Raw genomic sequence first — 55,605 nt, forward strand, 5'->3', positions numbered from 1 at the left:
TGGTGTCGATTTGATCCCACGTTAATTTTGGTATTCCTGGATGCCTCGGATTATCCACCGTATTAAGAATAATGAACATCGTCGCTGGAATCTTGTTTTCCTTTAGAATCGGATAAGCGTATTGATAAAATGATTCATACCCGTCGTCGAAGGTCATCAAAACCGCATTATCCGGAACCGGAGTACCCTTTAAGATAAAATCATTATACTGCTTCATAGTAATCCACTTAAACCCGTTCGCCTTCATCAATTCAATTTGGCGCTTGAATTTGGACACCAGTACCGTGCCCGCATCAATCTGTTCAGGAGTTACTTCATGATACATCAGTACAATAACCTTATTACGATAATATACTTTATTGGGCGTTGCAGGGGATGGTACTTTCTGGCTGCTCTGTTTATTGACCGAACCGTTGCTGATTTTCCCCGCGCCAAGGCTTGCACCGAGCTGACCAATTGTGCTTAGAGGAGTTAAATTGTTAATTTTATAATTGCGGTTACCGTTTTCCCATAGAAATGCTGCGGCTACTATAATGATAAGACCAATAATTGCGGCAGACATCCATTTTTGTTTTCTCATCTTCCTTCAATTTCCTCTCTGTCCAGTTAAACTAATTTCTTAAACAGATTAACACACCCTACTTCAGGCTGCGTTTCTTTTTTGTAATATTTTTATCGGTTAAAGCATCTCATTCATAAAGTTAGATTTGGATATTATTTCAACGATACCAGATCTGCTCCTTTTGCCTCCTTTCGATAGTTCTACAAGTAAGACGTACTCATAGCTAGAAATGTTTCAAAATTCTGGATTTACTTCCAACAGAGTTTATGTAAGGCGCAACAAAAAAAAGCGCCGGCTCAGCCGACGCTTTGATGAATTAATAGGGTGATTCCATACTGAAACGGCCAAGCTTGCCAGCCCGAAGCTCTCTAAGCATGATTCCTGATGCTTTCTCCAGATCCACCCGGCCTCCACTAACAATACAGCCGCGTTTTCTTCCGATCGCCTCCATAACAGCGACAATCTCATCCGGATTCTCGAGATCTTCCGGGCGTTCCCCCAGATCAAACCTTTCCTGAAGCTGGTTCCAGTAATATTGACACAAATATTTAATCGCAAAAAAGGCGATGTCTTCCACGTTCAGAATTTCTTCCTTGATCGCTCCCGTTGCGGCCAAGCGGTAACCGACATTTTGATCTTCGAATTTGGGCCATAGGATACCTGGAGTATCCAGCAGCTCCATCTCTGTCCCTACCTTGATCCACTGCTGCCCTTTTGTAACACCTGGCCGGTCACCTGTTGCAGCTATGCTGCGACCTGCTAAACGGTTGATCAGAGTGGATTTGCCCACGTTCGGTATTCCGACTATCAATCCCCGGACTGCCCTCGGTCTAATCCCCTTCGATATCTGGCGATCAATTTTCTCCTTAAGCAGCTCCTTTGCTTTGAGCGGAATTTCTTTGACCCCCGCCCCAGTGGAAGCCTCTGCTGTAATCGCAGTATGTCCTTCTCTCTTGAAATAATCCACCCACTCCCGCGTAACCGCAGGGTCTGCCAGATCGGATTTGTTGAGCAGGATGAGCCTCGGCTTGTTCAGCAAAATTTCATCGATCATGGGGTTGCGGCTGGATAAGGGAAGGCGGGCGTCCAGCAGCTCAATGACCACATCAATCAGACCCAGCTTCTCCTGAATCTGTCTCCGTGCTCTCGTCATATGTCCCGGAAACCATTGTATTGTCATCGTCTTGTGCACCTCTGTTTTCCCTATACTTATGGATCGTTCCGTATATAGAGAACGAACTAAAGACTGTACCCAGCTTTAGTTCGTTCCTATGTAAAATGGATGAACAAGTAATCTTCGTCCATCCATTTTTAAGTATTAGTGTTTAATAAAATGAATATCCTTCATTGGCCAGAATACCAGATCGGCACGGCCAACAATTTCCTTCTGAGAGATAAAGCCTAATCGGCGGCTGTCTGTACTATTGGAACGATTGTCCCCCATGACAAACACATACCCTTCCGGCACTTTCCCATCCTTGAACTGCTCATTTGGGAAGTCAGCTTCATCATTGTACAGCTGATTGTTCTTATGCTTCTCATCTATTGCTTCTTGAATGTAGGTCTCATTTACTTTGACTCCATTCACCGTAACCGTGTCGCCTTCAACCTTCACAGTATCACCAGGAACACCGATTACACGCTTAATAAAGTCACGGCCTTCAGTCGGTACATGGAACACAACGACTTCTCCATGACGAGGCTGTCTAAAATCATAAAGAATTTTATTTACGATAATCCGTTCACCCGTATGAAAGTTAGGCTGCATTGACGGTCCATCTACAATAAACGGGGCAAAGAAAAGCCAACGAATCAGGAGAACCAGTACAACCGCAATTACAATGGCTTTAAGCCATTCAAACGCCTCATTTTTCTTTTTCTTGGACGGTTCTGTTGTAACCTCTGCTCTATCCGGCTGCTCCGATTGAAATTGCTGCTCCATAGGTCGCTGCCCTCTCTTTATCTACAGGATGTTATTCGTATACCTATTTTATTAAAAACGAAAGGGGCTTGAAGATCAAGCCCCCGGATCGTTATCCATAGATTAACGACGTACTTCTTTAATTCTAGCTGCTTTACCGCGAAGTTCGCGAAGATAGTACAGCTTAGCACGACGCACTTTACCACGGCGAGCCACTTCGATTTTATCGAGTTTTGGGGAATGAAGCGGGAAAGTTCTTTCCACACCTACACCATTGGAAATTTTACGAACTGTAAAAGTTTCACTGATTCCACCGCCACGACGCTTGATAACAACACCTTCAAACAACTGGACACGCTCACGAGATCCCTCGATAACCTTAACGTGCACTTTCAAAGTGTCACCAGGGCGGAAACTCGGAATATCCTGACGAAGTTGTTCTTGCGTAATCGCTTGTACGATATTCATATATGACTCCCTCCTTCCACTCAGGTGTTCTTACATCTTCCGAAGAAATCCTATGTTCTTCATCATTATCCGCAGAGGACCACCGAATTCACAACAAATGCAATTGTATCATACCGTCACATGTATAGCAAGAACTTTAATCCTCAGAAAAGAACTCAGCTATTTATTAGTCATCCATTGTTTCACTAAACCGATATACCTGTCTCTATCGGCCAGATTAGAATATATCCGCTCTGTTAGCGTGATAGGGCTCCCGAAAAAGAATCTTTCATATTGGGTCTGCCGTCCCCCAAATGCACTCAGGCTTAATTCCCAAGCCAGCCGGAATAACTGGACCTTGGAGTAGGCATCCATATCGGTACCTTGGAGATACTTATTTAAATAAGGTGAGATGGGGGAGTTAAAATCCTGCTCGGACGGAATCATAATCAGATCACTGGACCCAAGGAGCTGTATCGTCTCCATAATTCGTGGATAGACCTTAGGATACCAGGCATTTGCCGCATAGAGCGGCTTTGGATTCGGCAGCATGATTCCCCACTCGTCTAAGTAAGACTGCTCTTCAGAAGCGATAACTAATGATTTTAAGGTCTCTAGTACAATCAAGACGTCGGAGACTTTATCGATATAGAACATATCCTCGCTTCGATCCAGGCATTCCGCCATATACTCGAGTACACCGATCAAGAATTCTGTTTTTGCAATATATCTGCACAGTATCTGGTGCGACACGTGAGTATGGAAATGACTTTTCGCAAAAAAACTTGCTGACAATTCCTCGTCCCCATAAAAAAACATTCTGTCGTGAGGAACCAACACATGATCAAGAATGACCAGCGTATCCATCTCCTCATAACGTGAACTAAGCGGGTAATTATAATTTGATGTGCTGACCACCGTATTCTCACGGCAAATAAACTTGATCCCCTTCAGATTGCTTGGAACCGCAAAGAAGAATGCATATGGATTCACTTCATCCAGTCTCGTTGGAGGCTGGGGATAGATCAGCAGCTCCTCGGAGGTAGCCCCTTGAGTGTTAAGCAGAAAGGCTCCGCTCACAATATAACCGTCTTTGTTAACCTCGTGAACCCGCGCGGCTGAAGATTCATTCTCATCCATCACAGCTGACAGCATGCTTACCTTAGACTGGATAAAACCATGGGATAAGGTGATATCATTCTCACGGCAGTAGACATAATAATTTTTAAGATTTTCAGCAAATTGAGGGTTTGAGTCCGCCAGCAGTCCAGCCGCTCCAGAGAAGGCCATCAGCGCCGTGTTCATATAGTCAGGAGCACGGCCCAGGAAGCCGTGATGTCTGTCTGCCCAGATTGACATCATGTTCCTGCGCCTGTGCAGGTCTTCTTTACTTTTGGGATGCAAAAAAGATAAGCCTACCCGATCCCCTGTATCCGGTGAGATATAGGTCATCCTGTCCCTGTACTGTTCCTCTGACTGCATATCATAAAGTGAGGCTTGTGATTGAATTAGACCACGAAAAGCGATATGATGCGATAATTTCCCTTTAATCTGTGCTCCATTCAGCCAGACCTCCGGGCTTAGCCTGTTTAAATTCTTCACATATTGCTTGCCGGTTTTAATAGGCATGAGAACGCCTCCCAAGGATACAACATCTGACAACAAATGATTAAAGCTGTATAGTAATAGAGATAACTACAAGAATCTATTTAGAAAGAAGGAATTCTACGTGACAAAAAAGCAGCTATCTCCGCTAGTTGAAGCTTTGCAGCTGTCCCCTCACGAGGAGGGCGGATGGTATAAGGAATTGTGGAAGGCTTCCGTTGAAATCCCCCAAACACTTCTTGGAGATGAATACTCAGGGCCTCGCTATGCAGCCTCCTCCATTTATTTTCTCCTGCACGCAGATGAAGTCTCGGAATGGCATACCGTTCTCTCCGACGAAGTCTGGCTATGGCACTCGGGGAGCCCTCTTATGTTAACCTTGGGTGGGGATGGCGATCAGCCCGCAGATACTCAAGAGATCATTCTGGGGCCTGATGTCCTAAGCGGGCAGACGCCGCAGGCGCTGGTCCCTGCCAAGGTATGGCAGTCAGCCAAGCCGCTCGGTGATGAGCCGGTCTTGGTATCCTGTGTTGTAGCACCAGGATTTCATTATGATGACTTCCGGTTGATTGAGAAAAGCAATAAATAACAAGCCAATCAGGCCCTCGTAGACTCCATTATTAATATACGAGGCTAAGCTTCCCTTAATGTATGTCTACCTAATTAAAAAAGATCATTATCCTGGCGGATCTTAATCCGTCAAGAAAATGATCTTTTTTATGTGAAATAGGCCGCGGGGTACTCCGCCATTTACTCATTCGGCAATGTCTCAATAATACGGTCTGTCTCCGCCTGAATTGTGTCAGGAAGCTCGTACATACTGACTCCTCCTTCATTACTTGCGGTTTGAATAATAGGCAAGCACATCATCTACCGTTCTTAAAGGTTCTGTTAATTGATGCTCCGACTCTTCCTCTGGTTCCAGATACACTTCTATTGTTGGCAGCTCCTGCTGCGTTTCGGGTGTCATGGTCTAATCCCTCGCTTGTAATTTTGCTTACTTGCTACTATCTTATTACCCTGTTTCACCCCCTGTATAACAAAATACTTCTTTATTTTATGCAGAAAGGTCGTTGGGGGTCCTCATATCATTAAAAAAACCTCCAAAAAGGCAGATGTCTGTCTGCTTTCTTGGAGGTTGCTTCACTATAGGTTCTCAAGCTTTATTTCAGCCAGCCACTTCAAATCCTTGGCGCTAAGCTCGGCATGATCTAGAAGATCCGGACGGCGCTGCCAGGTACGTCTAAGCGCTTCTCGTCGTCTCCAGTCGGCAACATTCGCATGATGCCCGCTTAGGAGGATGTCAGGCACCTTATAATCTCTGAACTGAGCAGGTCTGGTGTAATGCGGATATTCCAGGAGTCCCGTGCTGAAAGAATCCGTTACAGCGCTTGTCTCATTTCCAAGCACACCAGGCAGCAATCTGGCTACACTGTCGATGACCACCATGGCAGGCAGTTCACCACCTGTCAGAACATAGTCGCCAATCGATAATTCATCCGTAACCAGATGCTCCCGAATCCGTTCATCATACCCTTCATAATGACCACAAATAAAGATAAGCCGATCTTCTCCTACCAGCTCTTCCGCTTTCTTTTGGGTAAAGGACTCCCCTTGGGGGCACATTAGAATAATTCTGGGTGGGCGCAGAGACTTAGCTTGCTCTGCGGCAGGGTCTGGCAGGAGCAGACTTTCTACCGCATTGAATATAGGCTCTGGCTTCAGCACCATCCCCCCGCCCCCGCCATAAGGCGTATCATCCACCGTTTGATGCTTATTTTCCGAGTATTCTCTGAAATTCACCGCATTTAGGCTAATAATCCCTTTATTCTGAGCCTTCCCCAAAATACTGGAACCAAAGACTCCCTCAAACATCTCTGGAAATAAAGTCAGTACATCTACACGCATTTACAACAATCCTTCCATCAAATGCACCTTAACCAGCTTGTCTTTGACGTTCACATCCAGGACAACATCATCAATTACGGGAAGAAGAATTTGCTTCCGGGCAGGTGTCTTCACGACCCACACGTCATTAGCTCCCGGTCGGAGAATTTCGTCAATGACCCCAAGCTCCTCCCCCTCTTCTGTAACAACCCGACAGCCGATAATTTCATGGAAGTAATACTCATTCTCCGGAAGTTCGATGGTTTGGTCTTTGGTTACTTTCAAATCCCATCCCTTATATTTCTCAACTTCATTAATATTTCCGTACTCTTTGAACTTAACGAGGTAAGTCTGTTTGGAAGGACGAGCATGTTCCACAGTAGCTTTAACCTGCTGCTTTGTCTCCGGGTGTACAAATAACAACGCATTCCCCTGGGCGAAGCGTACCTCCGGAAAATCAGTACTGAGCAGCACTTTGAGCTCCCCGCGAATCCCGTGTGTATTCACAATCTTACCAATTGTTAGCAATGAATCGGACATAATTCCCTCCTGAGCATAGAACTTTAAATGTTAAAGTGTATATAGAATCCGTTAACATGTATGATCTTCAGCATGTACGAAAAAGGGCTAGGAAATGCATCCTAACCCTCTTTCGTATATTTTTAAGACATAATGTCCACGGTGACCCGTTTGTCTAGCTTCACTGCTGCAGAGGTGACAACCGTGCGAAGCGCCTTGGCGATTCGCCCCTGCTTGCCAATGACTTTCCCTACATCGTCCGGATGTACGGAAAGTTCAAAGATGACAAGCTGCTCTTTCTCCACGACGTTCACACGCACATCTTCCGGATGATCAACTAAAGCCTTCGCAATTACGCAGACTAATTGTTCCATAAGAGGACCCTCCGAATCAGCAATTATTTCTGGTTCTTAAGTTCATGGAACTTTTTGAGGACACCAGCTTTGCTAAGCAAGTTACGGACAGTGTCAGATGCTTGTGCACCATCTTGAAGCCATTTCAATGCTTTTTCTTCATTGATGTTTACAACAGCTGGTTCAGCGACCGGGTTGTAGTAACCAATTTCCTCGATAAAGCGACCGTCACGCGGGGAACGGGAGTTCGAAACCACGATACGGTAGAAAGGAGCTTTATGAGCACCAATACGTTTCAAACGAATACGAGTTGCCAACGAAATTCACCTCCTTAAATAGGATAAAATATATATCTAAGGCTTAACGGAATGGAAACTTCATTCCTCCGCCTTTCAGACCTTTCATACCCTTCATGGCTTTAGCCATCTTACCAGCTTTAGGGCCGCCCATCATGTCTGAGAACTGCTTCATCATCCGGCGCATTTCATCAAATTGCTTAATCAAGCGATTGACATCAGCCAGCGTAGTCCCGCTGCCGAGAGCAATCCGCTTGCGGCGGTTATGATTAATCATATCCGGATTCTGCTTCTCCTGCTTGGTCATGGAATGCACAATGGCTTCGACGCGTCCCATCTGCTTCTCATCAACCTTGACGTCCTTGAGCTGTTTGACCTTGCCCATTCCCGGGATCATATCCATGATCTGATCGATAGGTCCCAGCTTCTTCACCTGATCCATCTGCTCAAGGAAATCGTCGAAGGTGAATTCGGCGTTGCGCATCTTGCGCTCCATTTCCTTGGCTTTCTCGGCATCAATATTCGACTGGGCTTTCTCAATGAGCGATAGCATATCGCCCATCCCGAGTATCCGTGAAGCCATCCGCTCAGGATGGAAAGGCTCCAGAGCATCAATCTTCTCTCCAAGCGCTGCGAACTTGATCGGACAGCCGGTAACAGCTTTAACCGATAACGCCGCACCACCACGGGTATCGCCATCGAGCTTCGTAAGTACGACCCCTGTCAGTTCAAGCTGGTTATGAAAGCTCTCGGCAACATTAACGGCATCCTGTCCCGTCATCGCGTCGACAACCAGCAATACTTCATCCGGCTTGGTGATCTCGTGAATCTGACGAAGTTCTTCCATCAGCTGCTCGTCCACGTGCAGACGGCCCGCTGTATCAATAATCAGATAATCGTTGCCGTTATCCTTGGCATGCTGAAGCGCCTGGCGTGATATTTCAACCGGACTGATCCCTTCACCAAGTGTAAATACCGGTGCTCCGATCTGCTCACCGAGCACCTGAAGCTGCTTGATTGCGGCCGGTCTGTAAATGTCCCCTGCCACAAGCAGCGGCCGGTGATTCTGCTTCAGAAGAAGCTTGGCCAGCTTGGCGGAGGTAGTCGTCTTACCGGCACCCTGAAGACCCGCCATCATAATTACGGTTGGAGGCTTATTACTCTTGGCCAGCTTCGCTTGGCTGCCGCCCATAAGCTCCGTTAATTCCTTATTAACGATGTCGATGATGACCATTCCTGGTGTGAAGCTATCCATCACTTCACTGCCGATGGCCTTCTCCTTCACCTTGGCGATAAATTCCTTGACCACTTTAAAGTTAACGTCCGCTTCAAGCAGTGCGAGGCGAACCTCGCGCATAGCCTCATTCACATCATCTTCCGATACCTTGCCTTTACCGCGCAGCTTGCTGAACACGCTTTGCAGTCGGCTGGTCAATCCTTCAAATGCCATAATTAGTCACCTCCGTTGTCAATTCTGATCCTGTTGATCACCACTCCTGCATATTACGAACCATACCAAGAGCAGTCTCTTTATGTACATCCGTAAGGTTGCTAGCTTCCAGCAGCTTACGCAGATTCTCAAGCTCTCCGAGACGCTGCTGCTGCTTCTGAAGCAGCCCAAGTTTGTCTTCATATACTTCCAGCATCTGTTCAGCCCGCTTAATATGCTCATACACGGCCTGACGGCTGATCTCAAATTCCGATGCAATCTCGCCCAGCGAGAAGTCATCATGGAAATAATATTTCAGGAAAGTCTGCTGCTTCTCAGTAAGCAGCGGTTCATAGAAGTCGAATAAGAGATTTACTCGATTCGTCTTCTCAAGCCTATTCTCTTGACTCACAGCGGGCACTCCCTCCGTCAAGGAAAAACACTTTACAGTGCATCAACGAAACTTATCATAACGAAAATGAAAGAAGATGTCAAGCTATTTCCCTTAACATCTTCCCAGATTCATTACAATCTTATTTCAAGTTAATTCCCGGGTAATAAATAGAGCAGAATCGCAAAGAAATGAAGCACGCTTCCCGCGAGGACAAACAAGTGCCATATCGCATGATGATAGGGAAACGCCCGCCAAACGTAAAATACGGTGCCGAGCGTGTACAATAAGCCGCCCATGACAAGCAAGTTTATTCCCATTCCAGGGACGGCCGCTGTTAAGGGGCCCCAGGCGATTACGATCAACCAGCCCATCAGAATATAGAATATCGTTGAGAGAAACAGAAATCTTTTCACAAAGTATGCCTTAAACAATACACCCAGCAGGGCAATGCCCCATACCACACTGAACAAGGTCCATCCGAGTGAGCCGCGAATCGCCACAAGCAGAAATGGCGTATAGGTACCCGCGATAAACACATAAATGGAAGAATGATCAAAAAACTCGAAAAGATCCTTCATTTTGCCTTCTTTAAAGCTGTGTACCAGAGTCGAGCTTGTATACAGCAGCAGCATACTCACCCCGTAGATTGTGAAGCTGACTACATGCCAAGCCGTTCCCTTCACGCTGGAAAAAACAATGAGAATCACTAGTGCCGCCACGCTTAACAAAGCCCCGATGCCATGAGTAATCGCATTGGCGATTTCCTCCCTGCGCGGGTAAGTATGGGTGTTGGCCATTGTTATCCCTCCTTTTTAGGACTGGACTTCGGATTCATCTGTCTCTTCCTTCAATATACCAGCAAATAATCCATGGACAAACTGTTCAGAATCGAATTTCTGAAGATCCTCCATCTTCTCGCCCAGACCAACCAGCTTCACCGGCAGACTGAGCTCTTGGCGGATTGCCACAACAATTCCACCTTTAGCCGTTCCGTCAAGCTTCGTGAGAACAAGACCGGTTACCCCGCTTTTCTCTCCAAACAGCTTAGCTTGGCTCAGCGCGTTCTGTCCTGTTGTTGCATCAAGCACCATCAGCACCTCATGCGGCGCGTCCGGGATTTCCCGCTGGATCACACGGTAAATTTTATTGAGCTCTTCCATCAGGTTGGATTTGTTCTGTAGACGGCCTGCCGTATCACACAGCAGAATATCTGCTCCGCGCTGTTTGGCCGCCTGAACCGCGTCGAACATAACAGCCGCCGGATCTGAACCCGCCTGCTGCTTGATCACCTCAACGCCCACGCGCTGACCCCATACCTCAAGCTGCTCTATAGCACCGGCACGGAACGTATCCCCGGCAGCCATAAGAACTTTTTTGCCTTCCTGCTTATAGTGATGGGCAAGCTTGCCAATTGTGGTTGTTTTCCCGACACCATTCACCCCTACGAACAAGATAACGGTAATCCCATCCGGATTCATACGGATACTGTTATCCTCATCGCCGCGCAGTAGTTCTTGAATCTTCTCGGACAAAATAGGCTGTAGCTCAGCTGCATCCTCAATTTTGCGTTTCTTCACTTCAACTCGCAGATCATCAATCAGCTGGAGGACCGTATTTACGCCTACATCGGCCCCGATTAGAATTTCTTCCAACTCCTCAAAGAACTCTTCATCAATCTTCTTGCGGCGAGTCACGAGTTCAGCGACCTTCTCAACAAAGCCCTTACGACTCTTCTCCAGTCCTTCCTTGAACTGTTTTGTAACCGATTCTGTTTTTGCTGCAATGCTCTCTTTTAATTTTTTGAAAAAACTCACAGATGGAATTCTCCTTTACCCTTGTTTGTTTACCCTCCCAAACCCTCCCTGATAGGGAGGGCCCCAGAGGACTCGCCCTCTGGACACCCGAAAGGTTTGGAGTGTGTGGTTATTTTATTGCACCCGTGTGACTGTACATGTGAATGTCGCTTGCCGCCCCTAACGGGGCCCGCTTTACTGTGGCGCTCCTGCCCGGACTTAGCTCACTATGTGCACCGAGCCGCTTGTCGTCCCTTCGGGACCCGCTTTACTGCCAGCTCTTTCGGGAGCATTCATGTGACTGTGGTGCGTATGCCCGCTCTCCCTATGGGATTCGCTCTACTACCTGCTCTTTCAGGAGCATTCATGTGACTGTGGTGCGTATGCCCGCTCACCCTGCGGGATTCGCTCTACTGCCTGCTCTTTCAGGAGCGTTCATGTGACTGTGGTGCGTATGCCCGCTCTCCCTGCGGGATTCGCTCTACTGCCTGCTCTTTCAGGAGCGTTCATGTGACTATGGTGCGTATGCCCGCTCTCCCTGCGGGATTCGCTCTACTGCCAGCTCTTTCGGGAGCATTCATGTGACTATGGTGCGTATGCCCGCTCTCCCTGTGGGATACGCTCTACTGCCTAGTCTTTCGGGAGCATTTGTTTGACTGAGTGTGTATGCTATTGCCTTGTAGATAAGAGCGGTTACCCGAAGGAACCGCTCTTTCCTTGTTACCCACCCTTGATTAAGGGATGGGATATTGTAAGCAGGTAGAGAAAGTTTGGAGCTGTAGAAGCGTCAGCGTTCGCCTTTATCTTCGGATTTCAACCCCGTGGTTGTATACAATCAGGAAATCCGAAGATAACAGCGATCGGAAGCCCAAAGTTTCTCGGACTGTGCTTTTTACTTACAAAAGCCCAAAATTTCTCGGACTATGCTTTTTATCGGCAGACTTTAATCGTCTTCCTCTATTATGGCATGCTCACCCATCACTAAGCAATTTCCGCCTCTTCATCCTCGAGTCTTACGGACACGAGCTTCGACACGCCGCCCTCTTCCATTGTGACCCCATATAGCACATCGGCTTCTTCCATCGTACCTTTGCGGTGGGTTACCACGATGAACTGGGTCTGCTCCGAGAATTCGCGCAGGTACTGGGCGAACCTGATAACGTTCGCTTCATCCAGTGCGGCTTCTACCTCGTCCAGAACACAGAAAGGAACCGGCTTAACTTGAAGAATAGCGAATAATAACGCCATTGCAGTTAGCGCACGCTCACCACCGGATAGCAACTGCAGGTTCTGCAGCTTCTTGCCTGGAGGCTGGGCCACGATATCAATCCCGGTCTCTAGCAGGTTCTCCGGTTCAAGCAGAACAAGATCCGCGCTGCCGCCTCCGAACAGCTTGGTAAAGACTGTGCCGAACTCACGGCGAATCGCGTCAAAGGTAAGCTTGAATCGCTTGGACATTTCATCGTCCATCTCGCGGATTACCTGATAGAGCGTGGTCTTCGCTTCAACCAAATCATTCTTCTGAATGCTAAGGAACTCATAGCGCTCTGATACCCGCTGGAATTCTTCAATGGCTCCCAGATTCACTTCCCCAAGAGCAGATATGCTTCGCTTAAGCTCTTTAACTTCGGCCTGGGTAACTGTAATATCCTCTGGGAGTTCGTAGCGCTGCTTAGCTCTTTCATAGGACAGCTCATAGTCCTCACTCAGCTTCTTCAGAATATTATCGAGCTCAACATCAAGACGGTTAGCCTGAATCTCGGTCTGCAGCAGCTGTTCGTCCACCGACTTCAACGCAGCCCGCTGATCCTTGGTCTCGCTCTCTCCTTCTTCAAGCTTCTTCATCAGCGCGCTTCGGGAAGCCCGCTGCAAGTCCAGCCGTTCACTTGTACGGCTCTTCTTTAATTTATAATCGTTCAGATCCTCAATCTGGCGAACACTTTGTGCTTCGTTCTCTTTGAGGTCATTCTCAATAGATTGAAGAATTCGCCGGCTTTGCTCCAGTTCTTTCTCTTGGGCATTGAATTCTTCCTGCTGTCTGCTAAGCTGCTCTTTCAGGGAAAGGCATTCCTGATCCAGCTTGCCTTCCTTAACCTTAAGCTCGGTAAGCTGAGTCTGCAGCTCTTCCTTAGCAGATTCATTCGCTTTGCGTGCGAATTCAGCTGCCTGGATAGAGTCATGCTTCGTCTGTTGATCGGCAGCTAATTCCTTGAGCTTCTGCTCAGCCTCCGCTTTGCTCTTATCCAGATCTTCCATCTCTTTAACATAGTGACTCTTCTCTTGACCATATAATTCGAACTGCTCGGAGACATGCCTGTATTCATGCTCCACCTGCTTCAGATCACCAGCGACCGTCTGTTCATCCGCACGCATGCGATCTCCAGACTCCCTTAACTTCTCCAGGTCTGTCTCCAGTTGGGCGATCTGGCTCCTTACCTCTTCGACACTGGTGCGCAGCTTCGTTATCATCGTCTCACTTTGGCGAATATCGCTATCCAGCTGCTCAAGCTGCCGGTTGCGGCCAAGCAGATTGCTGTTCTTCCGATGCTGGCTGCCCCCGGTCATGGAACCTCCCGCGTTAACCACATCCCCCTCCAGAGTAACTACTCTGAAACGATACTGGCTCTTGGCGGCCATCCGGTTCGCATGTTCGAGCGTATCGGCAAATACCACATTCCCCAGCAGACTGCCGACAATATCGGCATACCGCGGCTCAAAACCAACCAGCTCCGCTCCAATTCCTACGAATCCTTCCGCATCTTCCATGGACCGCTTATCTGAAGCCGATATTTGACGCGGCCGGATAACATCCAGCGGCAGGAAGGTCGCTCGTCCCAGCTGACGCTGCTTCAGGAAAGCAATCGCTTGGCGAGATACAGCTTCATTCTCCATGACCACATGCTGCATGGCTGCGCCCAGAGCGGTCTCCACTGCTATTTCCAGCTTCTCGGGAACCCGGATCAGCTCAGCTACTGCGCCGTGCACACCAGCCAGAGTCCCTTTGCGCGAGGCTTTGAGCACTTCCTTAACCCCAAGTGCGAAGCCGTCAAAATCATCCTGCATCTCCTTCATCGTATCCCGGCGGGATACCAGGGCTTCGCGCTTCTGTTCCCATTTCCGCAGACCATCCCGGCTCTCTTCCGTAAGCTTCTGCAGAGAATGAAGACGTTCGCTTTCAGAAATGTAGCTTTTGCGAACCTCTGCAATATCTTTGGCCATCTTCTCCAGCTTGCCGCTAAGCTCGGACTTTCTCTCAGCCAGCTTCTGCTGCTCGTCCCGCCACTTCGTGCCTTCGGTCTCTGCTCTTTCCATCCGGCGGATAACGCCTTCCTTCTGCTGGTCGGCATAACGGATCTCATTGCGCGCCTGCGCAATTTGGTTCATAATCTCCAGCAGGTCACCCTTAAGGGCTTCTTCCTGAGCCTGACTGATCCCGCCAGTTACACCAAGCAGCTTCGCTTCCTCCGCGGACAATAACGCACGAAGCTCAGTCAGCATCCGGTCCGATTCCGCATATTTATCCGACATGGCTTTAAGCTCTAACGCACGCTGATTATATCGTTCCTCGTTAGCTTCGATAGATTCAATCAGCTGTTGTCGATTCTGCAATAAATTTTTGGCGCGCTCTTTAAGCAGCCCCCCATAACCCTCGTTCTTCTCATAGCTTTGACTATATTCCAGCAGCTGGCCTTGCAAAGTTTCAATTTCTTCTTCAATTACACGCAGCTCGGAGCGTTCTTTCTCCAGTGTAGCGTCATGAGCGGAGACAATCGTAGACAAGGCAAGCTGCTCTTCACGCAGTCTGGCCAGCTTGTTGTTCGCCTCGCTCCAAGAAGTGTGGATCTGATCGATTTGATAGATATACATGGAAATCTCTTTATGCTTAAGCTGTTCTCGCAGTTCTTTATAATGAATCGCTTTCTCGGATTGTTCCTTGAGCGGCCCGATCTGATCCTCAAGCTCGCTGACCAAGTCATGAATACGGAGCAGATTGGTCTCCGTCTCATCCAGCTTCTTACGTGCATCCTTCTTCCGGGACTTATATTTCACAATACCTGAAGCTTCCTCAAATATCCCTCTCCGGTCTTCAGATCGAGTACTCAGTATTTCTTCAATACGACCTTGTCCAATAATGGAGTAGGCTTCTTTTCCGATTCCTGTGTCCATGAAAAGTTCAGTAATATCCTTCAGGCGGCAGGATTGCTTATTAATCAAATATTCACTATCTCCACTGCGGTGAACCCGCCGGGTCACCGTAACTTCATTGAAATCCAAAGGAAGCGCCTGGTCCGTATTATCCAGCGTAAGCGATACTTCTCCGTATCCAACCGCCTTTCTGGCATCACTACCGGCGAAAATAATATCTTCCATCTTGCCACCGCGCAGCGACTTGGCACTTTGTTCTCCGAGTACCCAGCGGATGCCATCGGAGATGTTGCTCTTACCGCTTCCGTTCGGGCCTACAACCGCAGTGATTCCACGCACAAATTCCATTTCTGTGCGATCCGCGAACGATTTAAAACCCGCTAGTTCAATTCTCTTCAAAAACATACGTACACTATCACCTCTACCGCCTATTGTAACATAATTAAGCTTCACCTGTGACCCATCAAATCTACAGCAAAGCCGCTTGTATCAACATCTGCCCCCGAGGTTTAACTCGCTAAAAACTAAAAATGGCAGACCTGGTATACGCTACCTTGGCCTGCCATTTCAGCTAAAGATTCAAAACCTAATCTTCTAAGTCAATAGAACTACCCTTGTACTCTTAAACGCTCCAGTGCAACAGCCGCTGCCTGCTGCTCAGCCTCTTTCTTGGAGCGTCCGCTCCCTTGACCGAGACTCTTGCCATCCATGAATACCTCGGAGACGAATTCCCGCTCATGCGCAGGTCCCCGCTCTTCGATAATGCGGTACTCAAGCGCTCCTAGATTATGGTGCTGAGTCAGCTCCTGAAGTTCAGTCTTATAATCAGTTACCTGTAGCTTTCCGTTTAAGACCACCTGAGTGAATACATGCTTGTCCAGGAAGGCAATAACTGCCTCAAGTCCCTGATCCAAATAAAGCGCCCCGACAAAAGACTCAAACACATCCGCAAGAAGTGCCGGACGCGTACGCCCACCGGTTAGTTCTTCCCCTTTGCCTAGGAGCACATAACTCCCGAACTCGAGAGCTTCAGCAAATTTAACCAGAGAAGGCTCACAGACAATAGCAGCACGCTGCTTTGTTAACTCGCCTTCAGGCCGGTTCGGAAATAGATTGTATAGATACTCCGAGACGGTCAGCTCAAGCACCGCGTCTCCCAAAAATTCAAGCCGCTCGTTGTCCTCGTGCTGGCTGAACCGGTGTTCGTTTACATAGGAAGCGTGAGTAAATGCCTGTTTCAACAATTGTCGGTTCTGGAATTGAATTTGAAGTTTTTGTTGTAACTGCTTCAGATCTCCACTCAACAGACTGACTCCTTATGCATCGAATTTCTTCAGGATAATCGTGGCGTTATGACCACCAAACCCAAAGGAGTTGGACATTGCAACTTTCAAATCTGCTTGTCTTGGTTCATTAGGTACATAATCCAAATCGCACTCCGGATCCTGATCTTCAAGATTGATCGTAGGCGCGATGACCCCGTTCTGTAATGAAAGACCACAAATCACGGCTTCAACGCCACCAGCGGCTCCAAGCAAATGCCCAGTCATGGACTTGGTCGAACTGATAGCTACTTTATAAGCGTGGTCGCCCAGCGCTTTCTTCACAGCTAGCGTCTCCGAACGGTCACCAACCGGTGTGGAAGTTCCGTGCGCATTAATATAATCAATATCTTCAGGATTCAGCCCCGCATCACGAATCGCCATACGCATACAGCGCGCAGCACCGTCCGGATCCGGCTCGGTCATATGATGGGCATCCGCGCTAAGTCCGTAGCCAATCACTTCGGCATAGATTTTAGCCCCGCGCTTCTGTGCATGCTCCAGAGATTCAAGAATAAGAATTCCGGCACCCTCACCCATAACAAAACCATCCCGGCCTGTATCGAATGGACGGCTTGCCTTCTCAGGCTCGTCATTGCGTGTAGACATGGCTCGCATCGCACAGAATCCAGCCATTCCCGTAGGACGAATGGTCGCTTCTGCTCCTCCGCAGATCATCACGTCGGCGTCGCCGCGCTGAATAATGCGGAATGAATCACCTATCGAATGAGTTCCTGTCGCACAAGCGGTTACCTGAGTGGTATTCGGTCCTTTAGCTCCGAACATGATCGACATTTGGCCTGAGCCCATATTGGCGATCATCATCGGAATAAAGAAAGGGCTTACGCGTTTAGGTCCTTTTTCCAGTAAAACATTATGTTGATCTTCCCAAGTTCCAAGACCGCCAATACCAGAACCGATGGAGACACCGATACGTTCTGCATCTGTGTTCGATCCAATCTCAATCCCGCTGTCCTTCAAAGCTTCAGAACCTGCCGCGATTGCAAATTGAACAAACCTGTCCATCTTTCTGGCTTCTTTACGGTCAAAATAATCCTCAGGGTTGAAATCCTTCACCGAGGCCGCAATTTGGGTTGTATAATCGCTGACATCAAAAGAGTCAATGCGCGATACGCCGGATTTCCCGCTAACCAGGCTATCCCAGAACGTGTCCAAATCTTTGCCAAGGGAAGTCATGACTCCCATTCCTGTTATAACTACTCTATGTTTCAAACACATTCACCTCGTATAGACTTCATGTGTAATATAAATGTCAATGAACACAATCATTGATTGTTTCTGCCAAGATGAGGAGAAGTCCCGCCTGATAAACAAGGTACGGGACTTTAAATGACTTAGGTATGAGATTGTATGTAATTTACAACTTCACCTACGGTCGTTATCTTCTCTGCATCTTCATCTGAAATTTCAAGATCGAATTCATCTTCCAATTCCATAACCAATTCAACGACATCGAGCGAATCAGCACCAAGGTCCTCTTTGAAAGAAGCCTCAAGTGTTACTTCGGCTTCATCAGCACCCAAGCGATCAACTACAATGCGTTTTACACGCTCCAATACATCGGACATCCGGTTCACCTCCTCTTTGGTATTATACGAGAATTAAAGTTAAAATGCCATAGAAGCTGTTTCAAAAACCCGCTTTGACGATATATCGTCTTCGCGAAGCAGCCTACATGTACATTCCGCCATCCACATGAAGTGTTTGTCCCGTCATGTAAGAAGCGCCTTCTGATGCCAAGAACAGAACCACATTAGCGATTTCCTCCGGCTTGCCAAGACGAGCAAGAGGGATTTCTCCAAGCATCTTGGAGCGGATTTCTTCCGGCAATTCCCCAGTCATATCCGTATCAATGAATCCAGGTGCTACACAATTCACTGTAATATTACGGGATGCAAGTTCGCGCGCGGAAGATTTCGTCAGCCCAATCACACCTGCTTTGGCAGCTACGTAATTGGCTTGACCTGCATTTCCAAGGACGCCGACGACAGAAGAGATGTTGATAATCCGACCTGAGCGCTGTTTCATCATCGGACGGGTTACGGATTTGATTCCATTGAACACGCCCTTCAGATTCGTCTCAATCACCTGATCGAACTCTTCTTCTTTCATTCGCATAATAAGATTATCTCTGGTAATTCCTGCGTTATTCACGAGAATATCAATTCGGCCCCAGGCATCAATAACTTCCTTAACCATGGTCTCAAACTGGCTGCTGTCGCCAACATGAGCTTTAATAGCAATAGCACTGACGCCCATGCCTTCGATCTCACGGACAACTTCTGCAGCTGCTTCTTCGTTACCGGCATAATTGACAGCTACATTTGCTCCTGCCTTCGCAAGCGAAAGTGCAATGCTTCTTCCAATCCCTCGTGAAGCGCCGGTGACCAGCGCCGTCTGGCCGGCAAGTGGTTGTGTCACCCTATGTGCCTCCTTTCTCAAGCTTATACTGCCCTACAGCCCTACTGCAGCTTCCTGCAAATGATAGGGCGCGGCGCTTTCAAGAGCTGCCCGGGAACCCCGGAGCAGCGCTAAAGCGCGGCTGCAGCGAAAGCTAATACACGGCCGGGTAACCGGGCATGCTTAGCTTAGGCTTACGCAGGCTTACAAGATACTGCTTAGAGGCTTAAAGCTCCTCTTTCAGCGCCGCGGCCACTTGTTCCAGACTTTCGAGACTGTTCACATTCAGTCCTCTTACGTTCTTATCGATTTTCTTAAGCAGTCCTGTGAGAACACTGCCCGGACCAATCTCGACAAAAGTGTCAACTCCCTGCTCAATCAACCAGCGTACACTGTCCTCCCAAAGAACCGGGGAATAGACCTGCTGAGTCAATAGCGCAGGAACCTCTGCCCCTTTATGCACAGGCTGAGCTGTAACGTTCACGACCACCGGAACAGAGGCATCCGCATACTGAATCCCCGCAAGCGTCTCTTCAAGGCGCTCTGCGGCTGAGCGCATGAGCGAGGAGTGGAACGGACCGCTGACTTCGAGTGGTATGGCACGTTTGCCGCCCGCTTCTTTGACCCTCTCAACCAGAGCGTCAACTCCCGCTCGGCTTCCGGATACCACAATTTGTCCTGGGCAGTTAATATTGGCAAGCTCAACCAAATGCCCTTCGGAGGTAATTGCTGCGCAGAGTTCCGCCAGCGCATTGCGCTCAGCTCCGAGCACTGCGGCCATGGCCCCCTGCCCGCCAGGCACTGCCTGTTCCATGAACAGACCGCGCGCGCGAACCGTAGCGACCGCATCTTCAAATGAGAGTACGCCTGCGGCGGTCAAGGCCGTATATTCACCAAGGCTGTGCCCCGCGAAATAATCAGGTGTGATCCCTTTCGAAGCAAATATACGATAAAGCGCGTAGCTCGTAGTAAGCAGTGCCGGCTGAGTATTCGCCGTCATCTTAAGCTCTGACTCAGGACCATTAAAGATGAGATCGCTTAAGCCAAAGCCCAGCTTCTCATCTGCTGTGCGGAACAGGTCCCCTGCCTCCGGCAGCTCATCATAAATATCTTTGCCCATTCCTACGGCTTGGGAACCTTGTCCTGGAAATACAAATGCTAACTTCCCCATAAATCAGACAGCTCTCCTTTGTTCCGGGCACTTCCGGACGAGCCTGCTCGCCCAGAAGGAGGAACGATTAATAATTAATTTTTACCATACAAGAACAGATGCGCCCCAAGTAAGGCCGCCGCCAAAGCCGACGAGAAGAATGGTATCTCCCTCTTGCATTCGTCCCTCTTCAGCTGCCTCTACCAGTGCAAGCGGGATAGATGCAGCCGATGTATTGGCATATTTATCGACATTGATTACACATTTCTCCTCTGGAAGGTTCAGACGTTCCATCGCGGAATGAATTATCCGGATATTCGCCTGATGCGGAACGAACAAATCCACTTCCTCTTTCGCCACTCCCGCCTTACGAAGAGCTTCCTCAGTCGCTGTGCCCATCACACGAACCGCAAATTTAAATACTTCACGGCCGTTCATGTAGATGAAGTGCTTGCCACCAGCAACGGTATCTGCCGAGGCTGGTAGTCTGGAACCGCCTGCCTCGAGCTTAAGCTGGCTTCCGCCAGCACCCTCGGCACCCAGGTCGAAGGAAAGGAACCCTCTGCCCTCAGGCACTTCACCCAGAACTACAGCACCGGCACCGTCACCGAACAGCACACAGGTATTGCGGTCTGTATAATCTGTAATTCGGGATAAGGTGTCTGCGCCAATAACAAGCGCGTTGTTGTACATCCCAGTCTTAATAAAGTTTGTTGCGGTTGCCAAGCTGTATACAAATCCCGAACATGCCGCAGACAGGTCAAAAGCCGCAGCCTGCTTCGCACCCAGCTTCTCCTGCAGCAGACAAGCTGTGGATGGGAATGTCATATCTGGCGTAACTGTAGCTACAATAATAAGGTCCAGCTCATGTGGAGCAATTCCTGCCGACTCAAGCGCCTTGATGGAAGCTTCATAAGCCAGATCCGAGGTTGCTTGTTCTGGCGCGGCGATATGGCGTTCACGAATTCCTGTACGCGAGACGATCCATTCGTCGTTCGTTTCCACGATTTTCTCCAAATCCGCATTGGTTAATACTTTCTCGGGCACATACTTACCTGTACCAATAATCCCTACCGATCGCAAATTCATCACTTAACTACTCTCTCCCCACTGCTGAATTCTTTGGATATGTTCTGAATCAACTGACTGCGAAGGGCAATTCTTGCCTGCCGAAAAGCATTCTTAATCGCATCCGCATCCGATGAGCCATGTCCCTTCACCACGAGACCGCTAAGTCCGAGAAGCGGCGCCCCGCCGTGTTCTTTGTAATCCATCATGCTTTTGAGTCCACGCAGCTCGGGCATCAGTACAGCGGCAGCCAGCTTGTTCTTAAGTGAGCTCGTGAACTTCTCTTTCAGAATAGAGAATAAAGCGCCCGCCGTTCCTTCCAAAGATTTGAGGAGAATGTTCCCCGCAAAACCATCACAGACCAGAACATCACACGCCCCTGCCAGCACGCCGTGCGCTTCCACATTACCGACAAAATGGATGGGCAGCTCCTGAAGCAGAGGGTAAGCCGCTTTCGTAAGCTCATTTCCTTTAATGGCTTCTGTGCCCACGTTAAGCAGTCCTACTCTCGGTTTCTCGATCCCGTGCACCTGCTGACGGTACACGCTGCCCATCAAGGCATACTGTGCCAGGTGTTCAGGCTTAGCATCCATATTGGCACCCATATCCAGAGCCAGAACACCTCGTCCGTCAACGGTAGGAATGATCGGAGCAAGTGCAGGCCGCTCAATCCCTTCCATTCTTCCCACTACAAGAAGGCCAGTCGTCATCAAGGCCCCCGTATTTCCAGCAGAAATCATCGCGTCAGCCTCGCCTTCGCGAACCATCCTTCCGGCAACCACCATGGAAGAATCCTTCTTGCGGCGAACCGCCTTAACGGGTTCATCTTCTCCACCGATCACCTCGGAGGTATGGCGAATAGTCAGATTAGACGGACGTTCCGGCAGCAGCGCTTCAACCTGAGCCTGATCTCCGACCAGAACGATTTCGATGTCTTTCCATTCCTTGGCGGCCGCAAGCGCTCCCTCCACGTTAGAGCGAGGCGCGTGATCGCCCCCCATGGCATCAATGGCTATCAACATGCATAGTTCCCCCTTCGCTATGTTCCTCTTTCCCGGAACGATAGATGACGAAGTTGCCTTGAAAGACCATCTCCTCACCTACATATGTGAACACCTCAACCTTAGCCTTCCCTTTATTGCCTGCCTCAGATCGGACATAGGCCTTGGCAATACATTTCTCTCCCAAATGGACCGACCTCACGAACCGGATATCCGCAGAAGAAGTAAGTGCAATTTCATCATTAATTACGGCGACCGCAAGGGAATTGGCTTGTGCAAATACATGATGCCCCCGCGCAATGCCCGTTCGGGAGAAGACATGCTCATCACGTATTTCAAATATGGATATCCCGCTCCTGTCGAGCTGAAGGTCAACGATATCCCCAATCACTTCATGCAACGGCAGAGACTTCACCTGATCATAAGAAAGTTCGGCCATCAGCTTCATCCGTTCACGGAGTTCAGGTATCCCGAGCTCCAGACGATCCAGCCGGATGGTCTGAATACTTACTTTCAGCTGACGGGTCAGCTCTTGGTCCGTTATGAACGGGTTCTCTTCAATCATTCTCACGAGCTGCTGCTGTCTCGCCCGTTTGGGCAAACGTTCGATAAGGATCGCCCCCTGCGTGATCTATAAATTATTTTAATATATAGGTATATTGTTTTAGAACCAGGTACTAAGCTTCAGTATAAATCATCCTGTTTTAAAAAGAAAGACAATCCCGGCAGAAGGAATTCTTACTCTTATGAAATCAAAAAAAAAAAAAATAGCACCCCATCCTAGATGTAGGTACTACTTTGATTTCATTCATTATTGCTTGATGATTTCTCTTGCTTTGTATGTGCCGCATACTTTGCATACGTGGTGAGCAAGCTTCAATTCTCCGCATTGTTCACATTTTACCATGCCCGGCACAGCCAATTTGAAATGAGTGCGACGTTTGTCACGACGCGTTTTGGACGTTCTCCGTTGAGGTACTGCCATGGTTCCCACCTCCTTATTCAAGTCAACCTGGTTCCATTGCTTAGTTTAGACGACCGTTAGGGTCAGACTTTATTATTGTTGTTTAAAAAAGTCCTTCAGCGCCGCGAGACGCGGGTCAATGACTTCTTTATCACAGCCGCAATCACGCTCGTTCAAATCGGTTCCGCAAGTAGGGCACAGACCTTTGCAATCATCCTTACAGACGGCTGCAAATGGGAGATTCAGAAGCAAAGCTTCTTCTATGAAAGGAACCAGATTCACGTCATCCTCTGCAACGTAGCGGATATCGTCTTCTTCGTCCTGTACATTCTCTGTATTCTCACTGTACTTAAACCGTTCCTCGAAATCGATACCGACTTGTTTCTTCAAAGGCTTCAGGCAGCGGGAGCACGTCATGTCCAGATCCACAGATAATCTACCCTTTACATCTGCTTCTCCTTCACCAAAGGAAAATACCTTAAGATCAGCTTGAAGCGGACTCACATGAGTAATATCCTTGCGGCCCTTGGTTACATGATGAACATCCAGCGCCTCGTGGAATTCCACAGGGCCTTCGGTTGACGCTAATTTGCGAAATTGAAAGTGCATGTTTATCACTCCAAACAAACAAAAATTATTATACCGATTTTTAGAGAGTTTTGTCAATAACTTATACGCGCCGCTCCCTTTATTATACGGCATCTCCCGATATCCTACCCACAATAAATTGCAATTTCACTTGCGCATCCACAGGGACAGGTCCGTAAATTATAGCATGTTTATTCGGTAAATGATGCAGTTCATGATATTATTTCTTATAAATCATCCACAGACGCAAGGAGGCCTCGCTGTGAGCATTGTCGGCATAATCGTTGAATATAATCCGCTTCACCATGGGCATGTCTATCATTTCACCCGGGCCAAGCAAGAGACTGGCGCCGAAGCCGCCATCGCCGTAATGAGCGGCAGCTTCCTTCAGCGGGGCGAGCCAGCCATCGTCTCGAAATGGGCTCGGGCGGAGATGGCGCTGTCCATGGGCGCCGATGTTGTGTTCGAGCTGCCCGTCGCCTATGCCGTGCAGCCGGCGGAATGGTTCGCGTACGGGGCCGTGTCGCTGCTGAACGCGACCGGTCTCGTGACGCATCTGGTCTTCGGCAGCGAGGAAGGAAGTACGGACAAGCTGCACGAGCTTGCCTCGCTGCTCGCCGAGGAGAGCAGCGACATGAGGTGCGCCGTGGCGGAGGAACTCGCCTCGGGCGCCAGCTACCCCGCCGCCTATGCAGCGGCGGCGGAGCGGACCCTTGCGCGCGGCGCTGCCGAAGGCGCGCGCGGGCTCTTGATGCAGCCCAACAATTCGCTTGGGCTGCACTATATGATCGCGCTGCGCCGGCTCGGCAGCAGCGTCATGCCTTTGACTATCCGGCGCGAAGCGGCCGGATATCACGATGCGCAGCCGGGCGAGGGCCCCATCGCCAGCGCCACGGCGATCCGGCGGCTGATACTGGCTGGGGGATCGCCGGAGGCGAGTCCCTATATGCCTGATTATGCCGCCGGTATCCTGGCCCGCGAGCTGCGCGAGGGCCGCGGGCCCGTGACCTGGGAATCGCTCCGCCCGCAGCTGCTGCATCAGCTGCTGACCAGCTCAACAGAGCAGCTCTCCCAGATCTATGAAATGACAGAAGGGCTGGAGTATCGGATCAAGAAGCTGCTGCCGAGTCTTGCGGAGCCTACAGTCACAAGCCTGCTTCAAGCCTTGAAGACCAAACGTTATACCCATACCAAGCTTCAGCGCCTGCTTGTGCATGTGCTTCTGGGGCATAACAAAGCCTCATTCACGCGGGAGATTCTTGCAGAAGGGCCGGGGTACTTACGAGTTCTAGGGTTTACAGATAAGGGCCGAGAACTGCTTAAACGCATGAAAAAGACGGCCTCGCTGCCAATCCTGACAAGGCCGTCTGATTTGTCACATCCCCAGCTTGAGCTTGATCTTAAAGCTTCAGCCGTCTATGCCAGTTCTTTCCCTAACCTGGATACGAACCAGCTCTTCCGCGATTATCGTCAGGCGCCTATCCGGCTTTAGGCGGAAGCGAGTCTAGATAATGGAGTGCATCGTCCACCGTCTTGACAGGCACAAGCTTCATCGGAGTACCGAGGTCCTCGGCTTTCTTCTTCGCATCCTTAAAGTTATCCTCAGGTACGAAGAAGACGTCCGCCTTCTCCCGGTCTGCCGCAACAATCTTGAATTGTACTCCGCCGATCGGCCCCACGGTTCCATCAGGTAACATGGTCCCTGTTCCAGCGATCCGGTACCCTTTACTGAGGTCCCCTGGTGTCAGCCGGTTATAAATTTCCAGTGTGAACATGAGGCCGGCGGAAGGCCCGCCGACCTCCGTCTTGGCGAATTCAACCTGCTTCTGGGGATCAGTAGATTTTACTTTTCTAAGCTCACCCATGTTCAGCCCAAGGTCGGCACGGGTCTCCCCTGTTGCAGAGTCCTTCAGGCCAACCAGTTCAACCTTCTCGGTAACCTCTCTACCGTTCCGATTCAGCTCTACCTGAATAACATCTCCCGGTGCTCTGGATTTAAGCACCTCAGTCAGTTCCTCGAACCGCTTAACCGGCTTACCACCAACCCTCTGGATAATATCTCCAGGGGCAAAGTCGCCTTTAGGCTCAGGTGACGTAGATAGAGATATAGCATAAATGTACTCCGGCTCATTACCGTAAGGGACCTTAGCATTATCGTAAGCCACCATCATAGCACTAGACTGGGAATCACTCATATAGTATACCTGCTTAGTCTCATACTCTTTCCCGCCCTGTTCCGGCGTCTTGTGGACAATCTCCGCCTCGGAGTTGAACTGGGAAGTAATCAGCATGGCCAGATTTGCATACGTTACCGATACCGTGGTCATCATGAAGGTCCCCTTCTCTTCCGGATCTCCCCCCTTCACGATAATCATCGGCTTGATCTCCTCTGCTGTACCCGGCTGATTCACCATATAAGGCGTAGGCATATACACTACGACATACACAATGACGGCCATCATAATGAGATATAAAGCCAATTTAAAGATTTTTGAATTCTTAAGCTGCACCGGTGTCTCCCTCTCCCTTAACCTCCTGCATGGACGAAGGCTGGTCTGATCTCTGTCCGCCATGCATAAATTTGTACTAGCCATACCGGCCTTAAGTGTATGTTTATGTCTCTTTGTATTACAATCCATCTTTTATTCCATAACGAGGTGATTCATTCATGAAGGGAACACAGCAGCAAGGTGGGCGCTTGTGGGTAACTATCGCTTTAGGCGGCGGTGCCATATTGCTTGCAGCCAGTATTGTGAATTCACCGGGGGCCGCGTTTGAGGCTTCACTTCAGGGCCTGACTTTATGGTGGAGAATCGTATTCCCGGGACTTCTGCCATTCCTGGTCCTGTCTCAAATGCTGGTTGCATACGGATTTGTCCATGCTACGGGCGCGCTACTTGACCCCCTGCTGCGAAAAGGACTGGGGGTACCCGGTGTTGCCGGCTGGGTAATCCCTTTCGGCCTTATAGCCGGCTTTCCAGCGGCTGCCGAGGCATCTGGCCAGCTGTATACAGGTGGCAGGATTACAGCCAGGCAGGCGGAGAAATTAGCTGCGGCCGGGCATTTTTGTAATCCCATGCTGATTATAGTTGTTGTGGGCACCGGCTTTCTCCACAAGCCGGGACTCGGTCTGCTTCTCGCAGCTGTACATGGAATAGCCGGCATCGCTGCTGGCTTTACTCTTCATAAGCTAATACTTCAGAGCCGCAGGGATTTATACCAGGCAGGGCCCGAGCCCGTGCGTACCGGCTCAAGATTACAGCAAATAATCCACAGTATTGAAGAAGCCCGCCGGTTAGACGGGCGCAGCTTCGGCAAGTTGCTAGGAGATACAGTAGCTTCCGCAGTTCAAACGTTAATGATGATCGGCGGGTATATGCTGATTTTTGCGGTAGTTATACGTATGATCCAGTTCCATATTCCCGGCATAGGCCCTTCCTTTATACTCCCAGGGCTCTTTGAAGTTCATTTGGGCACATATGCAGCAGGAACCTCTTCCATCCTCGCCCCGGCGCTGCAAGCAGCGCTCCTGGGTGCGATTCTGGGATTCAGCGGGCTCTGCTCTTATCTGCAGGTTCGTGCCATACTTAGACCAGCCGGGATTGGCACAGGCGGATTCCTGCTTACCCGGGTTTTGCATGGAATCTATGCATATGTACTAACACTCCTGCTATGGAAGCCACTTCTGAAGCTCTTTCCAGGAGCTGCCCCTGTCTATGGAGAAATAAGTACTGGCGAAAAGTCAGGATACTCCATCCTTCAGCTTCCGAGCTGGGCCCAGACCTTCTCTCTGATGGAATGGCAGTTCACGATCCTGTTGTTCATCACAGCCTGTCTGATGCTGTTCGCCATCCTTTGGCGCTCTCGTAACCCAGTATCCCGTTAGGACTTTATCCGGGCATTTGGAGCAAACTTCTGTCTCAAGGCTTCCTCAACCTCTGGAAGAACCAAATCTACGACTTCCCCCTGAAACCGGGCGATTTCCTTCACCACGCTGGAGCTTAAGTAGCTGTATTTCGGATTCGTCATCATAAATATGGTCTCCACTTCACTGTTCAGCTTGTGATTAATGGAGGCCATTTGCATTTCATATTCAAAGTCCGTCACGGAGCGTACGCCTTTAACAATGACGTGAGCCTTTTTCTGCACCATATAGTTCACAAGGAGATCATTGAAGCTGTCCACCTCAACATTTGGCAAGTCCTTCGTCGCCTGCTGAAGCAGCTCCTTTCGCTCTTCCATGGTAAAAAGCGGATTTTTGCTCGAATTGTTAAGGACAGCTACAATTAAAATATCGAACTGCCTGGCGGCCCGCTGGATAATATCCATATGTCCCATAGTGACTGGATCAAAGCTCCCTGGGTACACCGCAATTCTCAAGTTTTTGTTATTATCATTCATGCTGTTCTTCCTCCTGTCCTGCCTCTTCCAAATTCACGCCCGAATCATACTTGTACACCGACACTGCCGTCTCGCCGTATTCAGCTTTACGTACACGTGTGAAATTGCCAAACCTCTCCGGATACTCATAGGAAGATTCATATTCCAGAACAATTGTGGCGTTGTCCTCCAGAAGAGCCAGCTCATCCATCTTGTTCATCAGCTTGTCCCCATGCTTGAGGCGGTAAGGAGGGTCCAGAAATACGAGGTCAAAGGAAGTCTCGCGTCTCGCCAGTGCCTTCAAAGCCCGCTCCGCGTCATTCTTGTACACCTCGGCTTTATCTTCCATGCCCGTCGCTTTGAGATTAGCTTTAACAACCTCCAGACTCTTATATTCAAGATCTATAAATACCGCACGCTCCATCCCCCGGCTTAACGCTTCAATCCCGAGCCCCCCGGTTCCTGCGAATAGATCCAATGCTCTGCCGCCATCAAAATAAGGACCTATCATACTAAAGATGGCCTCCTTCACTTTATCCGTGGTCGGCCTTGTCCCTGTGCCAGGCACAGCTTTAAGCGGTCTGCCCTTGGCAGTTCCTGAAATTACGCGCAATTTCGTGTCACACCCTATCCTTCGTCACAACCGTGTCGTTTTTTATGACGATATCGTACCATACTCCTACCTGAATTGAAAAACTCATATAAAGGATCCGCTGCCCCGAAAACTTCAAAACAGTGCATACCAAGTTCCTTCATTCCGGATGCAATATGTACTGTAACAAATTCATCAAGCTGGCTTTAAAAAACTCATGGGTATCCTCTCCAATAAGAGAATCTCCTTTCAACCCCTTAACTAATTGGGAATTCCCCCTTTTTTTGTGACATGAGGGTATAAAAGCCGCGGATGCGGGCACAATAAAGATATCGACATCACCAAATGTCGTAGACAACCGCGGAGAAGACTTACGTTTCCCCATAAGCTCTTCGTCCGGTTTCTCCTCTCCCATGAGGGTGCTCAGAAATGAGCACCCAATTTTTTTATCTTACAAACCCTTTAATACCAAGCCTTTCTCGCTACAATATCGACAATATTAAGTGAGTCAAAATCGCCTTTGTAGACCATTTGTAGACCAAACTGATAACAACAGTTAATAAAGGATAACAAAATACACAAAAGCCCTCGGATCATTCCGGGGCTTTTGTGTATTTTCTTTCTATTATAAGTGCTTTGGCTCCAACGATGTTTGATGTCTCCATATAATACTCATGAGTATCTGTAATGGTAGTTATAATAACGTAACAAGGTGAAGTGAAGTTTTTTGAATTCTTAATTATTAATTCTCTAGCCTCCAAACGTGAATTAATCGACTCAGCAGTAATTCTATATGTCTTCATCGACAATCTGCCCCTTTGTGTTTTCCCATGAGGTATTAAAGAAATTGAATCCGTGGTACAATTTACCGGAATCACCGCCCTTTGAAAGGAGTATATGTAGGTTGGTAAAGTTCTCCCGAGGGAGATGCTTACTTGCCGATCTAATTGACTCACGCGGATGGACATATGAAAAGTACGCGGAGTTATCAGGTCGGTCAGCTCGTATGATTTCATATTTTTGTCGCAGCGAAAGAACTATGCTCCCGGAGGATATTTACACGGCCATGAACATATTCAGCTGCACAATAGAAGAAGTATACGAGTTCAATGAGCATAATGCGGAGTGATCTTCCGTGCTCCCCTGGGATGTTCCGAACAATTTGTTCTGAACTTTGCTAAATTGTAATCCTTAAAACAAAATCTGTCTGTCACATTTTGTCGATTGTCTATGTGGTAAAATATTACTAATAGTTCGTCCAATAATCTGTATTCCTCGTGCTTGGTTGAATTACTACTGCCCCTCTCTCCCATCCCTCGATAATCACAATACTCTGCAGATCATCTTTATCTTCCCACGCTATGTAATTGTCCTTCTCAAGCCCTTGGAGGCCTTCTCTGACCTCCTGTGACCTATGTCGACCTGTAAGTCTCATTAACGTTTCTAAGTCCGGCATTACCCTATATTTAAGCGAATAGTTATATAAGATCCGCAGCAGCTTACGCTCGAAATCAGACAGCATTACGGATCACCTTCAGCGCACGTGGTTTACCTTCCTCGCGTTTAATGAACCCCTTTTTCTCTAGCCGGTCAAGATACCCATGTATGGTCGAAGATGAAGCAACTCCCATTATGTCAGCCAGCTCCCTGTTAGTCGGTGGGTAATTGTGTTTAGTTGTAAATACCTGGATATGCATAAGCGCCTCAGCTTGTCTTTTGGTCAATGTGTTCATATGTCCGGGCCTCATTTCCTGTTTTTCACATATTATAATACGAACAAATGTTTGTTTCAAGCTTGAATTTGTATGAGAATTGGATATAATACAAACAAACGTTCTTATTTAGAGGTGAAGACGATGCCAGCTGTTAACCACACTCCCCAAGACTTGTCATATGTAAAACTCTACTTGACCCTCCCTTTGATCTTAAGTGCGTTCGAACGTGACAAAAAAATAATTGAAGCTACCTTTAAGACACCGCTACCTTACACGGAGCTTATCAACGATGCGATCAATCGTGTGGAAATGGAGATAAAAGAGGTACGCCGGATGATGCGTACCCTTGGGATAAAGGTCTATGAGGAGCGACTTACAGCGAAGGGTATTGAGGCTAAGTATCTCTGCCGAGGGTATCAGCACAGCTTCAGCATGCTCACTTCTTTTCTGGCCGCTGAGAGTAGTGTCCTAATGGAGAAATACTTAGGAATAGATGTCATAGCGAAATACATAAATCGATACGATCCCAGTAACATACCTAGTGGTAAGGTCACGGCAAATCACCTTAATGTGTGACACCTTATTTTCAATAAATTTAATAGTATTATTTTCCTACTTTTGGTAGACTTACTTTGTTAAACTTTTTTAATATTTAGGGGGATTTAAGAAAAATGAAAAAAGGCTTGATCGCTTTAAGTACACTAGTTTTATTAGCTGCTAGTGGATGCTCTTCAACAGATAATTCGGAACTGACAAAAAAGATATCCACCTTGGAGGCCGAGATAAACACTCTCAAGTCCGAAAACAAAAAGTTAAAGGAGGCATCTTCCTCTAACTCTGCTAAAACTGAGACCCAGGTTAAGTCTGAGACTGTTATGGAAACAGCGGCAGAAGAAAAAAGTCCTTCGTTAACAAAGGGTAAGGCTTTAACAATAGACGGAATTGCAGAGTTCACTGTTTTAAAGTCAAGATTTAGCAAGAAGGTTGAGCCATCCTCACCAACATCCGTGTATACATATTATGAAGCTAAAGGATCGGATACTACCTATTTAGTACTTGTTACTAAGATCAAAAATTTAGCTGACTCTGGAAAAACGGCTGATGAAATTGTTAACGCGAAAATTAAGTACGATGACAAGTATGAGTATACTTCCTTTACGGTCATTGAAGAAGATAACGGGGCAAACTTTGACTACACAACTATAAGTCCTATAAGTCCTTTAAGTTCGAGTAAAGTTCTGTTTTTGGCCGAGGTGCCGAAAGAAGTTGAAAGCAGCAATAAGCAGCTCACCGCTGAAGTATCCGTAAATGGAGTAACTTATCAATATAAAATCAGATAATTGGCACAACCTAAAAAGACCACTTTGGCTATTCGGCCTCTGTGGTCTTTTGCAGGATAATCCCTGACGAATGAGGAATTACATCGTAAGGAGTTGATAAGATGATTACCGAAAATGACCGGGCCGCCTTACAGGCTGCCATTGACCGGGGCGAAACAGTAACTATTGTACATATGGATGAATCCGCAACTGGTATACCTAGTTGGGGAGAGGATCGGAGCCGGGTAAAAATTAAGACCGGCGAAGGCGCTGTATGGGTGCCGCTGGATGAGATTAAGCATGTAACGAGGATAATACAGTTAAACGCAAAAAAGGACCTTACCAGCTCATAGTCGGCGGTTTTTTTTAAACCCGAGAGCAATTAACTCCCTGGGATTTTATTTATAAAGAATGATTCGTATAGTTAATTTTACCTATAAATGATAATATTTATTTTGTATGACTTTTAAGAAACAATATACATAATTTGAAGGGTTGGTATTAACAAAGATGAAAAAACGTATTAACCTGGCACTAATGATGCTATTAATGGTAGTACTATTAAGCGGGTGCCAGCTTACTGATCACTACTCAGATAAGACTAAGCTTGTATTTTTCTCTGGTTCTTCAGGGGAAACGAGTTCGGATATTCACGCCGAAATAATTTTCTCTAACTCAGCCGAATCAGAACGTAATACAATGTTCTTAGTAGCCGAACGAGATCTTCAATATCATTGGAAAGCCGCAACTGAGCTAAGTGGTACAGGAAATATAGCTTATAATGTATCCTACCTCTTAAATTTACCAGCAAAACTGTACCGAAACATTCAAGCTGATTTAGGAATAGGTAAGTACTTTAACGAAAGCTCAATGCACTCTACAGGATTGGACAAAAAGGTTGATAAAACGGCTTCTATAGCTGCTCCTATTGTTCTAATAGTTATGGATGTACTTTACGCTATTGTAGGTCTCTTCGGAGCATTCATAATGCTTATCTTTGGAACGTTAACTGGACTTCTATACCATCCTATAAATACATTCAAAGATATACCGGGGCTCCTAGTAGGCCTAGTCAAAACAATCTATTATGCCGTAGCGCATTTCTTTTATTGGTAAGAAACATAGAAGCCCAGAGTGCAATTAAATACTCAGGATTTTTGTATTAAATAATACTATTTATCTATAAGTAGAAACTTAGTATTTCCACATATCGCTAAATTAGGACTTATGGTGTAGAATCTACTTAACAAATAGTGGAGGTAGACACATGGTTCCTATTCCTATTTATGTTTACACTGATTATGAAAATTTTATGGATCAGATAGACAAAGACTTTTTGCCCAAAGCAATTGAAGCGCAAGCTTCGAATAAAGCTGGAGTCGAATTTATTTTCGGCAGTGATCACATCCGAAATTCTACCCTTGTTATAGCACGCAATTTAATAGATTACCTTAACAGTAATAAAGTGCGAATTGCTGCATCAGGGCATGGAGAAGCTTTGAATTATGCCAAACGATTGAATTTTTTTGATGACTTTTCTGGCGCTACCTACTCTTTTGAAAAGCGTAACCCCGGAGGACGATTTTTAGAATTAGAAAAAATCGATTCTCATGATACAAAAGTTTCAGGCAAGGTCGAACGTGCATTGTATGATTATTGCGCTCTTGACGGTGTTTTTATTTCAGAAGAAGCATACGATATAATCACATACTCTATCGGAGAACTCATAAGTAATGTTAGAAGGCATTCAGGCTCCCGCGGAAGAGTGAGTTTTCAATATTATAAGAAGTCCGGGATCAATACAATCACCGTTTCCGATGTAGGTGTAGGGATACCAAGTACCCTTCGAAAAGGTTTATACGAAGGAGAAATCGATGAACTCTTGAAGATGAGTATCCAAAAAGAAGTAACTTGTTCACGGATTTCTACGTCATATGAGAGTAGATCACCAGGAGTTGGTTTATATAATATTTGTAGACTTGCTGAGAGTAATTCAAATTGTCTAGTGACAATTGTATCTAATGGATATAAAATGACAATAAATGAATTTAACCCAATTGAGTCACCACAAATCACGAAACTAAAGGGTTTTTTTCCAGGAACTCAAGTTATGATACATATCAACAATAACATCGATGTTTCTCTCGATCAGATCCTGGAAAGAGCAACCCCTAAGCTTTCCCTTTTATAATTTAAAGGAGGATAACGCTATGATGATTAATCTAATTGAATGGGGAACTGTCCTGAGTGAACGAGATCTTGGAGCGGAGATAAGAATGTCTATAACGAAGCATATAAGGTCTAACAGTAAGGTTACAGTTGATTTTACTGGGATAAGGATGATCAACTCATCGTTTGCTGATGAAGTGTTTGCAAAGCTTGTAAACGACCTCGGACTAGAAGCTGTTCGTGAATCTTTGATTATCACTAATAATAAACCTGTTTTAAAAACGATAATAAATGAAGCTATTGCTACTCGAATGGCATTAGTAGTCTAAAAAAACCACCCGCCAACAACATTGTTTGGTCGGGTGGTTTTTAATGAACTGGATATCTTTATTTACTGATTTTTTGTCGTCCCATTCCTCTTACTAAAAGCCAATTCAAACAAACCAGTAGCGCTCAGTCCAGCCATTCCCCCAGACCATAGCCGCATAGTTAAGTCCAAATCGGTAAACGGGGAAGCAAATGCACCGATGATTAGGCCTATCACCAAGCCGATTAACGGCAGGCGATTCTTCTTAACATTTACCGTTTGCTTAACGAGCTGAACTCCTGCCAACACAAAAACAGCCAACACTGAAGCGAAGGCCAATACTGCTGTTAAATTAACATTATCCATTAGTGTTTATCCTCCGCTCTTGTAATCAGTAAACCGCCACGGTAAAGGACGGTCAGTACCCGGTAAAAGTCCTCGCTGCCACCCTTTGGCGTATCGATCAGCCCAGCCGCTTGAGCAGCTTGTACAGCCTTCTCGGCCCATTTAGGTATTTCCATGCTGTTCTGTTTTTCCAGCGCCTTAATACGGTCTGCTTGTGCCCTAACTGTGGCCTTAAGCTCGTCAAACTCTTTCTTTTCTGCTGCTGTCATAGCGTCATCATCTCCCAATGGTTTAGTAATTACATGCAAAGAATCCAGCTTCTTATCTGTGCCATAGCCTTTGTACTGGTACTCCAGATGGGGTTTGTCCCAACTCCCCTTCCAGTCGCCACCCCATTTAAAACCAAGGCGTTTGGCTTCGGCTATGGCCTTCTGGATGTCTGGTCGGAAATAGGCGTTATAATCAACCCAACCAGCTACAGTCACGGGCACAAAGTCCAGAGCTTGCCCTACAAGATGCCAACTCTTCATGGTTTGGCTCGATCCGTTCTTTACGTACTCAGCCTGCTTCTCCTTCGTCCGGATCGTTTCTGTAATCAGGATATCTATGTTGTTATCTAAGCAAAATTGATACCATTTATATGCTACTGCCCGAGTATTAGGAGCAAGTCCATCCAATGCAATTCTATTGCGCTTGTCATATCTCATTTTTACAACCTACCTTCCACTGACGCTTGGTTAATATAGAACGCTCAATCCTATATTTACTTAAGTACATTTCCGTTCTCGCCCTTTCGGTCAACTTTGCGCAGATAGATAAACAAGTCAAACCGTTTGGTATATGTGAGCACGGCCAATATGACTAGCCCTAATGTAGTCCCGATCTGGGCAATGGTCCAGGCGTACAGCTGCAGCGTCTGCATTAAGACTGTTTCAGCTCCAAGCAGCTTACTTGCCCGGATCCAGAGGACAGTCAACATTTTGAACGTATATGCACCCAAAAAAAAGAGCATCGCCAGCATAAACGCACTGACAACACCCGCTTTAAACCGCTCTTTGAAATACTTCCGATGAGCTCCGATTATATAAATAGCACAGACAACGGCGACAACGTACAGAGATATTAAAATAAGATCAATTACCATGTTGTTCCCCTCGATCGTATACAAGATATTTGGCGAAATGGTTCCGTGCAATCTCGGCCTGTATTTCATGAGATAGATCCCGATAACGGTTAATAGATAAAGATACGCTACTGGAGGCCTGAATCAGTTCGCTCTCTTTGTTACGATGCCGGGGGAGTAGTCGGTTAATCCATTTACTCAACACGATCTTCATCCCCTGTCCTCGTTTTTATCCTTCTTTAAGTTCTTAAACACCTCAAGGACTGGACCCCACAGTTCCTCGCGTTCTTTATCTAAAATTCCTTGCAGCCGGTCCCTGTCCTCTTCGGCCTTGTCCAGCTGACTGCGCGGCACCAAATCACCTTTTATAATCATACGGACAAGTACAGCCAGGACGATCAGCAAGATAAACGTCAACACCACGGCCAGGCCGTACTTTTCCGCGAGTGGCAGCAGCTTTTCGATATCTGACATTTCAGCTTGATTCATCCCCCGCGCTCCCCTTTCTCTCTAAGTAAAAGAGCCCCCGGGATCCCGAGGGCATAAAAAATACGCCTTTCGGCGCTGTCTGTGTCTGCTATTGCACTGTACCGTTAACAACTTCAGTAACAACTTCTTTGAGGTTAAACAGTTTTGGTACCTGATCAGTGGTGTACGCTCCTGTCAATACAAGGCCCACCCATACCTTTACTAGTCCACTATCCTTAGTGTATGTCATGCTCTCTCACCTCCTTTCTCAGCCCATCATGGCTGCCAAAGTCATTGTTAGATCGGCCACTGCCTGTTTCAATTCATCCACCTCTTGCTTCGAAACAACATTAAGCTGGCGCACAACTTCCACCCAATATGGTTTGTTATCCTTTAGCCTTAAATAATAATCATAATTTGGCTTATTCTCTGTTTGAGGCAATCTATCTACAAGATAACCAACCCCATCACCAAGCAAACCGCGCGAAGTCAGTCCCTCAATTAGATTCGGATTAGACGTCAAAGTCTCTGGATTGTAATGAATTGTAGATACCAAATACTCACCCTCAGTTGTCGGAATTAATCCGGTTAAAAGTATCATTTCCTCATATCCTCTCTTTAGTTAGTCGTAAAAACAGCCCATTTAAGACCAAACATATAAGTACTGCTGGAACCAGATTTAACATCAATGCTTTTACCATCAGCAGAAATAGATAAATCAACAAGTCCGTTTGCGGATGCAGAAGATCCCATAAAAGTATCAGGTGAAGTTGAAATTATATCACTACTCCCACCAAGAGAAACTGTCACAGGTTGCACAGTCCTTCCAGCAGCAGTCAACAGTGTATCTATATTTATAGTGAATGTTATTGTGGGAACCAGATACTTTAACTTCCACCCTCTAGTTGGCTGTGAGTTAAATTGAGTGCCGTCAGTTGTTATCATGATAAAAGAAGGTAACTTACTACATGGAATAGTTGTAATTAATGCCGAAATATCATAGGAAGCACCTGCACTATTTGTTCCATCTGTTCTAGGGTTAGTCCAACTGCCTTCTTGTTTCACCATATTGGTAAACCTATCTGCAATAGCTGTGCCAGACTTGACTCCATCTTCTGTTCCTACCGTGAAACCAGTTAATACCTGTGCCGGACCTGCTGTGCCATACTCTCCCCCAGCCCCATCGATCCGATTACTATCTAGCCCATATCCATCAATCTTCGGCATCCTAGCTCACCTCACGGCCGCTCATGTAATAGGTAAGAGCGGAAGCTGTCCCTGCCAGTCCGGTAATTGTCTCACCTGCATTCAGAATCTGATCCAAAAACGGAATGGTGATGGAGTCTTTAGCTTTAATGGTGTGCTGATAGATTACCTCCGTCCCTGCCAGCAGGAGCGTAACCGTGGCATCAGTGGCCGTCTTGTTGCAGATGGTCAGTGCCTTTAAAAAAGTTGTAGTGGATGCCGGCACAGTGTACAGTGTGGAACTGGCTGTGCTGAATATACCTTTAGCTAATCTTTTACTTACGTCTGGCATTTATAGAGCCCCCCATCTTTTTGATGCTGCAATTTGGTCATTTACATACTGCGAGGTGGCAAACCCCTGACTTTGTACCGATGCCATAAACGCATCCCACTGTTGTTGGAATTTGGCCGTATCAACCCGGATCAAAGAGTTAACCAATCCGCAAACGTTGTTGTCCAGGCGCTCGTCTGTGATGTTGCCCGAAAGCACTATCGTGGAGTTAGCTTTAACCCTCACTTGAGCCAATGAGATATCATATATAGTCCCTGATCGGACGAGTGCTGGAGCCGTAGGACTTGACCCCGGTATACCCTGCACTACAAGGGCTCTGATGTTCCGTACAGGCGTTGATGTGTCCAGCCTCAGTATTATTCGGTCAATCCTGTCTTGGGTTGTAGCAGGGACCACAGGGAGGACAAGAGAAGAAGAATACACTTTGTATACATATCCATTAATCCAAGCATAGCCGGGACTAAGAGATACATTAGCATCCGTACCCGTTGCGGATACATTGAGGTACTGCCCTCCATTAAAAACTCCATTTGTAACAAACAGCGCAAAGTATTCTGCGAAATCCCGGGCCGGGTATTCTCGTATATCTTCAGCCGTACTATCAAAAAAGCCTGATTGCTCTGGCATCGCTTATCCACTCCTTTTTACATCTGATCTTAATTGCTTCATGAACTGGGTTATGGTTGGGATCTCGTCACCTAAGGCGATTTCCAGTTTGGATGCAGGCTCATAAATCTCCTTTACCTCTGTCACTCGGCTGTCCATGGTAAGACCCCACTTATTGTTCTGGAGCGTTACCTTGTCGCCAAGATCCCAATCTTTCTCATAGCGAAAACTCCCGGTACTGAGAATGAGTCCATTGAACGTCTGGATCCGGCTTAGGTCAGAAAGCTTTTGATCTCCTAAGCTGGTAAGCTCCACGGCATCCTCAGCACTCGAGCAATCCAAAAACACCTCACGCCGATCCAATCCGGATGAATCACCGACCATCTGGATAAGACGATCTTCTTCTTCGCCTTTTCCTCCGGCATATCCTACATTTTTATATTGCAACCAGCTGTCTACGTAATCTTGAGACTGGATGTTATCGAATTCATGGCTAAAGATGACCGGAGGGAGCACATGTTGGCTTGTGGTCAAATCCCTTCCCGGTAGCACATCAAAGACCCACTTCTTTGTTACAAAGTCTAGCGCCACTTTCCAGCCGATATCGCACCATTCAGCTATTGCTTGGACAACCTGGTCCAGCTGCTCATATCGACTTTGCCATGGTGTGTATTTGCCACGGGCTTGATCTGCTGCCACAGCAAAAAACGGAATCTGACGCTTGGCATATATGCCTGTTGCGTAGTCTCCGTTTCCTAAGTGGTTATTTACGTAATGTTTGAGGACCGTTTCTGCCGGGCCTTTTACTCGGTCATAGGTATCTGATACCGTAACCCTCTGATCAAGCACACCGCCCAGCGTAGGGCCTCTGACAATCAAAGTCTCAATACCTTTGTCATCTTCGGTGATTTGCCTATACCGGATAATGCCAGACTTGTGAGGTTGGTTATTTATGACAATAACCCGGTCCTTGATGAGCTCATCCGTGTATCGCTTGCCAATGTGGATATGAAGCTCAAATTCCCCGGCCCGATAATAACGCCGTGTGAGTTGCAAGCTCTCGTAGTTGTCGATTTCGCCTTTAAGGTTAAAGTTTGTGTCCAGGATCCGTACTGATGGTCCACTCATGATTCACCCCCCTTATCCGCCAAGGTACCGGTTATACCAGTATATTGTCACCGTGGCCGCTTGCTGATCGCTGTCCTTGTCGCTTCCGTACCTAAGCACATTCAGCCCAGATTCAAGTTGGAAGAAGGTACTGCCCAGGTCAATCCAGTGCAGCACATTGGTCCGGCTCCCATCGGCATTCAGCACCTCTAGGCGTTTTTCTCCAAAGGCAGTGTTAATGATAAGTGTGTCTTCCTCTTTCAACTCATAATTAATCTTGATGTACTCTCCCGTTGTCTCATTACTCACTACAGGGTTAGTTGCTGGTCCTTTATACTGGATTTCCACCGGGGTATCCACGTCTCCAGTATTAATAAAATTACCTTGATATGCAGACAATGCAAACCTAGTAGGTAGCCTCCATGGGAATGTCATTCCTCCAGCTTCAAATCGCAGCCTTTTCACCGTTTGGTTTTCATCACGCCAGTAAGGATCCGGTGCAATAAAATTTATGGTAAACAAATTAGCATGCACGTACCGTTCTCCAAATACCGGACCTTCTTCAGCAAAGGCAGTGATCGCATAGCTCCTTGAGGAGTTGGTATACACTAGCTTCCCAGGCCCGAGCTTGTTGTTCAGAATCCTGGTAAGTTCTCTTCTACGGTCATATAAATCCTGCTGATTTTTTGCGTTTATAAATCCTTGGATCGGGATACTCCGGTCTGTAAGTTGTGTATCCACAAAGCTACTACCGTCTTGATAAGGTGATTTCGTACTCTTTATATCTGCTGACACGTTTCCAGTACCCTCAATTTCTTGTAACACAAAAGCCCCGGAGCTGCCGAACACAATCGACTCACCACGAGGATTAATAAAAGTCACTTTTTGCAATTCGGCACCTCCTATACTTTTAATGCAAGCTGTTGAGCCGTTTTTGTTGTTGCTCTGGTTACATCAGATGGAGAGGTAACAGGACTATTGAAAGTGTTGTTAACAACTACCTTCCCTGTTGTCTCAAACACCTTGCCGGCTGAACTTGAGGAATTCGATCTATTGGACGCTGTAGCTTGAGCTGCCGCAGCCGCTGCGTTCATTGCTTCAACTGCTGAGCTACGAGCAGCATCTATCTGAGCATTTACATTCGCAATCATTGCAGCAATCTCGTCAACTTTCGGTTTAAATCCAGCAACCAATTTATCACCCAATGTCTGACCGGCAATCTGGTAGCTATCACCAAAGTCATTAAGCAACTTCAGTATGTCTTTCTGCTGATTATTGATAATCATTTTTTCAGCTTCTGCTTGTAGACTCTTAGCCTCAAGAAGTTTTGCGTAATGCGCCTGAGTATCACTAAGTTGCTGATCTAATGAAGCCTTCTGAGCAGCATAGATGGAATTGATATTATCTTGCTGAGCCTGGTACTCAGCTGCCATGATTTCTTTCTTCTCGGCCAGCTGGTCTTTTATCGCTTGAGTCTCCTTGGATATCTTGTCCTTAAGCTCCTGCTGTTCGGACTTCAAAGCATCTTTGGTATCCTGCAACTGCTCCTGACGATGACGCTCATTCATGTCAGCAATGACCTTGTTCAGTTCCTTTTGAAGCTGACCCTTGTTAAAATCATCGTGTTCATAATCGATCTTGTCTTGGAGTTGCTTGATTTTCTTCCGGTCAGCAGCGTCTAGATCTTCCCGGCTTCGTTGTGTTTCGGCTTTATCCAGAGCATCAAGCGTTTTTTGTATTGCGTCAATCTGAGCATTGTAGGTATCATTGATTCTCTCTATCTCAGCATCAGCGGCCTTTTGGGCAGCATCCACCCGGGCATTATATACCGTTTTGATAGCATCAAGTTGGTCATTCTTCCACTTCTCATTCTGTTCTTGTGCATCCTTAATACTTTGCTCAGCCGCTTGCTTCTCAGCCTGATACTTGGCTTTTAAAGCGTCCTGAATTCCCTTGGAGAGATCGTTGATGCTGTCAATCTGTGCTTTGCGTTCTTTCTCCGCATACTCTTTCTGGAGAGATAAACGATCGTTTGTCTGCTTTCGAATCTCCTCAGTTATTTCTTTTTCAATCTTGGATTTTTCCGCAGCAGTATAACGGCTATCCGCTAGCACAACCTCAAGGTAATGTTTGTTAAGATAAATCTGCTCGTTATAAAGCTTGTCCTTTAATTTAAAGGCTTCTTCATCGGTCAGATTTTCCCGAGCCATACGGTTCTCATACTCAGCCTGTAGCTTTTGGCTGGTGTATTGTACAACGTCAATCCTCTTTTGCTTGTCTGCTTCAAGCTTGCGCTGGGTAGCTTCCCAGATCTTATCGTCCAGGTCAGCACGCTCTTCAGCCGAATTTGCATAAGCCTTTTTAATCTGCTGGAGCCGGGCGATTTCTTGCTCTACAGTTAGATTCCCCATCTGCTTCTGTCGTTCATAATCCTTAAGAGATCGGTCTAAGTTGTCATCACCCATTTGTTTCTTTACAGCATGGATCTTCTCTTCCACAGCCATACGTTCATCCGCAGTTTTAATATACTTGGCACGGATAGTCTCAAGCATTTGTAATTCTTGAGCAGAGGTTAGTTCATCCATCGCCTTCAAATGCTCTAGTTTTTTGTATGCTTCATCTAGAGGTTTGTTTTCGTACGCCTCTACCTTAGCCTTCTTTGGAGCTTTAGCCTTCTTTGCCTTCTTATCACTACTCACATCAATTACAGGCACCTTAGGAACTTTGACCTCGGGAAGCTTGATGTCTCCCGGCTTCATGTTTGCCAGCGCCTGCAAACTTGCAGCTTCACCTCGAAGCCGATCGAGTTCTGAATTCATTCGAGCAACTGCCGCTTGAGCAAGTCCGCTTGCTCCAGTAATCTGAGCTATCCCTTGAGCTATTCGGATAGCAGCCTCTTGTTTAACGATAGCTGTATTCTTTTCCTGCAGGGCTTCCGTTGCCTTCGCTTGAATATTAGCCCATTCCAAAGCTATTTCTCGTTCCTTAACAAGCAGGAGACCTTTTATAGCCTGAACATTCAATCCTGTTGCAGTTACAAACTGCGGAAATTGACTAGCAAGCTCTTTTTGCGCTGCTGTCCAATCCTTGCTACCTTTCTTTGCTGATGCATATGTCTGCAGTAGGTTCTGTGTACTAATAATTTGCTGTTTTTGTCCTGCGATGGTCTTTGCCTGATCATTTATTTCAGATGCAGTTTCTCGTTTGGCATCCTTAATTGCTTTAGAGTAGGTGTTAACAGCACTTTGAAGTTCTTTCATTGATTTAGCAGAAATTTTCCCGTTATCGTCAACGAACTCAAGTGTAATGCCGAATTCCTTGGCTTTCTTCTCCACATCATCTAGACTTGTTCCCAAATCCGATGCTGCGCTATCCAAGGCCAGCACATTGTTGCCCATTTTAGCAGTATCAGATGCTGCAGCTGCTTCAGTCAACTTCTGATATGTAGCTATAAGCTCATTAAGTTTGTCAACTTTTTCTTGAGTCGCAGCTACCTCATCACGAGTAATTCCGTTTTCTTGGACAGCTTGCAAGTCCGCCTGAGCCTTGGCTAGTTCCTCGCTTGCCTGTTTTGCTTCATCCATGCTGTTTTTAATTGCAAAAAAGGCACCAACTGCTACCCCTATAGCTGTTATTGTTAGCCCTATAGGGTTTGTCGCAAAAAACATAAATGCCGTACTGAGCCCCTTTACTAACGGAATAAGCGCGGCAATACTGCTGGCTAATTGCCCTGTAATAATTAGCAAAGGCCCAGCGGCCGCAACCATAGCTACTATTCCGATGATTGTCTTCTGTGTCGAGACATCCAAGCTGGCGAACCACGCAGCTCCCTCTTCAATCGACTTGAATAGCGGTTCGAGTGCATCTAGAGCAGCCATTAATGCTGGTACAAGCTTATCACCAAAATTAATTGCCGCAGCGGTTATCCTATTACCAAGCATTTCAAGTTTTGAGCCTGTCGTTTCATATTTTTGATCAGCTTCTTTTTGTAGGGCAGTGTTTTCGCCCCACGCTTTAGTGCTCAGGTCCAAACTCCGTCTAAAAAGGTCCCCAGCTCCAGAAGCCCGTAAAAGAGCATCCCTCATTCGGATATCCGACATACCGATCTTATCCAGTACAGCGAAGGTATTCTGACCAGATTCTGATACCCGCTTCAACCCCTCGATAAACGATACTAAAGCTCCAGCAGCATCAGTTTGAAAGGATTGCTTAAATTGCTTCGATGTCATGCCAGCAACTTGAGCTATAATTTCTAGCTGTTTGCCCCCAGTCATGACCTGGCTAGCCATATTACTGAGGACTGTTGAGATCGCCGATCCGCCTGCCTCAGCTTCAATACCAACTGAGCTTAGAGCACCAGCTAAACCTAGTATTTGAGCTTCTGATAAACCCACCTGATGACCAGCACCGGCAAGTCTGAGGCCCATGGCAGTTATATCAGATTCAGTCGCAGCCAGATTGTTACCAAGTGCTACGATAGTAGATCCTAGTTTCTCAAAATTCCCCTGCGGCATCTGAGTAATGTTTGCCAAACGTGCAAGCGAAGTTGCTGCTTCTTCAGATGCCATATTTGTTGCAACGCCCATATTTGTCATGACTTTCGTAAAACCCATTAGGGATTCGTTCTTAATGCCCAACTGACCAGCAGCCTCTGCTACTCCGGCGATCTCTGTGGCTGTTGCAGGCATTTCCTTGGACATTTCTAGAATTTCTTTCCTAAATCCCTCTAACTCTGAAGCTGTTGCATTCACAGTTTTTTTGACACCAGCAAACGCAGTTTCAAAATCGATAGAGGCCTTTGAGGATGCCACTCCCGCTGCTACTACCGGCGCTGTAACCATTAGAGCAAGACTCTGCCCAGCTTTACTCATCTTCTGACCTACACTATCCATCTTGCTTGCAGCCACATCAAGAGCAGCATTGGCTTTGCTCCATGCAGATGTTTGTTTCTCTAGTTCTGAAGTGGTTGATTTTAACTCACTGTCCAGTTTGTTATACTGAGTCACTGCCTTATTCAACTTCGCCTCAAGATTTTGCGTTTCTCTTGCATCAGCGCCTTTGGCTGCTACGGCCTCTTGATGCTGTTGCTTTAACTTAGCAATCCGCTGTGCCTGGATCTCCATCTGCTTATTTAGGGCATCAGCCTTTACTTTTAGGCCCTCCTGTGAGTTAGCATGCTCACCAAGTTTTGATGATGCCGCCTGAAACTCCGTCTGGACAAGCTTCATTTGCCGCCCAAGCTCAGCCATTGAACGCTCTACGCCTGTATCATCTATGGAAATCTTCGTGACTAGATTCGATACTTCGATATCATCTGCCATGTAATCACCTCACCCCCTTACATGTATTGATCTATCCATGCCTGAGTCTTTTTGTATTCCGGTGTTTCAGTAGGATCTAGACCATTTACCTTGCGATGCATCGCTAACAGAGCAAATAGTTTGCGTGGAGTGCAACGCCAAAAAACCGTCTCACTCATTCCGAACAAAACGGTCCCTACGTAATACAACCAAGCCCAATCCCAACCCTTTGCTTCGTTCCCTTTTGATTCGGCACCAGCCTGATTAGAACCGGTATCGGGCAGGGAAAGGGATGCTGCTTGTATTATTCTTTCAATTACCTTCATGCGGTTTGTTACATCTATCAGCTGGTCTACTACAATCTCATTAATCGTCTCGTCCTCATGCCTCAGTCCGAAATACAGTAACCTGGTCGTATCGTCAAACGCATCAAGACGTACTGTTTTAATGGCTTCCATGAATGATCCGTATAATTTCTCAAGCTCATATATTGCATCCAGGTCATAAACCAAATGCCGCCGTTTATCTAAATCTATTGGAACTTTTTCGATTTTCACCGCACTTCACTCCCATGTAAAAAGGGAAGGCTTTCGCCCTCCCTCTCATACAATAAATTTATGGTGTTGGTACTTCGCTAGGAACGGCTGTGAACCAGGAAGAAATAAGAGAAGCGCTTGCCGTGTTACTGCTATCAGCACGGTATCTCCAGTTTCCATCATACTGACGTTTAAGGAATTTACCTGTGATTGTAGGTGTTTGGAAATTTACCTCGCCCTGTTTGGTTGTCGCTTCATCGGATGGCAATTGGAATTTCCCTTTTAGCAGCCAAACATATCTAAACGTCCCATCACTCATGGTGCGTTTGTATCCCAATGCCACCTCTGGCGCTTCGTCATCGGCATTATCAACAAGTAAACCATCTGCTTTCACAGTTGCTCCAAGCAGATCGGCATATACATCAAACGGGATGTCCGCTACCCCAATTTCTACAGTGATTTCCCCAAGTGCGTTTGATGTTAGAATGGGCCCATCGTTTCCGAATAGCGTTGCAGAGTTAATGGTTGGAGAAACATTTGCAGTAATCGCCGGAGACATCAGCTTAGGTGTGTCATAAGTCACGCCTGTCGAATCGTCTTTCGTCAATTTTGCGTAGTAAACGTCCTGCAAGCCGACTGCGGCTTTAACTTTATTGTTTGTTTCTGGCAAATTAATCACGCTCCAAAATGGATTTTTGAGTATCTCAATGATTTGTGATAGGTCTTACTGTCGCTCTCGTAAAGGTCTTGAGCGCTCAGCCTGTAAAAGCCCAGGTTTTCCATTGTGTCATTCACCGCCTGAGCAATAGCTGTTGTAGCACCCTGTGACCAAACATCTACTTGGAAGTGGATTTCGCTACTGATTGCTCGGTCGCTGGCAAAACGGTTGTCAAAGTTAGTAATCTCAAAATAGGTCACGTATGGACCTGTCACACTAGGTGCAACTTGCGGATACACTTTGACAGTGCCATTGCTGTCTTTGCCAAGCAAAGAAATAAGCGCCGGGTTAGACCTCAGCGCCTGGTTAATGGTTGGTTTCAAATCCACCAACATACTATGCCATCCCCTTCCGCTGTGCATTGGCAAGTAGTTGAGCGATGCGGTCCTTATTCTCGTGGAAGGAAGGATAAATGAATGGTGTTGCCGGGATATTCTTTGTGCCATACTCGATAAAATGAGCCCGCCAAGACGTTTTATTACCAGGGCCAATAGTAACGAACCGGATCCCATCACCGCGGCGAACAGGACTGACTTTGATATCATCTCTCATATGCACATGTTCAATGGTACTGAGTGGCACCTTCTCACGTTGCGCCGCGGCCAATATCTCACCAGCATCACTCAGGCCCTGATTCTCCATCCTCGCTACCCCTGAAGCCAATTTGCGCCGAATTCCCTCCAACATAGCATCCACACCTTGCAGCTCAATGCCACTACCCATTAGACACCTCGGATACCATCAGATGCGTTTCTGCGCGGTCTCCAAATACATCATCCAGCGCCGCTTCTATTTGGTATTCCCGGTCATCACGATGGTCATAGAGTTGCATGTCAGAGGTAATACCTTCACGATACCGGATTTTATAACGTACAGTGATTTCTGATTGAGCAGCATCAGCAGCAAAGTATTCTCGGCCCCGAAGTGGTTCCCTTGCGGCCCATACCGTACACACATCAACCGGCTCTGGATTAGGGATTGGATAACCAGCTTCATCTTCCGTTCGTCCAGCTTTTCGGATCGTTATTCTGCGGTTCAGTTTGCCAGCATTTAGCCGCGGCCTATACCTTTGCTGCTGCATCAGAATCACCTTCCACCACAATGGACTCAAGCGCTTTTCCAAGGTTTAAGTTATTGATTTGCGTTAGAAAGTTGGTATAAAAATATTCAAGCGCATCGTTATAAGCATAACGGGAGCGCTCAAACACCAATTCCTTAAACCTCTCATTTGTGCCGATGTCGTAACTGCCGCAGATGCTTTGCAGATCCTCGTGGGATGCTCGTAAGATCCGAAACAAATTGTCATCTTCGCCATCGTCCAGGTGCATACGCGCCTTGAATTCTCGCAAGATTTCCGGAGTGATTGCATCAAGCATTCAGATCACTCCTTGTCTTTTTCCTTAACTTCCTCAATAAACACTTTGCCAATTTTGTTTTTTGTCGAGGACAGTTCCTCAAGACGGGCCTTTGTGGCTTTAGCACCGTCCTTGGGATAAAGGTCACCGACTTCATAGACGTGTCCGTCATGGTTTGTTTCTTTGAATCTACTAACTACCTTGTACATTCAAATCACTCCTTAGATTAGGATAAAGACCCCAATTAAGGGGTCGGTACGGTACCTTTTTCGAATTTGATATCCAGGTCATACACCAGCGCCGTTTTGTTATCTTTTGGCTTGCCATTTGCGAATTGCTTGATGGTATAGAGCATTGCGTCCTCAATAGCAAGGGTCTGGTCAAACTTATTGAGCTTGTAGCCACCTGCCAGAGCGCCAAGGTACTCGCCCTTAACAAAGAACAGTGCTTTGCCAACTGGAACTTCTTCAGATTCCACAATCTGAATGTTATACGGCAACGACGTTACCCATTGTCCGTTTGCTGTTTGGATTGTATTCCGTGCTTGCACGCTGATTGCATCCACTGGATTTACAACCATAACAACTTTGTTCAGGACCTTGCGTGGCTTATCCTTTGCATCGGTAGATAATGCTTTGACAACATCATGCAATTCACCAGAGACAACTTCACCGAATTGGGAAGGCGCAAACGTCAGGATGCCAGAAGATGTTTTTGTTGTTACAGCCCCATCTTCACCCACATTCTTCATAAGACCGACAGGTTCACTTTTTGATGGACCACGACCATTCACTAGGCCATATTCGAGACCGACTGAGTAGCTTTCAACCAGAAGCGTACGAACATAACGTTCAACCCACTCAGGACCAAGTTCCAACATATCCTTTGGAATAACAGCAAAGGCAGTGAGTTTCAGTTGGCCAATTTGCTCTTCCCGGAACGCTGCGCCGACTTGGCCTTTAATTTCGCCAAATAGTTGACCCCATGCATAAGCTTTGGTTGGATCAGCATAAATGAAACGAGTAACCGCCCCGAGATTCTGCAGTCCGATTGCTTCAATCAGCGGATGTTCTGCAACCAAGTCTTCAAATACACGTTCTTGAGTAGTAACCGGCAGAATAGAATCTTCGGCAAAGCCGCCAAAATCAATCGCCTCATTGAAGAATTTTCGTTCTTCAGATGTGAGAACATTTTGACCACGTGATGCAAGAATTTGGCTATCAACGTTGTCGTTACGTACCTGAGTTGTGATTTTCTCAGTCAGATCGGAGACAAGCGCATCCTGCATTTCATTCCATGCCGCGGCTTGCTTTTCGGCATCCGCCCCTTCTTTGACCAGGTTCATGTAGGCTTCTTTCTTAGCCTCAAAGTTCTCCATCTTGCCTTTAAGCTTAATTGTCATAGTCTTATGACCTCCATAAATTTAAATTAAAAAATGAACCGTCTTCCCTTGGCCGCTGGCGCTGGGGCAGGTTCATCCTTTTGTGATTGGTTTTTCAGTTGTTCGAGTTCGCTTTGCATGTTTGTTATTTGTGCTCTTAGCTGAGTAATTTCTTTGTCTTTACCATCAGTCGCTACGGTCGAAGTGGCAAATCCAATATCAAGCGCTTTTTGGGCACCAAACCATGTCTCCGCGTCCACCATGTTTCTAATTTCTTCACGGCTTACACTCGCCTTCGTCATGTAGATATCGATAAGCCCCTCTTCCAGCTCGTCCAGCACGTCTGCTTCTTTGCGCATCTCTGTTTTAGTGCCCCAGACCAGCGAGCTAGCCTCATGGATCATAATCATTGACCCAAGACCCATAACCAACTCATCAGCCGCCATAGCGATCACAGAGGCCGCAGAGCACGCCCACCCATCAACGTTTATTGTGACTTTACCGTTATGTTTCTTGAGCCGGTTGTAAATAGCAATTCCGTCAAAGGCATCACCACCCGGGCTGTTCAGGTTAATCACAATGTCACCGCTGATGTTTTTCAGTACATTATCAATGTCTGATGCAGACACCGAATCCTCCCACCACGAATCACCAATGATGCCGTAGATCGTAACCTCTGTTGTACCAGCAGTTTCGTTATGGATCGTCTCGAATTTTCGTTCAACCTTCTGCAACTGTTCAACATATGATTGGTTCTTAAACGTCTTGAAATAATCTTGCTTTGTAAATTTCCGCATTATCCCTCCTCACCCCCTTCCACAGATTGTTCAGCTGCACGCTGGTAGTTTTTCGTCAGTACGTATTCATCCAATGCTGAATTATCCACCGGTTCATCTCCCAACTTCATACGGATTTCATTTCCGTTGTACACGCCGCTGGCACGCAATTTATCAACGGCTGTCGCCACCTCAAGGGGATTCATTTCGGATACACCAAGAACATCAACTTTCATTCCGTTCATGTAATCTTGTCTTGAAATAAGCTTTGCGTTCAGTTCATCTCTGATTTTCTTCACCAGAGGACCAATGCAGAACTTGATATAAGCCTTCATTGCAGTTTCGTACTCTGCCATATCCCCATGTACGAGAGAGGTCGGTATCCCCAATATGTTTGCCACATCGTCAATCAAGTCTCGTTTCAGTTTGGCAAGTTCATCAACCGATCTCCCACTTTTATCTCCAGCCGCAACCTCGTTGTATTCAAACCCCTTAAGTTTCGGAATGATCGCAACTGCACTTTTCCTGATTGCATTAAAAAGACGGTCGATAAATTCTTGCAACCTATTCTGGTTCTTTTCATCAAGTGATTGCGTTGCGTCAATGCTGACGGTCCCCCGGATCTGGTTACTATGCTTATTGGTCTCAATCATGCGTGTAAACAAATCCGCATAATCCCCGAACATACCATCCATGAATTTGGTTAGCTTTTCGTTGTTATAGGTGATGTGGATAACCTCGTCCATCTGAAAGGTTCGTTTGAAGGTGTAGCCTTTTACCGTCACGTCTTTAAAAACATCAGGATAAACAGCATATTCTTCCCGGAAGAAATCATCTGCGATAAGTAAGTCGTTGTTATCTGACAAGATTACCAGCACTTCATTATCCAAGATCAGCCGATAGATGAAGCCTTGCCAGAATTCAGCTGCCGATTGATCGGTATTCGGCCTGACGTTGAGCAAATAGTTCCAGTCGTTGTATAGCCGCTTACCGCTTTTTGATATTCGGAAGTCACTCTGGCTTATGGTTCGGCCAATGAAATTGATACACGTTTCAAGCGCCAGCTTTTTCAAATACGCCCTTTGATTAGTCTCATAAAAGATATCCAAGTCAAACAAGGATTCCAGCTCTCTGTTCTTGCGAAGCACACTATCCAAAAATCCCATTCTCTTAATCACCCCCTCCTTAGAAATTCAGCGCTTCGAGCATATCCAGTGAATCCGAAATACTCATCTCGGTCAATTCCTCAATACGATACAAACCGCAAATAAGAGCCTGGAACCCGTCTGTCTTCCTACGGATCGGCTCTTTCTTACCGTATACCTTGTTCCCGTCTTTCTTTATGCTTACAAGCACGTTATTAGTGTACCAGCGCATTAACGGGTTATCTCCCCATACAAACATCCCCTTGGAAAAATACATCTCCACACGGGGCGCTAAGAGACCGTGAATCGCTTCCGGTCTGCGAATTACTTCTACCTCGAAGCCAACCGCTTCAAGCATCGGCTTAAGCATTTCCATTCGGTAGTTATCACCGACAACCTTCGTGATGCTGTATTTCAACCGCATTGTAACGAACCAATTAACGATATGCTCCAGGTTGATCATCTCTTCATCCAGGACCGTCAGCAGACCCTTGGATTCCCATTCTTTTATGGGGGCGAACTTTTGAGTCGTCTCAACTTCTCGCATCGAGTAACCGTAATATTTATCAACAAATTCCTTACGGGTAAAGGAATGTGTAATGAACGGCACCTTACCATCATGCTTGAATACCAAACCAACAGCGGCAAAGTCTCGGATCTGAGCAAAGTCAATACAACCAATGCACTCTCTCCCTTCAAGATTAGGTATAGGATGATTCGTCCCGGCAATTTCTTCCCACTTGGCTACAGAGCGCTCCAAGTCCGTCAGAGGCAAGTTCATGCGCTTGGTCATAAACTCTTCCCGGTTAGATGGATCGTCCGCCAGGTCTTCGTATTCTTCTCTGATTGTGTCAAACAGGCCTTGGGCGTACTCGTTTCGTGGCTCACTAAGCATCGGGTTAGCAAGCTCCCAAGCGCTCGGATTGTCAACTTCATTTTCGTCATTCAATTTGCAAATGAACGGAAAAAGTGAGTTGGCCCGCGCTTCACCTTTCAGCACTTTTGCAGCCTTGTCTTTCAACTTGTCCAAGAAGCCTTCACGTACATATCCATCTGTACCAATGTAAAATTCCCGTGGGTTCTTCTTCTTCCCCAAACCCGAGATGTGCACCCGTACATCTTTATTTGTTTCAAAGTAATGGATTTCGTCAAATACGACAGCACCATCACGCAAACCGTCCTTGGTGTTACCGTTGGATGTCCGAAATTTGAATACGCTGTCCGTACCCTTTGCCAGTACCTGAGTGGCTGTTGGTTTGAAATGCTTTAGCAACGTGGGCTCTCGCTTAATCGTCTTAGCTGCTTCTTCAACAGAAGTCTTTGCCTGTTCCTCGGAGTTGGCTATGACTGAGATGTTGTATTCTCGTATCCCGTGCAACTCACTGATAAGGAAATGACATATACCCGTAATCAAACCGTTTTTACCACCGCCGCGGCCCATCATCCAAAGGAATTTACGGTAAAAAACCCTGTCGCCTTCTGATTGAAATAAAAAGACGAAAGCAATTAAGAACTTCTGGAAAGGTTGAAGTGGGAAATACCACTTTTCAACAAACCGGATACAGTTCTCAATCATTTCGTCATCAAAGTAAAGATCGTCCCGGGACAGTACATCCCGTTTCAAATATTCGATTAACTGGATTCGCTCGGTATTGAATTTGATTCTGCCGAATTGGTACAATGCGATGTATGCTTCAACATACTTCTGCCGGATCATAGTAGATCACTTTTTGAACCATCCTTAGGAGGACTGATTTCTGCTTTCGGCACATTCAAATTCAAGGCGTCCAGTATCTTTATCATTCGGTCATTGGTCTTATGTAAATCATTAATTGACGGGTTCGATTTAGGCCCGTGCATACCCGGAACAGTTATGCCTGTGTCTCGAATATCATCAACTAATTCATTTTTCAAATCCCACAATGACAGATAGTCTTGAACCAAATCGCTGTGATAACTGAATGTCGTTCCGTTTAATTTCATTTGTCTCTTAAGATCATTCTCGATTTTTTTTCTTAACTTGTCCCTGTCAACAGCAGCCAACCGAATCTCCCCCTCTCTTTAACAATTTACATTCGTTTCCAATAGTTAATATCACGCGAAAAAAGTCAAAAAACTCGACAGCACAGCCCCTCCCCGGTGCCCAGAGATAAAACTTTTTAAAATCTTATGACAGGGGGGGTTCTGGCATCTTTCCAATATCAATCTGATTCAGGATTATACTCGTATGCTTCTTGAACCATTACGAAATCTTCTGTTGGTAATACATCCTTGGCTACCTGACACCAGTAACCTAAATCCTGAACAGCTTCAGCCATTTCAACGATAGCTCTTTCTTGGTCTACTTCCTTGCCATCCAACAACCAACGTCCCTCACTGTTTCGAGTAAGAGTGTTAGCGCCCTTCTTCTTCAGAAACACCTTAAGCTCTTTCATTTGACTCCTCCTCTCTTACCATCGTTCATCATGCTGCCACCTGTTCACGTTCTTTTCGAATGCCCTATCATGTTTGCTGTTATGGCATGCTACACACAATGTCTCTAGGTTACTCTCTTCAAGCGCAAGCTCTGGATGATCCTCAAGCTCTTTGATATGGTCCACTACAAGAGCTATCTTCTTACGCTTGGCACTCTCACTGTATTCATTCAGGTCAATGGTTACGCTACCGTTACGCCTACACTCCTGGCATTCGTAGTTGTCGCGTTCCTTAACTCTTTCTCTAAGACGCTTCCATTCACGTCCATCGTAGAACTTACGCTTCTGTTCGAGTGTTTTGTACTCATTCATGTTGTCTCTGCCTAAGCGCATCCATCTTCTCTTTGATCTCAGCCCTTAATGCTACTTCCTTCTTAGCTACATCCTCGTGATTGTCTGAAGGATCTGCGAAGCGCCTCTGTACTCTCCTGATTCGTTCCTGCAGCTTGCGTATCTCTGTGTCTGTGTAGAATGCTGTATACCTGTGATCACAATGAGGACATGTAAAGCTTACTCGCTCTATGCCGTCATGTAGATTGTCTGTATCAAACTGATCTACGCTGAATGGCTTCTGGCATCCTGCATCACAATGGGTTCGTATAGTCACGCCCTTTTCACCCCTTGCCTACGTTCTTCTCTGTTCATTGGTTGTTCTTCATTTCTTCCGTATGTAACTTTAATGAGCCATTGAATCATACGCACCTTCATTCCTCCCACACGATGGATTCAAAGCGGTCATGATATTCCTGTCGTATGTTTTCTGGTAAGCGTTCATCCTTCAGAACATCTGCAAGGATAACTAGCACTTCTTTAACTGGTTCGATGTTCGTTGCACTGATTGTCACTTCCGTTTCATTCACCCTCTCTTTAACAAATAAAAAAAGCCGCTCACATGAGCGACTACATTCCAAGCGCAATGATTATCTGATTGTTACTTACCATTCCCACCGTTCTCTATCTAATTCGCGTTGAATCAAAGCGGCTTCTGCATCATCTACCTTTAATAAATTTGGATTATTAGTAATATATTCTCTTGCCCACGGGTTCAAGTTATAAGGGAATTTCACACCTGCTCGGCTTATATCAGATGCTCTTTGAATGATACGGTTTCCCTCCAGTTCCCTAACCGTCCCATCGTTAATCGCTAATAGCTGTGTATTAGTTCCATTAACGAAATAGTATAATAATATCTTTTTCTCTATTGGGTTAAGCTGATGCAGCCGTTCCTTACGCTTCTTCATCCGCTTGTTATAGCTGATTGATTTAGTAACTTTTTGATAAACAAAAGAAATTATATTAGCCACCGAAACAACCGCCGAAACTAAGAATGCCATTCCAATAAATTGCTTATTGTCTTTGGTGAATTGCAACAAACCTAAATTATCTACGAATGATTTTGAAGAGAATAATAAAATAGCTGAACCTACAGCTACAATTATAAAAAACTTATTTGTATACTTTGCCACTCCTAAAATTTTGGTTATTATCGCTTCCATATATCATCCTCCTAATATCAAAATTCGACACTAGGAACTTTTTTCCTGCAATTGAAAATACACCGCTTTACTTAGGCAGCGGCAGCCCCTGCGATCCGCTATTTAGCTGCTGCAGTCACAGCGCAAAGGAGGAATCAACCCGAGCACGCATCGGGCAAGAGCGGAGTATACGTGTATGTTAAGGTTATGATGCCGATATAAACGCGCCCACAACCAAGTGAGCGCTTTTGTGAAGACAACAGTTTTAGGGAATGTTATCTATTTTATTTTGTGGGAAGTTGCTCAGGTAAATGCTTCACGACATAAGAAAAGGCCAGCTCGAAAGCCAGCCTGTTAAACGGGATATAATATCCCTGTGACGTCCTTTATTCAACTTCCCATAATGTAATATTAACACGGCTTCTGTCCATGAAGCGGACATAGAGCGGACATTTTCCGGCCATAAATTTAATCCTTTAGAACAATCAATCCAAGAGTGCTCGCTAACCGGTATATTGCAATGGATTTAATTCGTCTGTAATGTCGGTCGCTGTATCCGATCTGTTGTGCCGTGTCATAGTCCCATGAATCGTCTTCATCCATATACCGGGCACGGATCAACTTCTGCTGTTTCCATCCTAACCGGCTAATGGCCTTCTCAGCCCTCTCTACATGCTTCCTGCGGCGTTCTATCTCGTCCAGCATCCTAGTGACTAGGTCGCCCGTTTGATCACTGGTAACGCCTGTGTTGCTCCGTGGCATATCCGAATAGGACGCTGTCATACTTGGTTCTTCTGGGATGTACTCGGTTACCTTGTATTCTCTTGCCTGAAGCAGATATTTTTCTACCGCTTCCCTCGTTGCGTTCTCATCGACTTTATATATATCAAGTGTTATCTGTTTCGCGCCCA

General features: G+C 46.5%; 67 protein-coding genes (2 of these 67 cut by a window edge). 9 read left to right on the top strand and 58 right to left on the bottom strand.

The features are described from left to right. The 5 genes from ACRRNK_RS14430 to ACRRNK_RS14450 form a co-directional block, all read right to left on the bottom strand. On the bottom strand, positions 1-580 hold the beginning of the coding sequence (locus ACRRNK_RS14430) for a polysaccharide deacetylase family protein (RefSeq protein WP_433943420.1). Its footprint begins 584 nt before the window's first position; only the first 580 of its 1,164 coding nucleotides appear in the window; it begins with the start codon at positions 578-580; its stop codon lies off the left edge, out of view. A 298-nt stretch (positions 581-878) separates the two neighbouring features. Continuing rightward, positions 879-1,742 carry a ribosome biogenesis GTPase YlqF gene (gene ylqF, locus ACRRNK_RS14435; protein WP_433943421.1) on the bottom strand — a complete coding sequence of 288 codons (864 nt, stop codon included), beginning with the start codon at positions 1,740-1,742 and terminating at the stop codon, positions 879-881. A gap of 138 nt (positions 1,743-1,880) precedes the next feature. Beyond that, positions 1,881-2,504: a signal peptidase I gene (lepB, locus tag ACRRNK_RS14440; protein ID WP_433943422.1), complete on the bottom strand. Its 624-nt coding sequence runs from the start codon at positions 2,502-2,504 to the stop codon at positions 1,881-1,883. A 102-nt stretch (positions 2,505-2,606) separates the two neighbouring features. Continuing rightward, on the bottom strand, positions 2,607-2,951 hold the full coding sequence (gene rplS, locus ACRRNK_RS14445) for a 50S ribosomal protein L19 (protein ID WP_127200719.1): 345 nt from the start codon (positions 2,949-2,951) through the stop codon (positions 2,607-2,609). Between the two features lie 159 nt (positions 2,952-3,110). Continuing rightward, positions 3,111-4,559, bottom strand: a complete 1,449-nt coding sequence (locus tag ACRRNK_RS14450; protein WP_433943423.1) for a 4-hydroxyphenylacetate 3-hydroxylase family protein — start codon at positions 4,557-4,559, stop codon at positions 3,111-3,113. 100 nt (positions 4,560-4,659) lie between these two features. Between ACRRNK_RS14450 and ACRRNK_RS14455 the strand changes: the two genes are divergently transcribed. Then, positions 4,660-5,124: a cupin domain-containing protein gene (locus ACRRNK_RS14455; RefSeq protein WP_433943424.1), complete on the top strand. Its 465-nt coding sequence runs from the start codon at positions 4,660-4,662 to the stop codon at positions 5,122-5,124. A gap of 246 nt (positions 5,125-5,370) precedes the next feature. Here ACRRNK_RS14455 and ACRRNK_RS14460 read toward each other — a convergent pair whose 3' ends face one another. The 20 genes from ACRRNK_RS14460 to ACRRNK_RS14555 form a co-directional block, all read right to left on the bottom strand. After that, positions 5,371-5,505, bottom strand: coding sequence for a hypothetical protein (locus ACRRNK_RS14460; protein WP_433943425.1), 135 nt, complete (start codon positions 5,503-5,505; stop codon positions 5,371-5,373). A gap of 176 nt (positions 5,506-5,681) precedes the next feature. Beyond that, positions 5,682-6,443 (bottom strand): tRNA (guanosine(37)-N1)-methyltransferase TrmD, encoded by a 762-nt coding sequence (gene trmD / locus ACRRNK_RS14465; RefSeq protein WP_433943426.1) that lies wholly within the window; start codon positions 6,441-6,443, stop codon positions 5,682-5,684. Further along, positions 6,444-6,962, bottom strand: a complete 519-nt coding sequence (gene rimM / locus ACRRNK_RS14470) for a ribosome maturation factor RimM (protein WP_433943427.1) — start codon at positions 6,960-6,962, stop codon at positions 6,444-6,446. It abuts the gene before it with no gap. Positions 6,963-7,084: 122 nt separating this feature from the next. Next, the gene (locus ACRRNK_RS14475) at positions 7,085-7,315 is read right to left on the bottom strand and encodes a KH domain-containing protein (RefSeq protein WP_127200714.1); all 231 of its coding nucleotides are present in this window, start codon (positions 7,313-7,315) and stop codon (positions 7,085-7,087) included. Positions 7,316-7,338: 23 nt separating this feature from the next. Next, positions 7,339-7,611, bottom strand: coding sequence for a 30S ribosomal protein S16 (rpsP, locus tag ACRRNK_RS14480; protein ID WP_127200713.1), 273 nt, complete (start codon positions 7,609-7,611; stop codon positions 7,339-7,341). A 43-nt stretch (positions 7,612-7,654) separates the two neighbouring features. Further along, positions 7,655-9,040, bottom strand: coding sequence for a signal recognition particle protein (gene ffh / locus ACRRNK_RS14485; protein ID WP_433943428.1), 1,386 nt, complete (start codon positions 9,038-9,040; stop codon positions 7,655-7,657). A gap of 37 nt (positions 9,041-9,077) precedes the next feature. After that, positions 9,078-9,431 carry a putative DNA-binding protein gene (locus tag ACRRNK_RS14490; protein WP_433943429.1) on the bottom strand — a complete coding sequence of 118 codons (354 nt, stop codon included), beginning with the start codon at positions 9,429-9,431 and terminating at the stop codon, positions 9,078-9,080. Between the two features lie 131 nt (positions 9,432-9,562). Further along, positions 9,563-10,210: a PAQR family membrane homeostasis protein TrhA gene (gene trhA, locus ACRRNK_RS14495; RefSeq protein ID WP_433943430.1), complete on the bottom strand. Its 648-nt coding sequence runs from the start codon at positions 10,208-10,210 to the stop codon at positions 9,563-9,565. 15 nt (positions 10,211-10,225) lie between these two features. Further along, positions 10,226-11,227 (bottom strand): signal recognition particle-docking protein FtsY, encoded by a 1,002-nt coding sequence (gene ftsY / locus ACRRNK_RS14500; RefSeq protein WP_433943431.1) that lies wholly within the window; start codon positions 11,225-11,227, stop codon positions 10,226-10,228. A gap of 960 nt (positions 11,228-12,187) precedes the next feature. Next, the gene (smc, locus tag ACRRNK_RS14505) at positions 12,188-15,757 is read right to left on the bottom strand and encodes a chromosome segregation protein SMC (RefSeq protein WP_433943432.1); all 3,570 of its coding nucleotides are present in this window, start codon (positions 15,755-15,757) and stop codon (positions 12,188-12,190) included. A gap of 203 nt (positions 15,758-15,960) precedes the next feature. Beyond that, on the bottom strand, positions 15,961-16,656 hold the full coding sequence (gene rnc, locus ACRRNK_RS14510; protein WP_433943433.1) for a ribonuclease III: 696 nt from the start codon (positions 16,654-16,656) through the stop codon (positions 15,961-15,963). A gap of 12 nt (positions 16,657-16,668) precedes the next feature. Further along, the gene (gene fabF / locus ACRRNK_RS14515) at positions 16,669-17,907 is read right to left on the bottom strand and encodes a beta-ketoacyl-ACP synthase II (protein WP_433943434.1); all 1,239 of its coding nucleotides are present in this window, start codon (positions 17,905-17,907) and stop codon (positions 16,669-16,671) included. A 122-nt stretch (positions 17,908-18,029) separates the two neighbouring features. Next, on the bottom strand, positions 18,030-18,263 hold the full coding sequence (gene acpP, locus ACRRNK_RS14520; protein WP_024630176.1) for an acyl carrier protein: 234 nt from the start codon (positions 18,261-18,263) through the stop codon (positions 18,030-18,032). 103 nt (positions 18,264-18,366) lie between these two features. Further along, complete coding sequence (fabG, locus tag ACRRNK_RS14525) at positions 18,367-19,116, bottom strand: 3-oxoacyl-[acyl-carrier-protein] reductase (RefSeq protein WP_433943435.1); 750 nt, start codon at positions 19,114-19,116, stop codon at positions 18,367-18,369. 205 nt (positions 19,117-19,321) lie between these two features. Next, positions 19,322-20,266, bottom strand: coding sequence for an ACP S-malonyltransferase (gene fabD, locus ACRRNK_RS14530; protein WP_433943436.1), 945 nt, complete (start codon positions 20,264-20,266; stop codon positions 19,322-19,324). An 81-nt stretch (positions 20,267-20,347) separates the two neighbouring features. Then, positions 20,348-21,334 (bottom strand): beta-ketoacyl-ACP synthase III, encoded by a 987-nt coding sequence (locus ACRRNK_RS14535; RefSeq protein WP_433946906.1) that lies wholly within the window; start codon positions 21,332-21,334, stop codon positions 20,348-20,350. Next, on the bottom strand, positions 21,334-22,335 hold the full coding sequence (gene plsX / locus ACRRNK_RS14540; protein WP_433943437.1) for a phosphate acyltransferase PlsX: 1,002 nt from the start codon (positions 22,333-22,335) through the stop codon (positions 21,334-21,336). The genes ACRRNK_RS14535 and plsX overlap by 1 nt, the downstream gene beginning before the upstream one ends. Next, positions 22,319-22,915 (bottom strand): transcription factor FapR, encoded by a 597-nt coding sequence (fapR, locus tag ACRRNK_RS14545; RefSeq protein WP_433943438.1) that lies wholly within the window; start codon positions 22,913-22,915, stop codon positions 22,319-22,321. Before fapR ends, plsX begins: the two co-directional genes overlap by 17 nt. A 210-nt stretch (positions 22,916-23,125) precedes the next feature. Then, positions 23,126-23,299 (bottom strand): 50S ribosomal protein L32, encoded by a 174-nt coding sequence (gene rpmF, locus ACRRNK_RS14550; RefSeq protein WP_026263995.1) that lies wholly within the window; start codon positions 23,297-23,299, stop codon positions 23,126-23,128. Positions 23,300-23,371: 72 nt separating this feature from the next. Further along, the gene (locus ACRRNK_RS14555; protein ID WP_433943439.1) at positions 23,372-23,887 is read right to left on the bottom strand and encodes a YceD family protein; all 516 of its coding nucleotides are present in this window, start codon (positions 23,885-23,887) and stop codon (positions 23,372-23,374) included. Positions 23,888-24,080: 193 nt separating this feature from the next. Between ACRRNK_RS14555 and ACRRNK_RS14560 the strand changes: the two genes are divergently transcribed. Continuing rightward, positions 24,081-25,358 (top strand): nucleotidyltransferase, encoded by a 1,278-nt coding sequence (locus tag ACRRNK_RS14560; protein WP_433946907.1) that lies wholly within the window; start codon positions 24,081-24,083, stop codon positions 25,356-25,358. Here the strand turns inward: ACRRNK_RS14560 and ACRRNK_RS14565 are convergent. Beyond that, a complete protein-coding gene (locus ACRRNK_RS14565; protein WP_433943440.1) occupies positions 25,345-26,439 on the bottom strand; it encodes a YlbL family protein in 1,095 nt (364 codons plus the stop codon). The two genes, ACRRNK_RS14560 and ACRRNK_RS14565, sit on opposite strands and share 14 nt — an antisense overlap. Before the next feature lie 95 nt (positions 26,440-26,534). Between ACRRNK_RS14565 and ACRRNK_RS14570 the strand changes: the two genes are divergently transcribed. Further along, positions 26,535-27,752 (top strand): nucleoside recognition domain-containing protein, encoded by a 1,218-nt coding sequence (locus ACRRNK_RS14570; protein ID WP_433943441.1) that lies wholly within the window; start codon positions 26,535-26,537, stop codon positions 27,750-27,752. On the opposite strand, the gene coaD is transcribed toward ACRRNK_RS14570, so the two are convergent. The 4 genes from coaD to ACRRNK_RS14590 all read right to left on the bottom strand — a co-directional run bounded on the left by coaD (position 27,749) and on the right by ACRRNK_RS14590 (position 30,571). After that, entirely contained in the window at positions 27,749-28,267 is a 519-nt protein-coding gene (gene coaD, locus ACRRNK_RS14575; protein ID WP_433943442.1) for a pantetheine-phosphate adenylyltransferase, read from the bottom strand. The two genes, ACRRNK_RS14570 and coaD, sit on opposite strands and share 4 nt — an antisense overlap. Continuing rightward, positions 28,260-28,859: a 16S rRNA (guanine(966)-N(2))-methyltransferase RsmD gene (gene rsmD, locus ACRRNK_RS14580; RefSeq protein ID WP_433943443.1), complete on the bottom strand. Its 600-nt coding sequence runs from the start codon at positions 28,857-28,859 to the stop codon at positions 28,260-28,262. Before rsmD ends, coaD begins: the two co-directional genes overlap by 8 nt. Positions 28,860-30,084: 1,225 nt before the next feature. Then, entirely contained in the window at positions 30,085-30,360 is a 276-nt protein-coding gene (locus tag ACRRNK_RS14585; RefSeq protein WP_433943444.1) for a hypothetical protein, read from the bottom strand. Beyond that, positions 30,350-30,571, bottom strand: a complete 222-nt coding sequence (locus tag ACRRNK_RS14590) for a LexA family protein (RefSeq protein WP_433943445.1) — start codon at positions 30,569-30,571, stop codon at positions 30,350-30,352. The genes ACRRNK_RS14585 and ACRRNK_RS14590 overlap by 11 nt, the downstream gene beginning before the upstream one ends. A gap of 153 nt (positions 30,572-30,724) precedes the next feature. Between ACRRNK_RS14590 and ACRRNK_RS14595 the strand changes: the two genes are divergently transcribed. The 6 genes from ACRRNK_RS14595 (at position 30,725) to ACRRNK_RS14620 (ending at position 34,370) form a co-directional block, all read left to right on the top strand. Then, the gene (locus ACRRNK_RS14595; RefSeq protein WP_433943446.1) at positions 30,725-31,129 is read left to right on the top strand and encodes a hypothetical protein; all 405 of its coding nucleotides are present in this window, start codon (positions 30,725-30,727) and stop codon (positions 31,127-31,129) included. A gap of 95 nt (positions 31,130-31,224) precedes the next feature. Beyond that, a complete protein-coding gene (locus ACRRNK_RS14600; RefSeq protein WP_433943447.1) occupies positions 31,225-31,893 on the top strand; it encodes a bZIP transcription factor in 669 nt (222 codons plus the stop codon). 101 nt (positions 31,894-31,994) lie between these two features. Then, positions 31,995-32,225 (top strand): hypothetical protein, encoded by a 231-nt coding sequence (locus tag ACRRNK_RS14605; RefSeq protein ID WP_433943448.1) that lies wholly within the window; start codon positions 31,995-31,997, stop codon positions 32,223-32,225. Positions 32,226-32,382: 157 nt separating this feature from the next. Continuing rightward, a complete protein-coding gene (locus tag ACRRNK_RS14610) occupies positions 32,383-32,988 on the top strand; it encodes a hypothetical protein (RefSeq protein ID WP_433943449.1) in 606 nt (201 codons plus the stop codon). 151 nt (positions 32,989-33,139) lie between these two features. Beyond that, positions 33,140-34,063 (top strand): ATP-binding protein, encoded by a 924-nt coding sequence (locus ACRRNK_RS14615; RefSeq protein ID WP_433943450.1) that lies wholly within the window; start codon positions 33,140-33,142, stop codon positions 34,061-34,063. A 19-nt stretch (positions 34,064-34,082) separates the two neighbouring features. Beyond that, a complete protein-coding gene (locus ACRRNK_RS14620; RefSeq protein ID WP_433943451.1) occupies positions 34,083-34,370 on the top strand; it encodes an STAS-like domain-containing protein in 288 nt (95 codons plus the stop codon). Between the two features lie 62 nt (positions 34,371-34,432). Here the strand turns inward: ACRRNK_RS14620 and ACRRNK_RS14625 are convergent, their stop codons facing one another. The 28 genes from ACRRNK_RS14625 to ACRRNK_RS14760 all read right to left on the bottom strand — a co-directional run. Beyond that, positions 34,433-34,714, bottom strand: a complete 282-nt coding sequence (locus ACRRNK_RS14625) for a holin (protein WP_433943452.1) — start codon at positions 34,712-34,714, stop codon at positions 34,433-34,435. Next, positions 34,714-35,400, bottom strand: coding sequence for a M15 family metallopeptidase (locus ACRRNK_RS14630; protein WP_433943453.1), 687 nt, complete (start codon positions 35,398-35,400; stop codon positions 34,714-34,716). Before ACRRNK_RS14630 ends, ACRRNK_RS14625 begins: the two co-directional genes overlap by 1 nt. 56 nt (positions 35,401-35,456) lie before the next feature. Next, positions 35,457-35,888 carry a hypothetical protein gene (locus ACRRNK_RS14635; RefSeq protein ID WP_433943454.1) on the bottom strand — a complete coding sequence of 144 codons (432 nt, stop codon included), beginning with the start codon at positions 35,886-35,888 and terminating at the stop codon, positions 35,457-35,459. Between the two features lie 138 nt (positions 35,889-36,026). Then, positions 36,027-36,305 carry a hypothetical protein gene (locus ACRRNK_RS14640; protein WP_433943455.1) on the bottom strand — a complete coding sequence of 93 codons (279 nt, stop codon included), beginning with the start codon at positions 36,303-36,305 and terminating at the stop codon, positions 36,027-36,029. Positions 36,306-36,552: 247 nt separating this feature from the next. Further along, positions 36,553-36,885, bottom strand: coding sequence for a hypothetical protein (locus ACRRNK_RS14645; RefSeq protein ID WP_433943456.1), 333 nt, complete (start codon positions 36,883-36,885; stop codon positions 36,553-36,555). A 17-nt stretch (positions 36,886-36,902) separates the two neighbouring features. Next, on the bottom strand, positions 36,903-37,511 hold the full coding sequence (locus ACRRNK_RS14650; RefSeq protein WP_433943457.1) for a hypothetical protein: 609 nt from the start codon (positions 37,509-37,511) through the stop codon (positions 36,903-36,905). 1 nt (position 37,512) lies between these two features. Further along, complete coding sequence (locus tag ACRRNK_RS14655) at positions 37,513-37,821, bottom strand: hypothetical protein (RefSeq protein ID WP_433943458.1); 309 nt, start codon at positions 37,819-37,821, stop codon at positions 37,513-37,515. Then, on the bottom strand, positions 37,822-38,448 hold the full coding sequence (locus ACRRNK_RS14660) for a hypothetical protein (RefSeq protein WP_433943459.1): 627 nt from the start codon (positions 38,446-38,448) through the stop codon (positions 37,822-37,824). Between the two features lie 3 nt (positions 38,449-38,451). Next, positions 38,452-39,555, bottom strand: a complete 1,104-nt coding sequence (locus ACRRNK_RS14665) for a siphovirus ReqiPepy6 Gp37-like family protein (protein WP_433943460.1) — start codon at positions 39,553-39,555, stop codon at positions 38,452-38,454. A 12-nt stretch (positions 39,556-39,567) separates the two neighbouring features. Continuing rightward, positions 39,568-40,416 (bottom strand): distal tail protein Dit, encoded by an 849-nt coding sequence (locus ACRRNK_RS14670; protein ID WP_433946908.1) that lies wholly within the window; start codon positions 40,414-40,416, stop codon positions 39,568-39,570. Positions 40,417-40,436: 20 nt separating this feature from the next. Further along, positions 40,437-44,855: a phage tail tape measure protein gene (locus tag ACRRNK_RS14675; RefSeq protein ID WP_433943461.1), complete on the bottom strand. Its 4,419-nt coding sequence runs from the start codon at positions 44,853-44,855 to the stop codon at positions 40,437-40,439. 17 nt (positions 44,856-44,872) lie between these two features. Continuing rightward, entirely contained in the window at positions 44,873-45,391 is a 519-nt protein-coding gene (locus tag ACRRNK_RS14680; RefSeq protein ID WP_433943462.1) for a hypothetical protein, read from the bottom strand. 58 nt (positions 45,392-45,449) lie between these two features. After that, positions 45,450-46,040, bottom strand: coding sequence for a major tail protein (locus tag ACRRNK_RS14685; RefSeq protein WP_433943463.1), 591 nt, complete (start codon positions 46,038-46,040; stop codon positions 45,450-45,452). A 5-nt stretch (positions 46,041-46,045) separates the two neighbouring features. Continuing rightward, positions 46,046-46,423 carry a DUF3168 domain-containing protein gene (locus ACRRNK_RS14690; protein WP_433943464.1) on the bottom strand — a complete coding sequence of 126 codons (378 nt, stop codon included), beginning with the start codon at positions 46,421-46,423 and terminating at the stop codon, positions 46,046-46,048. Between the two features lies 1 nt (position 46,424). Next, positions 46,425-46,811, bottom strand: a complete 387-nt coding sequence (locus tag ACRRNK_RS14695; RefSeq protein ID WP_433943465.1) for an HK97-gp10 family putative phage morphogenesis protein — start codon at positions 46,809-46,811, stop codon at positions 46,425-46,427. Then, entirely contained in the window at positions 46,804-47,169 is a 366-nt protein-coding gene (locus tag ACRRNK_RS14700; protein ID WP_433943466.1) for a phage head closure protein, read from the bottom strand. The genes ACRRNK_RS14695 and ACRRNK_RS14700 overlap by 8 nt, the downstream gene beginning before the upstream one ends. Then, a complete protein-coding gene (locus tag ACRRNK_RS14705; protein WP_433943467.1) occupies positions 47,150-47,464 on the bottom strand; it encodes a hypothetical protein in 315 nt (104 codons plus the stop codon). Before ACRRNK_RS14705 ends, ACRRNK_RS14700 begins: the two co-directional genes overlap by 20 nt. A gap of 5 nt (positions 47,465-47,469) precedes the next feature. Then, a complete protein-coding gene (locus tag ACRRNK_RS14710) occupies positions 47,470-47,652 on the bottom strand; it encodes a termination factor Rho (RefSeq protein WP_433943468.1) in 183 nt (60 codons plus the stop codon). Between the two features lie 35 nt (positions 47,653-47,687). Then, positions 47,688-48,845, bottom strand: coding sequence for a phage major capsid protein (locus ACRRNK_RS14715; RefSeq protein ID WP_433943469.1), 1,158 nt, complete (start codon positions 48,843-48,845; stop codon positions 47,688-47,690). 26 nt (positions 48,846-48,871) lie between these two features. Then, a complete protein-coding gene (locus ACRRNK_RS14720; protein WP_433943470.1) occupies positions 48,872-49,621 on the bottom strand; it encodes a head maturation protease, ClpP-related in 750 nt (249 codons plus the stop codon). Next, positions 49,621-50,766 carry a phage portal protein gene (locus ACRRNK_RS14725; protein WP_433943471.1) on the bottom strand — a complete coding sequence of 382 codons (1,146 nt, stop codon included), beginning with the start codon at positions 50,764-50,766 and terminating at the stop codon, positions 49,621-49,623. The genes ACRRNK_RS14720 and ACRRNK_RS14725 overlap by 1 nt, the downstream gene beginning before the upstream one ends. A 19-nt stretch (positions 50,767-50,785) precedes the next feature. Beyond that, on the bottom strand, positions 50,786-52,462 hold the full coding sequence (locus ACRRNK_RS14730) for a terminase TerL endonuclease subunit (protein ID WP_433943472.1): 1,677 nt from the start codon (positions 52,460-52,462) through the stop codon (positions 50,786-50,788). Further along, complete coding sequence (locus tag ACRRNK_RS14735; protein WP_433943473.1) at positions 52,459-52,788, bottom strand: hypothetical protein; 330 nt, start codon at positions 52,786-52,788, stop codon at positions 52,459-52,461. The genes ACRRNK_RS14730 and ACRRNK_RS14735 overlap by 4 nt, the downstream gene beginning before the upstream one ends. A gap of 158 nt (positions 52,789-52,946) precedes the next feature. Then, positions 52,947-53,180: a hypothetical protein gene (locus ACRRNK_RS14740; RefSeq protein ID WP_433943474.1), complete on the bottom strand. Its 234-nt coding sequence runs from the start codon at positions 53,178-53,180 to the stop codon at positions 52,947-52,949. Between the two features lie 15 nt (positions 53,181-53,195). Then, positions 53,196-53,531 (bottom strand): HNH endonuclease, encoded by a 336-nt coding sequence (locus tag ACRRNK_RS14745; protein ID WP_433943475.1) that lies wholly within the window; start codon positions 53,529-53,531, stop codon positions 53,196-53,198. Continuing rightward, positions 53,524-53,826 (bottom strand): hypothetical protein, encoded by a 303-nt coding sequence (locus ACRRNK_RS14750; protein WP_433943476.1) that lies wholly within the window; start codon positions 53,824-53,826, stop codon positions 53,524-53,526. The genes ACRRNK_RS14745 and ACRRNK_RS14750 overlap by 8 nt, the downstream gene beginning before the upstream one ends. Before the next feature lie 328 nt (positions 53,827-54,154). Beyond that, positions 54,155-54,715 carry a superinfection exclusion B family protein gene (locus tag ACRRNK_RS14755; protein ID WP_433943477.1) on the bottom strand — a complete coding sequence of 187 codons (561 nt, stop codon included), beginning with the start codon at positions 54,713-54,715 and terminating at the stop codon, positions 54,155-54,157. A 447-nt stretch (positions 54,716-55,162) separates the two neighbouring features. After that, a protein-coding gene (locus tag ACRRNK_RS14760; protein WP_433943478.1) for an ArpU family phage packaging/lysis transcriptional regulator crosses the window boundary here: on the bottom strand, positions 55,163-55,605 show its 3' portion. 1 nt of this gene lie beyond the right edge of the window; 443 of the gene's 444 nt are visible here — the last part of the coding sequence; its start codon straddles the right edge of the window (only 2 of its three bases are visible, at positions 55,604-55,605); the stop codon is at positions 55,163-55,165.

Origin of the sequence: Paenibacillus sp. SN-8-1, from assembly GCF_050995535.1 — a bacterium.
GTDB lineage: Bacteria > Bacillota > Bacilli > Paenibacillales > Paenibacillaceae > Fontibacillus.

What these genes read in the sequence shown, in the direction of transcription:
- ACRRNK_RS14660 (WP_433943459.1), bottom strand. Translation starts at nt 38,448, where the DNA reads ATGCCAGAGCAATCAGGCTTTTTTGATAGTACGGCTGAAGATATACGA.
- trhA (WP_433943430.1), bottom strand. Translation starts at nt 10,210, where the DNA reads ATGGCCAACACCCATACTTACCCGCGCAGGGAGGAAATCGCCAATGCG.
- lepB (WP_433943422.1), bottom strand. Translation starts at nt 2,504, where the DNA reads ATGGAGCAGCAATTTCAATCGGAGCAGCCGGATAGAGCAGAGGTTACA.
- coaD (WP_433943442.1), bottom strand. Translation starts at nt 28,267, where the DNA reads ATGAATGATAATAACAAAAACTTGAGAATTGCGGTGTACCCAGGGAGC.
- trmD (WP_433943426.1), bottom strand. Translation starts at nt 6,443, where the DNA reads ATGCGTGTAGATGTACTGACTTTATTTCCAGAGATGTTTGAGGGAGTC.
- ACRRNK_RS14570 (WP_433943441.1), top strand. Translation starts at nt 26,535, where the DNA reads ATGAAGGGAACACAGCAGCAAGGTGGGCGCTTGTGGGTAACTATCGCT.
- ACRRNK_RS14700 (WP_433943466.1), bottom strand. Translation starts at nt 47,169, where the DNA reads ATGCAGCAGCAAAGGTATAGGCCGCGGCTAAATGCTGGCAAACTGAAC.
- plsX (WP_433943437.1), bottom strand. Translation starts at nt 22,335, where the DNA reads ATGTTGATAGCCATTGATGCCATGGGGGGCGATCACGCGCCTCGCTCT.
- rplS (WP_127200719.1), bottom strand. Translation starts at nt 2,951, where the DNA reads ATGAATATCGTACAAGCGATTACGCAAGAACAACTTCGTCAGGATATT.
- ACRRNK_RS14640 (WP_433943455.1), bottom strand. Translation starts at nt 36,305, where the DNA reads ATGAATCAAGCTGAAATGTCAGATATCGAAAAGCTGCTGCCACTCGCG.
- ACRRNK_RS14705 (WP_433943467.1), bottom strand. Translation starts at nt 47,464, where the DNA reads ATGCTTGATGCAATCACTCCGGAAATCTTGCGAGAATTCAAGGCGCGT.
- ACRRNK_RS14710 (WP_433943468.1), bottom strand. Translation starts at nt 47,652, where the DNA reads ATGTACAAGGTAGTTAGTAGATTCAAAGAAACAAACCATGACGGACAC.
- ACRRNK_RS14600 (WP_433943447.1), top strand. Translation starts at nt 31,225, where the DNA reads ATGAAAAAAGGCTTGATCGCTTTAAGTACACTAGTTTTATTAGCTGCT.
- smc (WP_433943432.1), bottom strand. Translation starts at nt 15,757, where the DNA reads ATGTTTTTGAAGAGAATTGAACTAGCGGGTTTTAAATCGTTCGCGGAT.
- ACRRNK_RS14720 (WP_433943470.1), bottom strand. Translation starts at nt 49,621, where the DNA reads ATGCGGAAATTTACAAAGCAAGATTATTTCAAGACGTTTAAGAACCAA.
- ACRRNK_RS14725 (WP_433943471.1), bottom strand. Translation starts at nt 50,766, where the DNA reads ATGGGATTTTTGGATAGTGTGCTTCGCAAGAACAGAGAGCTGGAATCC.
- ACRRNK_RS14755 (WP_433943477.1), bottom strand. Translation starts at nt 54,715, where the DNA reads ATGGAAGCGATAATAACCAAAATTTTAGGAGTGGCAAAGTATACAAAT.
- ACRRNK_RS14675 (WP_433943461.1), bottom strand. Translation starts at nt 44,855, where the DNA reads ATGGCAGATGATATCGAAGTATCGAATCTAGTCACGAAGATTTCCATA.
- fabD (WP_433943436.1), bottom strand. Translation starts at nt 20,266, where the DNA reads ATGGGGAAGTTAGCATTTGTATTTCCAGGACAAGGTTCCCAAGCCGTA.
- ACRRNK_RS14535 (WP_433946906.1), bottom strand. Translation starts at nt 21,334, where the DNA reads ATGAATTTGCGATCGGTAGGGATTATTGGTACAGGTAAGTATGTGCCC.
- ACRRNK_RS14450 (WP_433943423.1), bottom strand. Translation starts at nt 4,559, where the DNA reads ATGCCTATTAAAACCGGCAAGCAATATGTGAAGAATTTAAACAGGCTA.
- ACRRNK_RS14615 (WP_433943450.1), top strand. Translation starts at nt 33,140, where the DNA reads ATGGTTCCTATTCCTATTTATGTTTACACTGATTATGAAAATTTTATG.
- ACRRNK_RS14590 (WP_433943445.1), bottom strand. Translation starts at nt 30,571, where the DNA reads ATGAACACATTGACCAAAAGACAAGCTGAGGCGCTTATGCATATCCAG.
- rimM (WP_433943427.1), bottom strand. Translation starts at nt 6,962, where the DNA reads ATGTCCGATTCATTGCTAACAATTGGTAAGATTGTGAATACACACGGG.
- ACRRNK_RS14625 (WP_433943452.1), bottom strand. Translation starts at nt 34,714, where the DNA reads ATGGATAATGTTAATTTAACAGCAGTATTGGCCTTCGCTTCAGTGTTG.
- acpP (WP_024630176.1), bottom strand. Translation starts at nt 18,263, where the DNA reads ATGTCCGATGTATTGGAGCGTGTAAAACGCATTGTAGTTGATCGCTTG.
- ACRRNK_RS14555 (WP_433943439.1), bottom strand. Translation starts at nt 23,887, where the DNA reads ATGCACTTTCAATTTCGCAAATTAGCGTCAACCGAAGGCCCTGTGGAA.
- ACRRNK_RS14715 (WP_433943469.1), bottom strand. Translation starts at nt 48,845, where the DNA reads ATGACAATTAAGCTTAAAGGCAAGATGGAGAACTTTGAGGCTAAGAAA.
- ACRRNK_RS14655 (WP_433943458.1), bottom strand. Translation starts at nt 37,821, where the DNA reads ATGCCAGACGTAAGTAAAAGATTAGCTAAAGGTATATTCAGCACAGCC.
- rpmF (WP_026263995.1), bottom strand. Translation starts at nt 23,299, where the DNA reads ATGGCAGTACCTCAACGGAGAACGTCCAAAACGCGTCGTGACAAACGT.
- ACRRNK_RS14650 (WP_433943457.1), bottom strand. Translation starts at nt 37,511, where the DNA reads ATGCCGAAGATTGATGGATATGGGCTAGATAGTAATCGGATCGATGGG.
- ACRRNK_RS14460 (WP_433943425.1), bottom strand. Translation starts at nt 5,505, where the DNA reads ATGACACCCGAAACGCAGCAGGAGCTGCCAACAATAGAAGTGTATCTG.
- ACRRNK_RS14665 (WP_433943460.1), bottom strand. Translation starts at nt 39,555, where the DNA reads ATGAGTGGACCATCAGTACGGATCCTGGACACAAACTTTAACCTTAAA.
- ACRRNK_RS14740 (WP_433943474.1), bottom strand. Translation starts at nt 53,180, where the DNA reads ATGAAAGAGCTTAAGGTGTTTCTGAAGAAGAAGGGCGCTAACACTCTT.
- ylqF (WP_433943421.1), bottom strand. Translation starts at nt 1,742, where the DNA reads ATGACAATACAATGGTTTCCGGGACATATGACGAGAGCACGGAGACAG.
- ACRRNK_RS14645 (WP_433943456.1), bottom strand. Translation starts at nt 36,885, where the DNA reads ATGATACTTTTAACCGGATTAATTCCGACAACTGAGGGTGAGTATTTG.
- ACRRNK_RS14695 (WP_433943465.1), bottom strand. Translation starts at nt 46,811, where the DNA reads ATGGGTAGTGGCATTGAGCTGCAAGGTGTGGATGCTATGTTGGAGGGA.
- ACRRNK_RS14630 (WP_433943453.1), bottom strand. Translation starts at nt 35,400, where the DNA reads ATGAGATATGACAAGCGCAATAGAATTGCATTGGATGGACTTGCTCCT.
- ACRRNK_RS14560 (WP_433946907.1), top strand. Translation starts at nt 24,081, where the DNA reads ATGATATTATTTCTTATAAATCATCCACAGACGCAAGGAGGCCTCGCT.
- ACRRNK_RS14605 (WP_433943448.1), top strand. Translation starts at nt 31,995, where the DNA reads ATGATTACCGAAAATGACCGGGCCGCCTTACAGGCTGCCATTGACCGG.
- ACRRNK_RS14730 (WP_433943472.1), bottom strand. Translation starts at nt 52,462, where the DNA reads ATGATCCGGCAGAAGTATGTTGAAGCATACATCGCATTGTACCAATTC.
- ACRRNK_RS14475 (WP_127200714.1), bottom strand. Translation starts at nt 7,315, where the DNA reads ATGGAACAATTAGTCTGCGTAATTGCGAAGGCTTTAGTTGATCATCCG.
- ACRRNK_RS14565 (WP_433943440.1), bottom strand. Translation starts at nt 26,439, where the DNA reads ATGGCGGACAGAGATCAGACCAGCCTTCGTCCATGCAGGAGGTTAAGG.
- ACRRNK_RS14610 (WP_433943449.1), top strand. Translation starts at nt 32,383, where the DNA reads ATGAAAAAACGTATTAACCTGGCACTAATGATGCTATTAATGGTAGTA.
- ACRRNK_RS14585 (WP_433943444.1), bottom strand. Translation starts at nt 30,360, where the DNA reads ATGCTGTCTGATTTCGAGCGTAAGCTGCTGCGGATCTTATATAACTAT.
- ACRRNK_RS14690 (WP_433943464.1), bottom strand. Translation starts at nt 46,423, where the DNA reads ATGTTGGTGGATTTGAAACCAACCATTAACCAGGCGCTGAGGTCTAAC.
- ffh (WP_433943428.1), bottom strand. Translation starts at nt 9,040, where the DNA reads ATGGCATTTGAAGGATTGACCAGCCGACTGCAAAGCGTGTTCAGCAAG.
- ACRRNK_RS14745 (WP_433943475.1), bottom strand. Translation starts at nt 53,531, where the DNA reads ATGAATGAGTACAAAACACTCGAACAGAAGCGTAAGTTCTACGATGGA.
- ACRRNK_RS14620 (WP_433943451.1), top strand. Translation starts at nt 34,083, where the DNA reads ATGATGATTAATCTAATTGAATGGGGAACTGTCCTGAGTGAACGAGAT.